Source organism: Mycolicibacter algericus DSM 45454 (genome assembly GCF_002086455.1).
Lineage (GTDB): Bacteria > Actinomycetota > Actinomycetes > Mycobacteriales > Mycobacteriaceae > Mycobacterium > Mycobacterium algericum.
Window position 1 is genome coordinate 168,789 of the sequence record NZ_MVHC01000006.1, and the last position, 54,030, is coordinate 222,818.

The window sequence follows — 54,030 nt, forward strand, 5'->3', positions numbered from 1 at the left end:
TTACCGTTCGCGCAAACCGCGCTGTACGACCCCACCAACTATCAGAATTTCGCGGTGGTCAACGACGGGGTGATCTTCTTCTTCGACCAGGGCGTGTTGCTGCCCGCCTCGGCCGGGGCGTTACACGTGCTGGTGCCCCGGTCTGCGATCGACCCGATGATCGCGTAACAACTCTCCGATGAACATCCCGCTGCGCAGCTGACTCTGTTTCGGCACACCGGGTCCACGGCGCCGCCTGTCCCCGCTAAGGGCGGCAGGATGTCGCCACGCCGCTCTTGCGGGCGGCTTCTTGTGGTCCCGGCTGGGATCGAACCAGCGACCTTCCGCGTGTGAGGCGGACGCTCTCCCCCTGAGCTACGAGACCGAATGAACGAGGTCGAAGACTAGCACGCCGGGCGCCCACCGCCTCAACGCGCAGCCTGATCGTCGCCCGACTCGCCGTTCTGACAGGGCAAGTTGTGTTGTCTCACATCAGTGGACTAATGTTCTGCTTCGCGACGGGCGACGATCTCGCTCGTGGCACGCGGATGTAGCGCAGTTGGTAGCGCATCACCTTGCCAAGGTGAGGGTCGCGGGTTCGAATCCCGTCATCCGCTCGAGGGTGTCAAGTGGCATCAACCCCCTTGCGGTGGAGTGGCCGAGTGGTGAGGCAACGGCCTGCAAAGCCGTGCACACGGGTTCGATTCCCGTCTCCACCTCCGTTCCTTGGCTCTAAGCGCGGTTAGCTCAGCGGGAGAGCGCTTCCCTGACACGGAAGAGGTCGCTGGTTCAATCCCAGTACCGCGCACCGAGATTGACCCAGGTCACCCCGCATAACACGCGGCGAGGGCCCGGGGCGCGGGACCTGAATAGGACCTGACCCGGTGGCAACCCGATAGGGCCACCATGAGCGACCACCCGGTCGATTCGACCTACCACCATTGCTGCGATGCCATCGGCCGGCACTCCCGCTGCTGCCTCACCGTCACCAATGCGACTCGTGCCAGAAACTGCCAGCTGGAAAAGAGGCGGGGCCCGATCCGATCAATAGATCGGAGTCACCATGACCACCACCCACCCCGCCGAAGGCAATGTTTCGAGGAAGCCGGCCGCATCATCGTCACTGGCGTCGGAAGTGGGATCGCTCAGGACCCGGCAGACGCGGCCCTGGTCGCCATCGCCAGGCTCCGTCTCGTCGTCGAGGTCTCGCCCGAGACGTTGTCAGTCCCCGGTGTAACGCTGTGGGGCATGACGAACACAAACGCCACGGCTGACTGCAATGCCCCTTGGTCGCCCATGTACCGATGCGTGCGCGGGAACGGCTACGACGGCCGGTGTGCGTACCTGTGCGGCGAGGCGGAGCGACCCGAGGCCGGAGCGGTGGCGCGATGACCGCCACACGCGGCACCATTGGCCCACCTGAGGCCACCGTCATCGGCGCGGTGCAGCCATGAAGCGCCTCAGCTTCGCCGCGCTCGCCGCCCTGGCGGTCATCGCCACTCCCATCGCCCACGCGGACCCGGCGGGTAACGCCATATGTCGCCTACTCGCGGCTGGGAACACGCCCGACACCTTGGAGTCTTCGGTGACGGTGCGCCAGGTGCTCGGCCCGGATGCGACGGCGGCTGATGCCCGCGTGTACATCCGCAGCGTGGTTGCGGGGCAGTGCCCGCAGTACTTGTGGCGCTACTGACTTAAGCCGATGGCGCCGCAATGACCCGCTGACTGCGCTACCGGCGGGCTCCGCCGGCGTGACCACCGTTGCGGAGATCCGACCCGAATCGTGGGCCGGTCCGCACCGACGAGCAGCTAGGCAGCAGAATCGATGGCAACGCACACGCCGGTGGAAAGGTAGCGAGAGATGAGCCCCACGAATCGACCCGTCGTCGCCCTGTCGGCAGCCGCCCTATTGTCTGCCGGTGTGCTGGCGGCATGTTCGGGTCCCGCCGAATCGGAGCGCGGGCCGATGTCGTCGGGCACCACCGCACCCGGGACGGCGGCATCGAAGCCGGGGCATACCGGTGACACCCTGACGCTGACCCGCGCCGACGGCAGCACCATCACGGTCACCCTGGAACGCGTCATCAACCCTGCAACCGTCACCCCGGGCAAGGGTGACCCGGCGGTCACCTACATCGCGACCGAACTCAAGATCGCCAACCAGGGCACGGCGACGATGAACGGCAACGCCAACACCAACGTCTGGGTGCTCGGTTCCGACGATCACAGCTACGAACCGGATCTGAACAACGTCAGCGAATGCACGAACTTCGACTCCGGCATGTTCCATGTCTCCCCCGGCGACGCGGCGACCGGTTGCGTGGTGTTCGCGCTGCCGCATGGCGTCAGCCCGGCGAAGGTGAAGTACGCACCGTCCTCGGGGTTCGCCGACGACTTCGGGGAATGGCTGGTCTCCTGAGCCACCCCCGCGTCAACCAATGGTTGACGTCTCGTCGTCGTCAACCTACAGTTGACGGCATGGTCGATCCGACTCGCCTCGCTCCGTCAGTTCGCCTCGACGACCTCATCAACGCCATCGCCAGGGTGCACGAAAACCCCCTGGAGCGGCTGACCGACGCGGTGCTGACAGCCGAGCATCTCGGTGAGGTCGCCGACCACCTGATCGGGCATTTCGTCGACCAGGCACGCCGCTCCGGCGCCTCGTGGACGGAGATCGGCAACTGCATGGGGGTCACCAAGCAGGCGGCGCAGAAGCGGTTCGTCCCGCGCGCTGAGGCGGCCGCCCTCGATGCCGAGCAGGGCTTCGCCCGCTTCACACCGCGGGCACGCAACGCGGTGGTGGCCGCCCAGAATGCCGCTCACGGCGCCCGCAACGCCGAGATCACCCCCGATCATCTGATCCTGGGCGTTCTGAACGATCCCGACGCGCTGGCCACCGCCTTGCTCACCGCACAGCACATCGACCCGGCGGCCGTCGCGGCCATCGTCACCCTCCCCGCCGGCGACGCCGAGCCCCCCGCGTTGATCCCGTTCAGCGGCACGTCACGCAAGGCCTTGGAGCTCACCTTCCGCACCGCACTTCGACTCGGGCACAACTACATCGGCACCGAGCACCTGCTGCTGGCCCTGTTCGAAGTCGAAGACGGCACCGGACCGCTGCATCGTGCCGGGGTGAATCCGGAAAGGTTCGAGACCGACCTGGCGGAGGCCCTGGCCTCGATCACCGCAAACACCGCCGCCGGCGACGACGCCGCCCCGAACTGACCAATGCCTAGATCCGGCTGGCCAAGCTGCTGCACCCGCCACCGCGATATGCCATCATGCCCACAAGCAAACCGAAGAAGGACATGATGCATCGCTGGATACTGGCCGTCGTCACCTCGCTAGTCACCACGTTGGCCCTGCTGGTGCCCGCGGCCGGGAACGCCACGCCCACCACCACCCCGGAAGCGCCGATCGGCCGACTCGGCGACACGCTGCGTATCCACTACCAGGATGAGGCCTTCGGCAAGATCATCGCGGATGTGACCCTGCACGACGTGGTGCCCAGCGAGATCCCGCCCGGCTGGGGCCAGAACGGGTCGCCGCGGTGGCGCGCCCAGGGCGGTCCGTGGCGGGCGAACCTCACGATCCACCCCATCTCGGTGCCCAACAGCTACATCATGGCGGCCTCGGTCACCTTCAGCGGTGTCACCCCGGGCGGCGACGCCTACGTGTCCAAGCACACCGATGACCCCACCGCGCTGGATGCGGTGCTGACCAACGCGCCGGAGGGCTCCACGGTCACCGGCGGGGTTTACTGGGATGTCTACCGCGGCTTGGTCACCCATGTGGTGATGCTCTCCCGCAACACCGGCCTGCGGCTGGCGCAGTGGAATCTGTGAGTCAGCCGGCGCTCAACGCCAGCAGCCGAGATGTGGCCCGCAAGTACTTCTTTCGGTAACCCCCGGCCAGCATCTCGGCGCTGAAGATGCCGTCCAGCTTCGCCCCGGCGGCCACCACCGGGATACCGGCGTCATAGAGCCGGTCGGTCAGCGCCACCAGTCGCAGCGCCACGTTCTGATCCTCGATGGGATGCGCACCGGTGAGGAAGACGCCCGTGACACCTTCGATCAGCGTCAGATACCGCGACGGGTGCATGGTGGCCAGGTGCGCGCACAGCGCGTCGAAGTCGTCGAGGGTCGAACCCGGTAGGGCGGCGGCGCGCTGCGCGACCTGCTGCGCCGACGGCGGTTCAGGCGCCGGCGGCAGGTCCCGATGCCGGTAGTCCGGACCGTCGACCCGCACCGAGGTGAAAATACTTGCCAACGCGCTGATTTCACGCAGAAAATCCTGAACGGCGAAGCGTCCCTCGCCGAGTTGCTCGGGCAGCGTGTTCGACGTGGCGGCAACCGACACCCCGCGCGCCACCAGTTCCGACAGCAGCCGCGACACCAAGGTGGTGTTGCCCGGGTCGTCGAGTTCGAACTCGTCGATGCAGACCACCGTGTAGCCGCCGAGCAACTCGATGCATTCGGTGAACCCGAACACACCGGCAAGTTGGGTGAGTTCCATGAACGTCGCGAATGCCGTCCGATGCGGCTGTGCCCCGTGGGCGCTCTCGGCTACCTGGCGATAGACCGACGCCAGCAGGTGGGTTTTGCCGACCCCGAACCCGCCGTCGAGGTACAACCCGACACCCGGCAGCACCTCGCGCTTGCCGAGCAGCCTGCGCCGCCCGGCCCGTCGCTCCAGCGCCTGCGTGCAGAACGCGCTGCAGGCCGCCACGGCCGCCGCCTGGGTCGGTTCGGCCGGGTCCGGCCGGTAGCTGGCGAAGCTGGCCTCGGCGAACGTCGGCGGCGGCGTGAGCTGCGCGATCAACCGCTCCGGTGAGACGGCCGGATGCCGGTCTACCAGGCGATCGGTCGATTCGACGTCGGGATTGGGCACGCAGGAACTGTAGCCACATGGTGCAATCGTGGCCATGTCCGACCTCAGCGCAGAACCCGGTTTCACCCGGCTGGACTCGACAGAACCCGTCGACGACGCCGAACTGGCCCGGCTGTACGCCTACCCCGAGTCAGACGACGGCCCGCGCAGCTGGCTGCGGGCCAACTTCATCGGCAGCATCGACGGTGGCGCAACGATGGCCGGCAAGTCCGGCGGGTTGGGCAGCCCGGGCGATCGGGCCCTGTTCATGCTGCTGCGAGCGCTCGCCGACGTCGTGCTGGTCGGCGCGGGCACCGTCCGGGTCGAGAACTACGGCGGCGCCCGCCTGGGCGTCACCGAGCGCCTGCGCCGCCGCGACCGCGGCCAGTCCGAGGTGCCCGGGCTGGCGATCGTGAGCCGGTCGGGGCAACTGGATCGGGACGCTCGCGTCTTCACCGACACCGAACTGCCCCCGCTGGTGCTGACCAGCGCGTCGGCGGCCGAGGCCACCCGGCGGCGACTCGACGGCCGCGCGGAGGTGCTGAACTGCTCAGCCGGCGACCGCGACCGGGTCGACGAGGCCGCGGTGCTGGCCGCGCTGGCCGCCCGCGGGCACTATCGGGTGCTCACCGAGGGCGGCCCGACCCTGCTGGGTTCGTTCGTGGAACGCGATCTGCTCGACGACCTGTGCCTGACCGTCGCGCCGTACCTGGTCGGAGGACTGGCCCGCCGCATCGCCACCGGCCCCGGCGAGGTGGCGACCCCGATGCGTTGTGCACATCTGCTGGTCGACGAATCCGGCTACCTCTACGGCCGCTACGTCAAAAGCGCGCGCCTATAAGCTGGCCGGCATGCGTCGGCACTCCAGGATCGCGATCGCACTCGCGACGGCCACCCTGCTAACCGGTTGCGCACCCGGACTGGCCGCCAACCCGCGCTTCGCCACCGACTCCGGCGCCGGCCCGCAGGGGCAACCCGAGTCCACCTCCGACAAGGCCGGGCCACCGCCCGTCGAGGTGCCCAAGAACGATCTGCCCTGGCATGACTGCACCGCCAGGGTGTTCGGTGACGCTGCGGTGCCCGCCACTCCCGGCGTGCGGTTGGATTGCGCCAGCTACGACGCCGACGTCGACCCGCTCGGCGGCGGCTCCTCGGCGATCAGCATCGGCGTGGTGCGCGCCCGGTCGGTGCAGACCCCGGCCGATGCCGGACCGGTCGTCTTCACCACCGGCTGGGACCTGCCGTCGTCACTGCAGCTACCGGTCTGGCTGGCCCGTGGCGGCGCCGACGTGCTCAACGGCCATCCGATCGTCGCGGTGGACCGGCGCGGCACCGGGATGTCGAGCCCGGTGGACTGCCGCGAGCGCGGCCAGCGCGACGAGATGTGGAACCTGGCTCAGTTCACCCCCGGCGACGATCCGGTGGCCAATCTGGGCACCGTGGCGATGGCGGCGACCACCGACTGCACCGACTCCATCTCGCCGGGTGAATCCTCCTACGACAACACCCATGCCGCCACCGACCTGGAGCGGCTGCGCAGCATCTGGGACGTGCCGGCGCTGGCACTGCTGGGCATCGGCAACGGCGCCCAGGTCGCCCTGGCCTACGCCGGCTCGCATCCGGGCAAGGTGGCCCGGCTGGCACTCGACTCCCCCATCCCGCTCGGTGTGGCCGCCGAGGCTGCCGCCGAGCAGCGGGTCAAGGGCCAGCAGGCGGCCTTCGACGCGTTCGCCGCGCAGTGCGTCGCGGTGAACTGTGCGCTGGCGCCGGACCCGAAAGGCGCTGTGGACGCGGTGCTGGACTCCGCCCGGTCCGGGCACGGCCCCGGCGGCGCCTCGGTGGCCGCGGTGACCCATGCCATCGTCACCGCGCTGGGCTACCCCACCGGTGATCGCGTCAACACCACCAATGAACTGGCCCGGGCGCTGGCCGCGGCGCGCGACGGCGACGTCAACCTGCTGAACAACCTGATCAACCGGGCGCAGGGCACCGTCGGCAGCGACGGCCACTTCATCAATTCCTGCGCCGACGCACTCAACCGGCCCACCCCGGACCGCGTCCGCGAACTGGTCGTCGCCTGGGGCAAGGAGTACCCGCAGTTCGGCGCCGTCGGCGCCCTCGACATGGCGCAGTGCCTGAGCTGGCCCACCAGCACCACCCCCGAGCAGCCCAAGGAACTCAAGATCGATGTGCTGCTGCTGGGCGTGCAGAACGACCCGATCGTCGGCGAGGACGGCGTGGCGGCCACCGCCGCGGCCGTCATCAACGCCGGCGCGGCCAGCAAGCGGGTGATGTGGCAGGGCATCGGGCACGGGGCGACGGTGTACTCGGCGTGCACGGTGCCGCCGTTGATCGGCTACCTCGACACCGGCCAGCTGCCCGAGACCGACGTCTACTGCCCGGCCTGAACCCGCTTCGGTGTACGGTGCGCTGGTGACGGCAGCCGACTCCCTTACGAACCGGGCGCGCACCGCCCTGCTGACAGCGTTTCGGCCACCCACCACGGTGCCGAGCACCGCGACCGTACTGCGGTCAGTGCTGTGGCCGGTGGCCATCATGTCGCTCATTCACCGCGCGATAGTGCTGCCGCTCAACGGCAACATCACCGACGACTTCAAGCCGGTGTACCGGGCGGTGCTGAACTTCCGGCACGGCCTGGACATCTACAACGAGCACTTCGACTACGTCGACCCGCACTATCTCTACTCACCCGGCGGCACGCTGCTGATGTCGCCATTCGGCTATCTGCCGGAGACCTTGTCGCGCTACACCTTCATCACCACCAACACCGTCGCGATCCTGATCGCCGCCTACCTGCTGCTGCGGATGTTCGGCTTCGGGCTGAGCTCGGTGGCGGCCCCGGCCCTGCTGGCGGCGATGTTTCTCACCGAAAGTATTTCCAGCACACTGGTGTTCACCAACATCAATGGCGTGATCCTGCTGGCCGAGGTGCTGTTCTTGCGTTGGCTGCTCGACGGCAGGCCCAGCCGGCAGTGGTGGGCCGGTGTCGCGATCGGGCTGACCCTGGTGGTCAAGCCGGTGCTGGCGCCGCTGCTGCTGCTGCCGCTGCTGAGCCGGCAGTGGCGGCCGTTCGTGGGTGCCGTCGCAGTGCCGGTGGCGTTCAACGCGGTCGCGTTTCCGCTGTCCAGCGATCCCACCAGCTACTTCACCCACACGGTGCCCTACATCATGGGCACCCGCGACTACTTCAACTCCTCGATCCTGGGCAATGGCGTGTTCTTTGGCCTGCCACCGGGGCTGATCCTGTTCCTGCGCGTGTTGTTCACCGTGATCGCGGCGGTCAGCCTGTGGCTGCTGTATCGCTACTACCGCACCCGCGACCCGCGGTTCTGGATGCTGACCTCCTCCGGTGTGCTGCTTACCGCCTCCTTCCTGGTGCTGTCATTGGGCCAGGGCTACTACTCGATCGTGCTGTTCCCGTTCCTGATGACGGTGGTGCTGCCGAACTCGGTGCTGCGCAACTGGCCGGCGTGGCTGGGGGTCTACGGGTTCATGACGTTGGACAAGTGGCTGATCTTCCGGTGGATGAATGTCGGGCGCCCGCTGGACTACCTCAAGATCACCTACGGCTGGTCACTGTTGCTGATCGTGGTGTGCGCGGTGCTGTGCTACCGCTACCTCGACGCCCGTGAACAAGACCGCCTGGACGACGGGATCGATCCGGCATGGCTGGCGAACGGGCACCAGCGGGCTAGCGTGGAGGCATGAGTTCTCCCAAGGTGTCCCTCACCGACGACGAGTGGCGGGCGAAGCTTACCCCCGAAGAGTTCGCGGTGCTGCGTCGCGCCGGTACCGAACCGCCGAACACCGGCGAATACACCGACACCACCACCGAAGGTGTCTACGAGTGCCGGGCGTGCGGTGCCGAATTGTTCCGCAGCACAGCGAAATTCCATTCGCACTGCGGCTGGCCGTCGTTCTTCGACCCGGCCGATTCCGAGGCGGTGATCCTGCGCTCGGATGACTCGCTGGGGATGCGGCGCACCGAGGTGTTGTGCGCGTCCTGCCACAGCCACCTGGGGCATGTGTTCGAAGGCGAGGGCTACCCCACGCCCACCGACCAGCGCTACTGCATCAATTCCATCTGCCTGCGGCTGGTGCCGTCGTCCTGAAGCGCCGAGATCGACGTTTTGCAGACAAAGTGCGAGTAGCGACCTGCAAAACGTCGATCTGGATGAGAGCTAGTCCACCCGCGTGACGTGGACTTCCCAGAACGGCGCGTGCGCCAGCTGGCCGTCCATCAACGGTTCGATGACCGCCAGTCGCTGCGCGATCTCCCGGATCCGGGGCGGCGCAGCCGGACCCTGCTCGGCCTGAGCGGCGAGCCTCGCCGCGAATGACGTTGACCAGATAGCTGGTGGGCCGCAGGTTGCTCATCTGCCAGCCGCCGGCCGGCAGCCCGGATCGCAGCTCGTCGACCGACGTCGCCGGCGGCATGAAGAACCCGTTGATGCTGTAGTCGGCGGCCGCGATCACGCAGCCCGGGCGTTGGCGCGGGCCGTTCGATCGCGGGCTGACGGGCCGGATGCGCCGGTCACGGCAGGGCGGCCACCAACTGCTCGACGTCGACCCGGGGACCGGTGAAGAAGGGGGTCTCCTCGCGGGCGTGCAGCCGAGCCTCGGTGTTGCGCAGATCGCGCATCAGGTCGACGATCAGGTCGAGTTCGGGCGCCTCGAACGCCAGGATCCACTCGTAGTCGCCGAGCGCGAATGCCGGCACGGTGTTGGCGCGAACGTCCTTGTAGGGCCGGGCCGCCATGCCGTGCTCCGCCAGCATCCGGCGGCGGTCCTCCTCGGGCAGCACATACCACTCGTGCGAACGCACGAACGGGTAGACGCAGATGTAAGCGCCGGCCGGCTCACCGGCGATGAACGCCGGGACGTGACTCTTGTTGAACTCGGCGGGCCGGTGCAGCCCCACGTTGCTCCACACCGGCGTGCAGGCCCGGCCCAGCGCGGTGCGCCGGAAGCCGGCGTAGGTGGCCTGCAGGTCCTCCACCCGCTCGGCGTGCGACCAGATCATGAAGTCCGCATCAGCGCGCAGGCCGGCCACGTCGTAGACGCCGCGGATCACCACGCCGCGCTCCTCCTGCTGTTTCAGGAAGGTGGCGGCCTGGTCGGCGACCTCGTCACGGCTGGCGGATCCCTCGTCGAGGGCCCCGGAACGAACCGAGAACACCGAGAACATCACGTAGCGGATGGTGGAATTCAGCTTGTCGTAATCGAGGTGCGCCATGCCCCACATGCTGCCACGACACGCCGCCGCTAGGGGGCCGGGGTGGCACTGATCACTGCCGCCACCGCGCGATCGGCCGCCGCGATGCAGGCCGGCACACCGATCCCGTCGAGGTAGTTGCCCGCGACCGCCACCGTCGGCGGCAGTCCGGCGCGCAGTTCGCCGACCAGGGCCGCGTGCCCGGGACGGTACTGCGGCATCGCCGCAGGCCAGCGCTGCACGCGGACCTCCACCGGGTCCACCATGACCCCGAACAGGGTCTCCAGATCCTGCACGGCCCACCCCACCAACTCAGCCTCGGAGGCATGGGTGCGGGCGTCGCCGAACCGGCCGAACGACAGCCGCAGCAGTTCGACCTTGCCGCCATAGCCCCAGCTCCCCCACTTGCGTGAGGTCAGTGTGAGCGCCTTGGCGTGCAGCCGCTCCCCGGTCGCGACCAGCACTCCGGAGTTGTCCGGGAACGCCGCGCCGGCGGGCACCGCCAGCGCCACCACCACCGACGACGCGCTGACGATGCCGCTGGCCGCCGCCGCGGTGCGGGGCGCGAATCCGGTTGCCAGCCGGGCCAGCGTGTTGGCCGGCACGGCCATCACCACCCGGTCGGCATGGTGGAAGCCGCCGGCGGCATCCCGCAACAGCCAGCCGTCGGCCACCGGGTCGATCTGCGTTACCGCCGCCTGCACCCAACGCAGCCCGCTGCGGCGCACCAGCGCGTCGATCAGCACCTGATAGCCACCGGCGATGGCGCCGAACACCGGCGTGCCGGTAGCTCTCGGCAGCGCCCGTGCCACCGCCGCGGTGAGGCTGGGCGCGCCGGCGTCCAGCGCGGCGGCCAGACCGGGCACCGCCGAGCGCAGCCCGACCGTCGCCGCCGACCCGGCATACACCCCGCCGATCAGCGGATCTACCGAGGCGGCCACCACCTGCTCGCCGAACCGGTCGCCGACCAGGGTCCCCAGTGCCGGGTCGCTGCCCGGCTCGAAGGTCAGCAGGCGGTTGGGTTCGCCGGCGATGCGGGCGATGGTCTCCTCGTCCACCAGACCGGCCATCGCCCCCGGCGACGACGGGATCCCGCTGAGCGTGCCCGGCGGCAGCGGATGCAGCCGCCGACGGTTGTACAGCAGCGGGCGGACCCCGGTGGTGGTGCGCTCCCGATCGGCCAGCCCCAGCTCGGACAGCAGGGCGGGCACCTCGGGGCGGCGAGCCACGAACGCTTCGGCCCCCACGTCCACGCCGATACCGCCCAGGGTCTCGGTGCGCAGCACCCCGCCGAGCCGGTCGGCCGGGTCGAAGACGGTGATGGTCGGTGCGGCACCGAGTGTGGCGCGCAGCCGGTACGCGGCGGCCAGACCGGAAATCCCGCCTCCGACGACGCAGTACGTCGAGGTCACAACGAGTGGACCAGCGCCACCAGGTCGGTGAGCACGCCGGGGTCAGATTCCGGCAGCACGCCGTGCCCGAGGTTGAACACATGCCCGGACGCGCCGGCGGCCACCGCGGCGCGACCGTCCGCGACGACGGCGCGGGCCGCCCGCTCCGCCACCGGCCAGCCCGCCAGCACCACCGCCGGGTCCAGATTGCCCTGCAGGGCGACGCCGGTACCGACCCGGGCGGCAGCATCCGTCAGCCGGGTCCGCCAGTCGACTCCGACCACGGTGGCACCGGCTTCGGCCATGGCGCCCAACAGCTCGGCGGTCTGCACCCCGAAGTGCGTCATCGGCACGCCGGCGTCGGCCAGCGCGGCGAACACCCGGGCGCTGTGCGGCAACACGTATTTGCGGTAGTCGGCCAGGCTCAACGTGCCCGCCCAGGAGTCGAACAGCTGGATGGCGTCCACACCGTGGTCGAGCTGCACCGTGAGGAACGCGATGGTCAGGTCGGTGAGCCTGGTCATCAGCTGATGCCAGGTGTCCGGTTCGGCCAGCATCATCGTCTTGGTCCGGGCGTGAGTCCGGCTGGGCCCGCCCTCGACCAGGTAGGACGCCAGCGTGAACGGCGCTCCGGCGAAACCGATCAATGGCACGTCGCCCAGCGCGTCCACCAGCAGCGACACCGCCTCGGCGACGGCCGTCACGCGCTGCGGTTCCAGCGGCCGCAGGGCAGCGACATCGGCCGCGCTGCGCAGCGGCTCGGCGATCACCGGCCCGACGTCGGGCACGATGTCCAGATCCACCCCGGCCCCGCGCAGCGGCACCACGATGTCGGAGAACAGGATCGCCGCGTCCACCCCGTGGCGGCGCACCGGCTGCAGCGTGATCTCGCAGACCAGTTCAGGGTCGAAGCAGGCTTCCAGCATGCGGTGCTGGGCGCGCAACACTCGGTATTCCGGCAGCGACCGGCCGGCCTGCCGCATGAACCAGACCGGCACCCGGGCGGGTTGCCGACCGGCAGCGGCGGCCAGGTAGGGCGAATCGGGCAGTTCTCGACGGGCACTCATCGGCCTCAATGCTGCCACGACCGGTTACGGCGCGGGAACGGCCCGTGATTCATGCGTTGCGGCGGTCCCGGCTTCCCCTCGCCGAACCGCCGGTGATTCGGCGCGCCTTTCTGCGCCGGCCCGCGTCGGGGGTTAGCGTGAGATTCGGCGACCCGCGTCGCGGCGGTGCGCAACAGCACCCGGGGGCCGGCCGCTGGCGGCGCGGGGCAGAGCGATCAGTTAAGGAGCGGCACCCGTGACATCAGCCGAGCCTGCCCCCTTCCGCGAAGCGGTGGCAACCATGCACGCCGCAACGGTCCGGTCCGAGATCGAGCTCGGCCCGATCCGGCCGCCCCAGCGGCTGGCGCCCTACAGCTATGCGTTGGGTGCCGAGGTCAAACATCCCGAAGCCGATTTCGTCCCGCAGGACTCCGACGGCGATGCGTTCGGCCGGCTGATCCTGCTCTACGACCCGGACGGCACCGACGCCTGGGACGGCACCATGCGCCTGGTGGCGTTCATCCAGGCTGATCTGGACCCGCAGGAGGCGATCGACCCGCTCCTGCCCGAAGTCGCCTGGAGTTGGCTGGTCGAAGCGCTGGGCTCCCGAACCGAACACATGACCGCGCTGGGCGGGACCGTCACCGCGACCACATCGGTGCGCTACGGCGACATCTCCGGCCCGCCCCGCGGACACCAGTTGGAGCTGCGAGCGTCCTGGACCGCCACCACTCCGGAGCTGGGCACGCATGTCCAGGCGTTCTGCGAGGTCCTCGAACACGCCGCAGGCCTGCCGCCGGTCGGGATCACCGACCTGAGCTCGCGAACCCGCGTCTGAGATGACCGGACAGACCACCGAACCGGCCACCGAAGAGCCCGAACCGACGCCGCTGCCGCATCCCGCCGACGGTGTACCGGAGGTGTCAGTCACCACCCGGCAGATCGGCGCCGCCGCCGAGAAGCTGGCCGGCGGCCACGGCCCGTTCGCGGTGGACGCCGAACGGGCGTCGGGCTTCCGCTACTCCAACCGCGCCTACCTGATCCAGATCCGGCGCGCCGGTGCCGGCACCGTGCTGATCGACCCGGTTGGGGCGGGCTCGGATCCGGCGGCCCTGCTGCGCCCGGTCGCCGAGGTGCTCGACGACGACGAGTGGATTCTGCACGCCGCCGACCAGGATCTGGCCTGCCTGGCCGAGGTCGGCATGTGGCCGAAGGCGCTCTATGACACCGAACTGGCCGGGCGGCTGGCCGGCTTCGACCGCGTCAACCTGGCGGCGATGGTGCAGCGGCTGTTGGGGCTGGGCCTGGCCAAGGGCCACGGCGCCGCCGACTGGTCGAAGCGTCCGCTGCCCGCCGAGTGGCTCAACTACGCGGCGCTGGACGTCGAGGTCCTCATCGAACTGCGCGAGGCCATCGCCGAGGTGCTGTCCGGCCAGGGTAAAAGTGATTGGGCGGCACAGGAATTCAATCATCTGCGGAGCACCGACTTCATCACGTCGACGCGCCGGGACCGCTGGCGGCGCACCTCGGGTATCCACAAGGTGCGCGACCGGCGCGGGCTGGCCGCCGTTCGTGAACTGTGGACGGTGCGCGACCGGATCGCCGAGCGCCGCGATATCGCGCCCGGGCGCATCCTGCCCGACGCGGCGATCATCGCCGCAGCCGTCGCCGATCCCACCACCGTTGACGAGTTGCTCGCCCTGCCGGTATTCGGCGGACCCAAGCAGCGCCGCAGCGCGGCGACCTGGCTGGCCGCGCTGGCTGCCGCTCGCGACAACCCGGAACCGCCGGACTCCGCCGAACCCCCGAGCGGCCCACCGCCGCCCTCGCGCTGGTCGCGGCGCAAACCCGAGGCGGCCGCGCGACTGGAAGCGGCCCGCGCCGCACTCGGACAACTGTCCGAGCAGGTGAGCGTGCCGACCGAGAACCTGCTCTCCCCCGACCTGCTGCGCCGACTGTGCTGGGACTGGAGTGCGGCGACACCGGACCCCGCGGTCACGATCGAGGAGTTTCTCAACACCGGCGGCGCCCGGCCCTGGCAGCGGCAGTTGGCGGTGCCGCTGCTCGCCCAAGCCCTCGGCGCTACGGTCGCCGGCGGCTAGCGCAGCCGGCTTGCTGCGCCCGCCGGCACGGTCGACGGGTTGCTAGACTGCTGGATACGCCAGCCGTATTCGTTGATCGGCCAGCGCTTCTCACGCCACGACCACCATGGACGCGAACCGTCGAGGACTTCCCATGGTCGATTTTCCTTGGAGCACCTCGTGTCACCAGTTGTTCGCCGGGTCAGCTACGTCATCAGCTACGAGATCGTGGCCATCGTGCTCACCGCCCTGGGTCTTGTCGTCCTGGGATTCGGCGGCGGCAGTTCCGGTGTCATGGCCGTGACGGCATCGACCGTCGCGGTGCTGTGGAACTACATCTGGAACACCGTGTTCGAGGCCTGGGAGCGGCGGCAGCGCTCCCCGGCCCGCACGCTGCGGCGCCGGGTGGCGCACGCCATCGGTTTCGAAGGCGGACTGGTGGTGTTCTTGTTGCCGATAGTCGCCTGGATCTTGCACGTCTCGCTGCCGCGGGCGTTCGCTCTGGAGGCCGGCCTGCTGGTGTTCTTCCTGATCTACACGTTCGTGTTCACCTGGGTGTTCGACAAGGTGTGGCCGCCCATCGGGGCGCGCCCTAATCCAGCCGCTCGCTGACCTCTTCGACGCAGTTGCTACTGCTCATCGCCGCCACCCAACCGGTGATCTGGCGGGCCACGTCCTGGGCGGTCAGGCCCACCTCGGCCAGCAGCTCACCGCGGGAGGCGTGGTCGTAGAAGCGTTGCGGCAGGCCGACGTCGCGGCAGGGCACATCGATCTCGGCGTGCCGCAGCGCCGCCGACACCGCCGAGCCGACACCGCCGGCGACGCCGTTGTCCTCGCAGGTGACCACCAGCTTGTGGGCGCCGGCCATCTCGATGACCACCGCGGGAACCGGCAGCACCCAGCGGGGATCGACCACCGTCACGCCGATGCCCTGGTTGTGCAGCCGGTCGGCCACCGCCAGCGCCATGGGCGCGAACGCGCCGACCGCGACTAGCAGCACGTCGGCGGGCAGCCCGTCGGCCGGCAGCGCCAGCAGATCCACCCCGGACCGTCGCTGGATCGCCGGGATATCTTCGCCCACATCCCCTTTCGGGAACCGAACCGCGCTGGGGCCGTCATGGATGTCCAGCGCCTCACCGAGTTCCTCGCGCAGCCGGACACCGTCGCGCGGTGCGGCCACCCGCATGCCCGGAACGATGCCCAAGATCGACAGATCCCACATGCCGTTGTGGCTGGCGCCGTCGGGACCGGTGATCCCGGCTCGGTCGAGCACCACGGTAACCGGCAGCTTATGCAGCGCGACATCCATCATCAACTGGTCGAAGGCGCGGTTGAGGAAGGTCGAATAGACCGCCACCACCGGGTGCAGGCCGCCCATCGCCAGCCCGGCCGCCGAGGTGAGCGCATGCTGTTCGGCGATCCCGACGTCGAACATGCGATCCGGGAACCGCTGGCCGAACGGGGTCAGCCCGGTGGGGCCGGGCATGGCGGCGGTGATCGCGACGACGTCGCGGCGCTTGGCACCGTACTCGATGAGCGCGTCGGAGAACACCGCCGTCCAGCCGCGGCCGGCAGTCTCGGTCGCAGACCCGGTCAGCGGGTCGATCACGCCGCAGGCATGCATCTGCTCGGCCTCGTCATCCTCGGCCGGCCGGTAGCCTTTGCCCTTGCGGGTCACCACGTGCACGATCACCGGCGCGCCGAAGCCCCGCGCGCGGCGCAGCGCGGACTCCACCGCGGCTTCGTCGTGCCCGTCGATCGGGCCCAGGTATTTCAGGCCCAGGTCGGTGAAGAGCGCCTGCGGGGCCAGCGCGTCCTTGAGGCCCGCCTTGAAGCTGTGGATCACCTGGTAGCCGATCTCGCCGACGACCGGCACCCCGCGCACCGCGGCGCGGCCGCGCTCGAGCAGCCGCTCGTAGGCGGGCTGCAGCCGCAACGCGGCCAAGTGGTCGGCGAAACCGCCGATGGTGGGCGCGTAGCTGCGGCCGTTGTCGTTGACCACGATCACCACCGGCCGGTTACCGGCGGCGATGTTGTTCAACGCCTCCCAGCACATGCCGCCGGTCAGGGCGCCGTCGCCGACGACGGCCACCACGTGCCGGTTGCGGTGGCCGGTCAGCTCGAAGGCCTTGGCCAGTCCGTCGGCATAGGACAGCGCCGCGCTGGCGTGGCTGGACTCCACCCAGTCGTGCTCGCTCTCGGCGCGCGACGGGTACCCCGACAGCCCGCCCTTGCGGCGCAGGCTGTGAAAGTCCGGGCTGCGGCCGGTGAGCATCTTGTGCACGTAGGCCTGGTGGCCGGTGTCGAAGATGATCGGGTCGTGCGGGGAGTCGAAGACCCGGTGCAGCGCCAGCGTCAGCTCCACCACACCCAGATTGGGGCCCAGGTGTCCCCCGGTCGCAGCGACCTTATGGATCAGGAACTCCCGGATCTCCGCCGCCAGAGCGGTCAACTGCGCCTGCGAGAGGTGCTGCAGATCGGCGGGGCCGCGGATCCCTTCAAGCATCCGGCTAGTCTACGCATGGCGACGGGCACCCCCCGTATGGTCGTCCTATGCGCGCCGAGGAGATCGCTGAGGAATTCCCGGTGGTGGCCATCGACTCCGACGCCGTCGACGCGGCCCGGTTACTGGCCGAGCACCGGCTGCCCGGCATCGTCGTCGTCGACGCGGCCGGCCAGCCGCACGCGGTGCTGCCGGCTTCCCAGGTGGTGCGTTTCATCGTGCCGGGCTACGTCCAGGACGACCCGTCGCTGGCCGGAGTGCTCAGCGAGAGCGCGGCCGATCGTGCCGCCGAGAAGCTGCGCGGCAAGGCGGTGCGCGACGTGCTGCCCGAGCACCTGCCCGAACTGCCGACCGCCGGCGCCACCCACACCCTTATCGAAGTCGCCTCCACCATGGCCCGGCTGCGCAGCCCGCTGATCGCCGTCGTCAAGGACGGTAAACTGCTCGGCGTGATCACCGCGTCGCGGTTGCTGGCCGCAGCCCTCAAAGTCTGATCGGGTGACGTTTTTCGCGGTCGCGGTCTTCGTGATCGCCTATGGGTTCATCGCCGCCGACCGGGTCAACAAGACCCTGGTGGCGCTGACCGGGGCGGCCGCGGTGGTCATCCTGCCGGTCATCTCCTCCGATGACATCTTCTACTCCCGCAGAACCGGCATCGACTGGGACGTCATCTTCCTGTTGCTGGGCATGATGATCATCGTCAGCGTGCTGCGCCAGACCGGCGTCTTCGAGTACGTCGCGATCTGGTCGGCCAAGCGGGCCCAGGGTTCCCCGCTGCGCATCATGATCCTGCTGGTGTTGGTGACGGCCGTTGCATCAGCGCTGCTGGACAACGTCACCACGGTGTTGCTGATCGCACCGGTCACCCTGCTGGTATGCGACCGGCTGGAGATCAACGCGGCGCCGTTTCTGATGGCCGAGGTGTTCGCGTCGAATATCGGCGGCGCCGCCACCCTCGTCGGCGACCCTCCCAACATCATCATCGCCAGCCGCGCGGGGCTGTCGTTCAATGCCTTTCTCGCGCACATGGCGCCGATCGTCGCCATCGTCCTGGTCGCCTTCATCGCGCTGCTGCCGCGGCTGTTTCCGGGATCGTTCACTGTCGACCCCGACCGAGTCGACGACATGATGGCGCTCGAGGAGCGCGAGGCGATCCAGGACCGCCGCCTGCTGATCAAGTGCGGCGTGGTCCTAGCCGGGGTGTTCGCCGGGTTCATCGGACACTCCGCGCTGAACCTGGAGCCTTCCGTGGTGGCGCTGCTCGGTGCCGGGGTGCTGATTGTGATCTCCAAGATGGAGCGCTCGGACTACCTCTCCGGCGTCGAGTGGGAGACCCTGCTGTTCTTCGCCGGCCTGTTCGTGATGGTGGGAGCCCTGGTGGACACCGGGGCGATCGCCGCCCTGGCCAAGGGCGCCACCGAGCTCACCGGCGGCAACGCCTTGTTGACCACGATGGGAATCCTGGGGGTGTCCGCGCCGGTGTCCGGCATCATCGACAACATCCCCTACGTGGCAACCATGACCCCGATCGTGGCCGAACTGAGCACCACGCTGCCCAACGACCTGCACCCGGATGCGCTGTGGTGGGCGCTGGCGCTCGGCGCCGACTTCGGCGGGAACCTGACCGCGGTCGGAGCCAGCGCCAATGTGGTGATGCTCGGCATCGCCCGCCGCGCCGGAAACCCGATCACGTTCTGGGAGTTCACCCGCAAGGGCATCGTGGTCACCGCGGTCTCGGTGGCGCTTGCGGCGCCGTACCTGTGGTTGCGCTACTTCGTGTTCGGTTGATTTTTTCGGCGCGAACAGACGTGAAAGCCCCCAAAATGACCAGAATTTAGGGGTTTTCGCGTCTGCTCGCGGGGAGCGGCTCAAGCTCGCGTCAGCAGCGCCACGCACTCCACATGGTGGGTGAGCGGGAACGCGTCGAACACCCGGATCTGCTCGACGGCGTACCCGTGATCGCGGTACAGCCCGATGTCGCGGGCGAACGCCGCGACCTCGCAACCGATGTGCACCAGCCGCGGCACCTTCGCGGCCGCCAGCGCCTCGATCACCTCACGGCCGGCGCCGGCGCGCGGCGGGTCCAGCACCGCGACGTCGGCAGCCCTCGGCTGTGCGGCCAGCGCCCGGCGCACCGAGTCGGTGCGCACCGACACCTGCGGCAGATCGACGAGTGCGGCCCGGGCGGCGGCCGTCGCGGCCCGTGAGGTGTCGATGCTGACCACCTCGCCGGAGGTCCCCACTCCGTCAGCCAGTGCCGCAGCGAAGATCCCGGCCCCGCCGTAGAGGTCCCAGGCGGTCATGCCCGCCTCCGGCTGCGCCCAGTCGGAGATCAGCGCACTGTAGAGGGCGGCCGCCCGGCGATGCGCCTGCCAGAACGCCGTCACCGGGATCCGCCAGCGTCGGCGGCCGACCCACTGGGTGGCGTGATAGTCGCCCTCGAGGACCTGCGGACGGTGGTTGCGGCTGGTGCTCACCACATGCCGGACCCCGTCGTCGTCGGTCACCACGTGCAGCTGATCGCCCGGTCGCCAAGTCTGCTCGGCCAGCCCCTTGGTCATCCCGGCGGGCAATTGGCCGCACCGCAGATCGGTGACCAGCTTGTCGCTGTGATATCGGTGAAATCCGGCCCGTCCGTCGGCGCCGACCTCCAGCCGAACCCGGCTGCGCCAGCCGGTCGGGCCGTCCTCACCCAGCGGTTCGGCCTCGCCGTGCCAGTCGTAGCCGCCGAGCCGGCGCAACTGGTTGGCGACCACCTCCGCTTTGAGCGCCCGCGCCGCGGCAGGCTCGGCGAACGCCAGGTCGCAGCAGCCGGCGCCGTCGACGCCGGCGATCGGACACAGTGAGGCGATCCGCCCGTCCGCCGCTTCGAGCACCTCCACGCATTCGGCGTGCCAGTACGAGCCGCGCTCGGCGGTGATGCGGGCCCGCACCCGTTCGCCGGGCAGCGCGTAGCGCACGAATACCACCCGACCGTCATGGCGGGCCACACAACTGCCCCCGTTGGCCGGTGGGCCCACGTCCAGGATCAGTTCGGTCACTCCGTGAAGCCTCTCCGGGTGTCGCCGGGGGCGTGATGCGGCGCCAACTCCTTGCGGCGCTCCGAGGAGTTCAGCTGCCAGGGCACCGAGGTCACCATCACCTGCGGCATGAACAGCAGCCTGGTCTTGAGCCGCAACGCGCTCTGGTTGTGCAGCACCTGCTCCCACCAGTGGCCCACCACGTATTCGGGGATGTAGACGGTCACCACGGTGCGCGGCGACTCCTTGTTGAGCCGTCTGACGTACTCGAGCACCGGCCGGGTGACCTCGCGGTACGGCGACGCGATCACCTTGAGCGGCACGGTGATATCGCTGGCCTCCCAGTCGCGTACCAGGGCCCGGGTCTCGGTGTCGTCGACGTTGACGGTGATCGCCTCCAGGGTGTCCGGGCGGGTGGCCCGCGCGTAGGCCAGCGCGCGGCGGGTCGGCAGGTGCAGCTTGGAGACCAGGACCAGGGCGTGGTTGCGGCTGGGCAACACCGTCTGGTCGTCGAGGGCGGCGGACTGCGTGGCCAGCTCCTGTCTGACGGCATCGTAGTGGCGGCGGATCAGTTTCATCATGGCGAACAGCACCGACATGGCGACGATCGCGATCCAGGCGCCGGCCAGGAACTTGGTGGCGATCACAACGAGAAGCACGGTCCCGGTGGCGACGAACCCGATGGTGTTGACCACCCGAGAACGCACCATCTTGGCGCGGGCCGCACGATCGGTTTCGGTGCGCAGCAATCGGTTCCAGTGCCGGACCATGCCGATCTGACTCAGGGTGAAGGACACGAACACCCCGACGATGTAGAGCTGGATCAGTGCGGTCACCTCGGCCCCGAACGCCACGATGAAGGCGATGGCCACGACCGCCAGGAACACGATGCCGTTGGAGAAGGCCAGCCGGTCGCCGCGGGTGTGCAGCTGACGCGGCAGATACCGGTCCTGGGCCAGGATCGATCCCAGCACCGGGAAACCGTTGAACGCGGTGTTGGCGGCCAGCGCCAGGATTAGCGCGGTCACGCCGGCGATGATCCACAGACCGGGCGGAAAGCCGCGAAACACCGTCTCGGCCAACTGCGCCAGCAGCGTCTTCTGGTCGTAGTCCGCCGGCGCCCCGATCAGCTGTTCGTGCGGGCGCGCGGCGATTTTCACACCGGTCTGGCGGGCCAGCACGATGATGCCCATCATCAGCGTCACCGCGATCACGCCCAGCATCAGCAAGGTGGTGGCGGCGTTGCGCGACTTCGGCTTGCGAAACGCCGGCACGCCGTTGCTGATCGCCTCCACCCCGGTCAGCGCCGCACACCCCGACGAGAACGACTTCGCCACCAGGAACACCAGGGCCAGCCCGACCATCTCGCCCTGGGTGGAGTGGATCTTGAACGAGGCCGAGTCGGCCTGAAGCTGGTGGCCCAGCACGAAGATCTGGAACAGCCCCCAGCCCAGCATCGCGAAGACCCCGATCATGAACGCATAGGTCGGGAAGGCGAACGCGGTGCCCGATTCCCGGATGCCGCGCAGATTGGCCGCGGCCACCACGACGACGGTACCCACCGCGAACGCCACCTTGTGGTCGGCTATGTAGGGTATCGCCGAGCCGATGTTGGCGACCCCCGATGAGATCGAAACAGCAACGGTCAGAACATAATCCACCATCAATGCACTCGCGACGGTCAGGCCCGCGGTGCCGCCGAGGTTGGTGGTGACCACCTCGTAGTCACCGCCGCCGGAGGGGTAGGCGTGCACGTTCTGACGGTAGGAGGCCACCACGGTGATGAACACGAACGCCACCGCCAGGCCGACCCACGGTGTCATCCGGTAGGCCGCGATGCCCGCCACCGACAGCACCAGGAAGACCTCTTCGGGCCCGTAGGCCACCGAGGACAGCGCGTCGGAGGCGAACACCGGCAACGCGACACGCTTGGGCAACAGGGTGTGACTGAGCCGATCGCTGCGGAACGGCCGGCCCAGCACCAGCCGGCGGGCAGCGGTGGAAATCTTCGACACGAGAGCCAAGGGTAAGCCAGGCCGGCGCTGGCGGTAGCGTTCACCGAATACGGGCACGACTGCAGTCGAATCCAGTCGAAACCAGCCGAAAGGACCGTGCACGTGCGGGTAGTTGTGATGGGATGCGGCCGGGTGGGCGCCTCGGTTGCCGACGGACTGTCCCGGATCGGCCATGAGGTCGCGATCATCGACCGCGACACCACCTCGTTCAACCGGCTCAGCCCGGAGTTCAACGGCGAACGGGTGCTGGGCATGGGCTTCGACCGCGACGTGCTGCTGCGCGCCGGCATCGAGGAGGCCGGCGCGTTCGCCGCGGTCTCGTCGGGTGACAACTCCAACATCATCGCCGCGCGGCTGGCCCGGGAGACGTTCGGCGTGGCGCGGGTGGTCGCCCGGATCTACGACGCCAAGCGGGCCGCCGTCTACGAGCGGCTTGGGATTCCGACCATCGCCACCGTGCCCTGGACCACCGACCGGCTGCTCGACGCGCTGACCCGGGAGAGCGAGACGACCAAATGGCGTGACCCGACCGGCACCGTCGCGGTGGCCGAGGTGGTGCTGCACGAGGACTGGATCGGCCGCCCGGTCACCGACCTGGAAGCGGCCGTCGGTGCGCGGGTGGCGTTCCTGATCCGGTTCGGCACCGGCATCCTGCCCGAGCCCAAGACCGTCATCCAGGCCAGCGATCAGGTGTACATCGTCGCGGTGTCGGGCCGCGTCGCCGAGGCGATGGCGATTGCAGCGCTGCCGCCGAGCGAGGACCTGGACAAATGAAGGTCGCGGTGGCCGGGGCCGGGGCTGTCGGCCGGTCGATCGCACGGGAGCTGCTCGACAGCGAGCATCAGGTGACGTTGATCGAGCGCAATCCGGAGCACATCGACGTCGAGGACATCGCCGAGGCGCAGTGGCATCTCGGTGACGCCTGCGAGTTGAGTCTGTTGGAATCGGTGCACCTGGAGGACTTCGACGTCGTCATCGCCGCCACCGGAGACGACAAGGCCAATGTGGTGCTGTCGCTACTGGCCAAGACCGAATTCGCCGTTCCCCGGGTGGTGGCCCGGGTGAACGATCCCCGCAACGAATGGCTGTTCACCGATGCCTGGGGCGTGGACGTGGCGGTTTCCACGCCGCGGATGTTGGCGTCGCTGGTCGAGGAGGCCGTCGCGGTCGGGGATCTGGTGCGGCTCATGGAGTTCCGCAAGAGCGACACCAACCTGCTGGAGATCACGCTGCCCGACGACACCCCCTGGGGCGGCAAGCCGGTGCGCAAGTTGACGCTGCCCCGCGACGCCGCACTGGTGACGATCCTGCGGGGCACCCGGGTGATCGTGCCGCAGGACGACGAGCCGCTGGAAGGCGGCGACGAGTTGCTGTTCGTCGCGTCTTCCGGCGTCGAGGACGCGCTGCGCGAGCTGCTGCTACCGGCGCACTGACCGGGGCCCGCGGCCGTCTGCCGGCTGCGAGACCGGCTGCTCGTCCAGTGCCCGCTGCACGTATTTGACCGCCAGATAGGTCACCACCGCCGCCAGCGCGGTTAGCGGCCAGCCCATGGCGATGCGGGCCACCCCCAACCACCCGGTCTGGTCGGCGTCGTAGAGCAGCCGCTGCACCGCGAAGCGGGAACCGAAGACCAGCACCCAGGTCAGGGTCGCGACGTCGTAGGCGTAGACCGCCGCCCGCACCCCGCGCCAGGCCCGGCTCTGCCCGCTGGCCCAGCTCCAGATGTAGCCGACCGCCGGTCGCCGGATCAGGATGGATCCGGCGAAGACCAGCGCCCATGCCAGCGACGTCCAGATGCCGAGCAGGAAATAACCTTTTGAGTCGCCCATCAGGTAGGCGATCAGGGCACAGACCGCCACCCCGAAGAACCCCGATACGGCCGGCTGGGTGGATTCCCGGCGGATGAGCCGCCAGGCCAGCACTGCCGCGGCCACCGTCAGCGCCGCCACCACTGCGGTTCGCAGCCCGAAGAGACTGGAGGTCGGCACGAACACCACGATCGGCAGCGACGAGTAGATCAGGCCGGACACTCCGCCGATCTGGTCCAGCAGTCGCTGCGGCCCTTGGGCGCCGAACTCGCCGGTCATCGTCACGCCGGCCTGACGGTCTCCGGCCGTCACTGCTGGATTTCGTAGTGGGGGTTGTAGATGGCCTTGCAGCCGCTGTCGAGCTTTCCGAGCCGGCCGTGCACCCGCAGCGTGCGGCCCGAGTTGATTCCGGGAATGCGGCGCTGCCCCAGCCACACCAGTGTCACGGTGTCGGTGCCGTCGAACAGCTCGGCGCGGACCCCGCCCACACAGCCCTTGGCGTTGGCTTCCACGCTGCGCAGCACCCCGACCATGGTGACCTCTTGACCGCGTTCGCAGTCGATGGCGCGCTGCGCGCCGGTGTTGAGCGCCTCGTCGGACAGTTCCTCGACATCACGCAGCTCGGGGTCTTCGGTCAGTCTCCGAGTCAGCCGGCGCAGATAGCCTTTGGGCGCAGCCATTGCACTCTCCCTCAGTTGTGTGCGCACGCTAGGGTAGACCTGTTGATTACCTAATGCCACAACGACCGGCCTACGGGTCGCCGAGCAGCACCCGGCACCATCGAGGGGTGGCATTCGATTTGCACGGTGTGACGGCAGTCCTGCTGCCGGGAACCGGATCCGACGACGACTACATCCACCGGGTGTTTTCGGGACCGTTGCAGCAGGTAGGCGCCGAATTGGTGGTCCACCGGCCGCAACCTGACGGCCTCGTCGAGGGCTACCTGGCCGCGTTGGACTCCGCGGCCTCGCGAGGCGTCCCGATCATCGCCGGCGGCGTGTCGATCGGCGCGGCGGTGGCCGCCGCCTGGGCGCTGCGGCATCCCGGGCGAGTGCGAGGGGTGCTGGCCGCGCTGCCGGCATGGACGGGTGCCCCCGATGGCGCACCGGCCGCGCACGCCGCCCGCCTCAGCGCCGAGGAGCTGCGCCGGGACGGCCTGCCGGCGGTGGTGGCCCGCATGCGGGCGTCCAGCCCGGCATGGCTCGCCGACGAGCTGACCCGGTCGTGGACCGCCCAGTGGCCGCTGCTGCCCGACGCGCTGGAGCAGGCGGCGGCCTATGCGGCTCCGACCCGCGCCGAGCTGGCGACGCTGACGGCGCCGCTCGGCGTGACCGCGGCCGTCGACGACCCGGTCCATCCGTTGCACACTGCCACCGAGTGGGTATCCGCGGCGCCACGGGCGGCGCTACGTACGGTGACGCTGGCACAGCTCGGTGCCGACCCGGCCGCCCTGGGCGCCGCTTGCCTGACGGCGCTGATCGCCGCGGCGGGCTGATCGGCTGGATACGCGGCTAACCGCCGGGGCTTGATTCGGCGGTCCAGCTTCGGCTCTCCTGCGTCGAGCCTCGCTAACCGCCGGTGATGGTGCGCAACTGCTGCATCGCGGATCCCTCCGCGCTGCGGCGAGCAGTCGGCGCGGGCGGCGGCACATCTCCGCCGGGGCCGGGCTGGACTCCCCCGGGCTGCTGACCACCACCGGGCGCCGCGCCCCGGGCGGCCTGCGCGGCCGCGGCGGCACGCAATTGCTCGGCCATCGGCTCGGGCAGCCGCACCGGTAACGGGGTACGCACCGGCAGCGGAGTGTCGCCACGCCGGACCACGGTGTCCGCCAGGGCATCTCGCGCCTGCTGGGAGAGCGCCTCCAACGACTCGTGCGGGCCGTTGACCACGCAACGCACCATCCAGCGATAGCCGTCGACCCCGATGAACCGGACCGCGCCGGCCGCCGATCCGACCACCTCCCGACCCCACGGGCCGTCGATGACGCTGACGCTCGCGGAGTCCCGTCGCAGCGCCTCGGCAAGCTCGGCGGCGACCTCACGCCACAGCCCCGCCGACTTGGGCGCGGCGTAGGCGGCGATGTTGAACCGGCCATTGGGCGTCACCATCCAGACCGCGCTGGGCACGCCCGCCTCACTGAGCTCGACTTGGACCTGGGCCCCTGCGGGCATCGGCACCAATACCGAACCCAAGTCGAGCCGGGCCGTCGCCGCAGCCGCCGGGTCGTCGAAATCCTCGATGTCGAACGGGCCCTCGAGCTCCTCGCCCGCGTCCTCGTCGAGGTCCTCCAGCTCCTCGGGTGCCGGCTCGGCGCGCGTCGGCTCGTCGCCGCCCACCTTGCTCTTGCCCCTACCGAATGCCATCACAGCCGCCCATCTTCGTCACTTCTGCCATCACCAGCCGTCACAAACTCGCGTGCCCGCCCGACGAGCCGTGGCCGTCACCGCCCCGGGTGGTCCCGGCCAGGCCGGCCTCGTCGAACGAGGTCACCTCGACCAGTTCTGGTAGCTCGACCCGCTGCACCACCAGCTGGGCGATCCGGTCCCCCCGGTGGATGTCGATCGGGGTCGCCGGGTCCAGGTTGATCAACGCCACCTTAACCTCACCGCGGTAACCCGCGTCGATCGTTCCCGGACTGTTGACGATCGAAAGACCCACCCTCGCAGCCAGACCCGACCGCGGGTGCACCAGGCCGACCATGCCGAACGGAATCGCCACCGCGATACCGGTGGGCACCAGCGCACGTTGGCCCGGGGCCAGTTCGACATCGACCGCGCTGTACAGGTCGACGCCGGCGTCGCCGGCGTGGGCACGGCTCGGCAGCGGGAGATCAGGATCCAGGCGAACAACCGCGAGACTGGGCGACACGAGGCGCAAGACTACTCTTAACCGGATGTCGGGATCGCGTGTGAACCACCGGGCATCGCAAACCGTGCGGTACCGCGAGCAACTGTGGGTGCCCTGGTGGTGGTGGCCGCTGGGGTTCGTGGGCAACGGGCTGATGGCCTACGAGGTGCGACTGGGGCTGCGCAGCCTGCCGGGCTGGCTGCCGTTCGCGGTGTTCTTCGCGATCACCGTGGCCGCCCTGCTGTGGCTGGGACGCATCCAGGTCCGCGTCGTCGAAACCGACGGCGAGGTCGAACTCTGGGTGGGCGAGGCGCACCTGCCGGCCGGCGTGATCGCCCGTTCCGCGGAGGTTCCGCAGTCGGCCAAGTCGGCGGCGCTGGGCCGCCAACTCGATCCGGCGGCCTACGTCGTGCATCGCGGCTGGGTGGGACCCATGGTGCTGATCGTGCTCGACGATCCCGACGACCCGACGCCGTACTGGCTGGTCAGCTGCCGTCATCCGCAGCGCGTGTTGGCAGCCTTGCAGGGTTGAGGGACGGTACGGGTCAGGCCGCGCAGTCGGTGCAGATCATCACGCCGTTCTTCTCGCTGGCCAGCCGGCTGCGGTGCTGAACCAGAAAACAGCTGGAGCAGGTGAACTCGTCGGCCTGCTTGGGCACGACGCGCACGGATAACTCTTCCCCGGACAGGTCGGCGCCGGGCAGTTCGAAGGACTCGGCCGATTCCGATTCATCGACGTCGACCACGGCGGATTGCGCCTCGTTCCGCCGCGCTTTGAGCTCCTCGAGCGAGTCCTCAGAAACGTCGTCGGTCTCGGTGCGCCGCGGGGCGTCGTAGTCGGTAGCCATCGTATTCTCCCCTCAGTCCCCTCGGTAACCCTGCGCGAGCTTTGTACCAGCGTCGAACGCATCCACCAAATGATTCGTGCCCGGATCACGCCAAGATCAAGTGTGATTTACGTCACATCGCCTTGCTGACCACGGCCGTCGGGGCCGCCCGCGCCCTCTAGAGTGCGTACGTGGTCACGCAAATCACTTCCGGTACCGAGTTCGACAAGCATGGTCTGCCGTTCCGGCGACGCAATTACCGCCCCGCCGCCTACGCCCTGGCCGCCCTGGCCCTGTTGACCGCGGTGGCATGGGCGGTGGCGTTGACCCGACCGGCCGACATCCACGAGGTTGCGGTGTGCAACGCACCGCCGGCGCCCACCGAACCCGACCAGCCGCGACTGGGCACCCAGGTGCCCCGCGCCGCGATGATCACCACCACGCCGGCCAAACTCGCCGACATCAAAGCGCGCGTCCTCAACGCCAGCGGCCGCGCCGGGCAGGCCGCCGACGTCGCCGACGCCCTACGCGACGACGGCTTCGCCCAGCCGACCGCCGCCAACGACCCCGTCTACGCCAACGGCCGGCTGGACTGCAACGGCCAGATCCGCTTCGGCGAGGCGGGACAGGCCGCCGCTGCGGCCCTCTGGTTGGTGGCGCCGTGCACCGAGTTGTTCCGCGACGACCGCCTCGATGACTCCGTCGACCTCGCGGTCGGCAGCGACTTCGTGAGCCTGGCCCACAGCGACGACATCGAGGCGGCGCTGGCGGGCTTGCGTCCGGACGCCACCGGGCTGCCCGACCCGGCACTGCTGACCAAGATCCATTCCGGTACCTGCTGACAACCCGCCGAGGAGATCCATGACCGGCACAGACCCGACCGATTCCCCGCCCGTCGCGCCCGCTGCCGCGACCGGCGACGGACGACCGCAACGACGCGGTTTCGGCGTCGATGTCGGCGGCAGCGGCATCAAAGGCGGCGTGGTCGACCTCGACACCGGTGCACTGATCGGCGAACGCTACAAACTGCCGACACCGAGCCCCGCGACCCCCGCCGCAGTCGCCGAGACCGTCGCCCAGGTGGTCCGGAAGTTCGGCTGGACCGGTCCGCTGGGGGTCACCTACCCCGGTGTGGTGATCGACGGCGTGGTGCGGACCGCCGCCAACGTCGACAAGTCCTGGATCGGGGTGAACGCGCAAGCCGCGATCCAGGCCGCGCTCGATGGGCAGCCCGTCGTCATCCTCAACGACGCCGACGCCGCCGGACTGGCCGAAGAGCGGTTCGGCGCGGGCAAGGACAACACCGGCGTCGTCGTGTTGCTCACCTTCGGCACCGGGATCGGCTCGGCGGTGATCCACAACGGAAAGCTGCTACCCAACACCGAACTCGGGCACATCGACGTGGCCGGCAAGGAGGCCGAGCACCGGGCCGCGGCGTCGGTCAAGGAGCGCAAGAACTGGAGCATGAAGAAGTGGTCCAAGCAGGTGACCAAGGTGTTGGTGGCGATCGAGGACGCGCTGTGCCCGGACCTGATCATCGCGGGCGGCGGCATCAGCCGCAAAGCCGACGAATGGGTGCCACTGCTGCGCAACCGGACTCCGGTGGTCGCCGCCACATTGCAGAACACCGCCGGGATCGTCGGGGCCGCGATGGCCGCCACGGTCGACGTGACCCGCTGAATAGCGCCCGCTCAGCGATTGGTGCGGCACGCTGTCGTTACAATGGTCCGCGGCGGCCGCCTAACCGATAGCGGCGACTATCCCAGTTGATCACCCAACTGAAATAGAGCCGACATCTGATATACCCGACACTTTCGGTGGCGCACGGCGCTGCGACCCGAAAGTCAGTCCGACCGAAGGGGTGGACGTGGCAGCGAGCAAGGCAAAGCCGGCGACCGAGGAGCCCAAGAAGCGCAGTGCCACCAAGGCACCCGCCAAGGCCGCCGCCAAGTCGACTGCGAAGGCCCCGGCCAAGACCGCCGCCGCGCCCGCCAAGCGGACCGCGGCGAAGGCCACCAAGGCCGCACCGGCCAAGAAGGCCACCAAGAGCGCCGCGCGGGCGGCCACCAAGAGCGCCGCCAAGACCGCCGACGACGGCGACGCCAAGCCCAAGACCCGGTCGGCCCGGGGCCCGGCGAAGAAGGCCGCCGCCCGGGGCGCCAAGGGCGCAGCCAAGAACACCGAGATCGACCTCGCGAACGAGGAGCTGGACGCCGACACCGAACTGGACACCGAGCCCGGCGACGAGGACATCGACGAGACCGACCTGAACCTGGAAGACCTGGACGAGGACGCCGAGGAGTCCGGCGCCGACGAAGCCGTGCCGGCCGCCGGGGCGGCGACCGAGGAGGCCGGCGAGGAAGCTGCCGACGACGACGACGAGATCGCCGAGCCCAGCGAGAAGGACAAGGCTTCAGGTGATTTCGTCTGGGACGAAGAGGAGTCCGAGGCGCTGCGCCAGGCCCGCAAGGACGCCGAGCTCACCGCATCTGCCGACTCGGTGCGCGCCTACCTCAAGCAGATCGGCAAGGTGGCGCTGCTCAACGCCGAAGAGGAAGTGGAGCTGGCCAAGCGGATCGAGGCCGGTCTGTTCGCCACCCAGAAGATGGCCGAGCACGCGGAGAAGGGCGAGAAGCTGGCCGTCGCCTACCGGCGCGACATGGCCTGGATCTGCCGCGACGGCGACCGGGCCAAGAACCACCTGCTGGAGGCCAACCTGCGGCTGGTGGTCTCGCTGGCCAAGCGTTACACCGGCCGCGGCATGGCGTTTTTGGACCTGATCCAGGAGGGCAACCTCGGCCTGATCCGTGCGGTGGAGAAGTTCGACTACACCAAGGGCTACAAGTTCTCCACCTACGCCACCTGGTGGATCCGCCAGGCCATCACCCGGGCCATGGCCGACCAGGCGCGCACCATCCGCATCCCGGTCCACATGGTCGAGGTGATCAACAAGCTCGGCCGCATCCAGCGTGAGCTGCTGCAGGATCTGGGCCGCGAACCCACCCCGGAGGAACTGGCCCGGGAGATGGACATCACCCCGGAGAAGGTGCTGGAGATCCAGCAGTACGCCCGGGAACCGATCTCGCTGGACCAGACCATCGGCGACGAGGGCGACTCTCAGCTCGGTGACTTCATCGAGGACTCCGAGGCGGTGGTAGCCGTCGACGCCGTCTCGTTCACGCTCTTACAGGATCAGCTGCAGTCGGTGCTCGAGACGCTCTCCGAGCGGGAGGCCGGCGTGGTCCGGCTGCGGTTCGGGCTCACCGACGGCCAGCCGCGCACCCTCGACGAGATCGGCCAGGTCTACGGCGTCACCCGCGAGCGGATCCGGCAGATCGAGTCCAAGACGATGTCGAAGCTGCGGCACCCGAGCCGCTCCCAGGTCCTGCGCGACTACCTCGACTAGCCGGCTGTGGCAAAACCCCCACCGGCGGCGCTGCTGGCCGCCCTCACCGCGATGCGCGGCGGCCTGCAGCGACTGCGTCACGCGGCGGTACCCGCCGGTGTCGCCGTCATGGAACTGGGATTCGGGGCATGGCTGGCCCAGGCGATGCACGTCGCGGTACGGCTGGGAATCCCCGATGCGCTCCGAACCGGCCCGCTGACCGCCGACGAGACCGCGCGGCGGGTCGGCACCGACCCCGCGGCCACGTACCGGCTGATGCGTGCGCTGGCCAGTCAATCGGTGCTCAAACTGCGCCGGGACGGCCGGTTCGCACTGACCCGCATCGGGCGCGCCCTGGTCTCCGATGATCCGGCCAGCGTGGCGCCGATGATCGCGTTCATCGGCGACCCGGCGCACCGGGAACACTGGTCACACCTGGAGCACTCGGTGCGCACCGGCGAGACCGCGGTCGACAAAGTGCGCGGGATGTCGTTCTTCTCCTACTTGGACACCGAACCCGAACTGGCGCAGGTCTTCAACAATGTGATGACCGGGGCGTCCGCCGTGGCGATCGAAAGTGCGGTTCCCGCATATGATTTCAGCGCCAGCAAACTGATCGTCGACGTGGGCGGCGGCCACGGTGCGCTGCTGGCCGCGGTGCTGCGCGCCGCGCCCGGCGCCCGCGGCGTGCTGTTCGACCAACCCGCTGTGGTGGCCGGGGCTGAGGCCACCCTGGCAGCCGCCGGAGTGACGTCGCGGTGTGATGTCGCCGGTGGGTCGTTCTTCGAATCGGTGCCGGCCGGCGGTGACACCTATCTGCTCAAGACCGTCATCCACGACTGGGACGACGAGCGTTCGTGCGCGATTCTGCGCAACGTCCGCAGCGCCATCGCCCCGGACGGCACCCTGCTGCTGCTGGAGATGGTGCTGCCCGAAGGCGCGCCCGCCCACCTGGGCCTGCTGCTCGATCTGGAGATGCTGGCGGCGGCCGGCGGCTTGGAACGCACCCGGCGCGAATACGCCGAGTTGCTGTCCCGGGCGGGATTCCGGCTGCAGCGGGTGGTGCCGACCGCCAGCCCGATGTCGATCATCGTGGCCGCTCCGGTTTGACGCCCGGTCACCGATCCGCCGGTAGTATCGCCGAGCATGCCGACCGATGGCGACTCCCAGACCTTCGCCGCGCTGCTCAACCGCGCGGTGCGCCACGGTCACCGGGCTCCGGCCGAGGCCGGGCTGGATCCGGCCGTGATCTCCGCGCTGAATGCCGTGGCCGCCGCTTGGCCGCGGGTGCCCGCCGCGCTGATCAACAAGGCTCAGACCACGTTCGCCCGTAGCGAACTCACCCGGGCGTCGGCGGCCAAGCCCACCACCCCGTTCAACCTCAATCCGCCGGCCCGAACGCACCGTCCGGGCCGGGCCGATACGCCGTGACGCCGATCACCGCGTCGACGGGCAGCGGTCCGTACAGATGCGGGAACAGCATCGCCTCGGGGTCACCCGGCACGCCCGGCTCCCAGCGCACCGGCGACGCCACCTTTGCCGGGTCCACCTGCAGCAACACCAGATCGGTGCGCCCCCGGTAGAGACGATTGGCCGGCAGATGCACCTGCTGCGGGGTCGACAGATGCACGAACCCGGCGCTGTCGAGCGATTCCGGTCGCAGCGCACCGGACGCCTGCGCCGCCGCCCAATCCCGGGTGCCGCACAGGTGTACCAGAATGTCGTGTTCCATCGCTGCTGATCCTGCCCCAGCGCCGCGCGAGGGGTGAGACACGACACAGCCGAAGCGGGGAACAACGCCGAACGCCCGAGCGTCTGACACACTTGACAGACCCGCGAGAACGGAGGAGCCCATGAACGCGACTCTGACCAGTCCCGAACTCACTCGGGCTGATCGATGCGACCGGTGCGGTGCCGCCGCCCGAGTGCGAGCCACGCTGCCCTCCGGAGCCGAGTTGCTGTTCTGCCAGCACCACGCCAACGAGCACGAAGCCAAGCTGATCGAGCTGGCCGCCGTGTTGCAGGTCAGCGCCCCCGCCGGGGACTAGCCGATCGCAGCCCCGGATCCGCGCGCAACACGCCCGACGGAGGGAATTGGGCGCTAGCACCATTCGTCAGGAATGCTGGGCTGGTCATGGCTGACCAAATCCCCAAACCTTCCCGGCATCACCTGCTGCGCATCGCACGCCGCACCTTGGTGAAGAGCTGGGACGATTCCATCTTCGCCGAGTCGGCGCAGGCCGGTTTCTGGTCGGTGCTGTCGCTGCCACCGCTGCTGCTCGGGATGCTGGGCAGCCTCTCGTATGTGGCGCCGTTGTTCGGCCCGGATACGTTGGCCACCATCCAGGATCGGCTGATCGGGATGGCCAGCAGTTTCTTCTCGCAGAACGTGGTGGTGGAGATCATCGAACCCACCGTGCGCGACATCGTCTCCAACGCGCGCGGCGAGGTGGTCTCGCTGGGCTTCGTGATTTCGCTGTGGGCCGGTTCCTCGGCGATCTCGGCCTTCGTCGACTCGGTGGTCGAGGCACACGATCAGACCCCGCTGCGCCATCCGGTGCGGCAACGGTTCTTCGCGCTGGGCTTGTATGTGGCGATGTTGGTGATCGCCGTCGCCGGGGCGCCGTTCGCCGCGCTGGGGCCCCACGCGATCGCCGAGCACCTTCCCGCGCGGTGGACAGATCTGCTGCGGTTCGGTTACTACCCGACGCTGGTGCTGGGGTTGCTGCTGGCGGTGACCGTGCTCTATCGGGTCTCGTTGCCCAAACCGCTGCCGTCACACCGCCTGGTGATCGGGGCGTTGCTGGCCACCACGGTGTTCGTCGTGGCCACCCTCGGGCTGCGGGTCTACCTGCGCTACATCACCAGCACCGGCTACACCTACGGTGCGCTGGCGACGCCGATCGCCTTCTTGCTGTTTGCGTTTCTGCTCGGGTTCGCCATCATGCTCGGCGCCGAACTGAATGCCGCCATTCAGGAGGAATGGCCGGCGGAGGCCACCCACCTGCGTCAGCTGCGCGTCTGGCTGGTGTCCCGGACGGGCCGAAGCGACCCCGGCGACGAGCCGGTGAACGAGCCGGTCAGCTCCTCTTGAGTGTCGCGTAGATCCGCTTGCAGTCCGGGCAGACCGGCGATCCGGGCTTCGCCGACTTGGTCACCGGGAAGACCTCGCCGCACAGGGCCACCACGTGGGTGCCCATGACCGCGCTCTCGGCGATCTTGTCCTTCTTGACGTAGTGGAAGTGTTTGGGGGTGTCGTCGCCGGTCCCGTCATCGACGCGTTCCTCGGCATCGGTGCGTTCGAGGGTGTCGGTCTGTATGCCCATTGCCCCATTGTGCCCGGAACTCAGCGGATCTTAAAACCCTTCGTGGCTGCGGGCCGGTCCGTGTGCGACAGTGGAGTGATGAAGCACGGCCCCGAGCTGGGTTTCGACGACGACGGTCGGCCGGTGCTCATCACCGCAGCCGCCCCGTCCTTCGAACAGCAGCACCGTGAGCGGGTACGTAAGTACCTGACGCTGATGGCGTTCCGGGTCCCGGCGCTGATCCTGGCCGCGGTCGCCTACGGTATCTGGCACAACGGCTGGATCTCCCTGGCGATCCTGATCGCCTCGATACCGCTGCCGTGGATCGCGGTGCTGATCGCCAACGACCGGCCGCCCCGCAGCGCCGATGAGCCGCGGCGCTACGACGCCGCCCCGACGCGCACGCCACTGTTCCCCACCGCGCCGCGCCGCGAGCTGGGTCCGCGATCGCCGCAGCCTGAATCGGCCGGTCGCGAGCCGGGTTCTGAGCCGGAGTTCGGGCCGGGGCCCTCCGGCGGCGACCGGGCCGGCGAACCGCCGCAAGGTACCGGTTCTTAGCACATTCTCAAAGTCATCGGCGTATTCCCGCACGTCAAGTGGTGTGGAAAAGCGATCGGGCGGGAACTCTGCACCCGTGTCGGACGTTGACACGTGTGACAGCTGAAGCCGATCAACGGGAGGCCGTAATGGCAAAGGCAGATGCCACCATCAGTCGGATCGACGGCGATCTGGATGCGCAGAGTCCAGCCGCGGATTTGGTGCGGGTGTACCTCAACGGTATCGGCAAGACCGCACTGCTCAACGCCGCCGACGAGGTGGAGCTCGCCAAACGCATCGAGGCCGGGCTGTACGCGAAGCACCTGCTGGAGACCCGCAAGCGCTTCGGCGAGAAGCGCAAGCGCGAGCTGGCCACCGTGGTCCGCGACGGCGAAGCCGCCCGCCGGCATCTGCTGGAAGCCAACCTGCGCCTGGTGGTCTCGCTGGCCAAGCGTTACACCGGACGGGGCATGCCGTTGCTGGACCTGATCCAGGAAGGCAACCTCGGGCTGATCCGCGCGATGGAGAAGTTCGACTACGCAAAGGGATTCAAGTTCTCCACCTACGCGACGTGGTGGATTCGCCAGGCCATCACCCGGGGTATGGCCGACCAGAGCCGCACCATCCGGCTGCCGGTGCACCTGGTCGAGCAGGTCAACAAGCTGGCCAGGATCAAGCGGGAGATGCACCAGCAGCTCGGCCGTGAGGCCACCGACGAGGAACTCGCCGCCGAATCGGGCATTCCGGCGGAGAAGATCAACGACCTGCTGGAGCACAGCCGCGACCCGGTCAGCCTGGACATGCCGGTGGGCTCCGACGAGGAGGCGCCGCTGGGTGACTTCATCGAGGACTCCGAGGCGATGTCCGCGGAGAACGCGGTGATCTCCGAACTGCTGCACACCGACATCCGCAGTGTGCTGGCGACCCTGGACGAGCGTGAGCACCAGGTGATCCGGCTGCGGTTCGGCCTCGATGACGGACAGCCCCGCACGCTGGATCAGATCGGCAAGTTGTTCGGCCTCTCCCGCGAGCGGGTCCGCCAGATCGAGCGTGAGGTGATGGCCAAGCTGCGGCACGGCGAACGCGCCGATCGATTGCGTTCGTACGCCAGCTGACACGACCTCTGCGCCGGGCCACCGCATACCGTTGCGGTGGCCCGGCGCAGCCGCGTAGCGCCCGGGCCGGTCAGCTGTCGCTGGCTGACCACGCAGCCGCCGCCAAGTAGACTCGTCGGGGACGGAAGGGCCCGAATGAACGAGTTGGTTGATACCACCGAGATGTACCTCAGGACGATCTATGACCTTGAGGAAGAGGGTGTCACGCCGCTGCGCGCTCGGATCGCCGAGCGCCTGGAGCAAAGTGGCCCGACCGTCAGCCAGACGGTGTCTCGCATGGAACGCGACGGCCTGCTGCGGGTGGCCGGTGACCGTCACCTCGAACTCACCGAGAAGGGCCGCGCCCTGGCGGTCTCGGTGATGCGCAAGCATCGGCTGGCCGAGCGACTGCTGGTCGACATCATCGGGCTGCCGCTGGAAGAGGTGCACGCCGAGGCCTGCCGTTGGGAGCACGTGATGAGCGAGGATGTCGAGCGCCGCCTGGTCAAGGTGCTCGACAACCCGACGACCTCACCGTTCGGCAACCCGATTCCCGGCCTGCCGGACCTCGGCTTCGGCTCGGACGCCGGGCCGCGAGAGACCGACCTGGTGCGATTGACCGAGCTGCCGGCCGGCTCGCCGGTGGCCGTGGTGGTTCGCCAGCTCACCGAACACGTCCAGGGTGACATCGACTTGATTACCCGGCTGAAGGACGCCGGTGTGGTGCCCAACGCCCGGGTGACCGTCGAAGCCGACGCGGAGGACGGCGTGACGATCGTCATGCCCGGCCACACCGACGTCAGCCTGCCGTACGCGATGGCACACGCCGTCAAGGTCCAGAAGGTCTGACCGGTTCGTCTCAGCCGGCCCGTCGACCGAAACCCTGCCGCTGCGGCAGCGCCACACCGAGCCGGCCGGCCAGCCGATAACCGGTGTCAGCCAGCCCGCGGATCCGGTCGGGCCGCAATCCCGACTGCAGCGCGGTGTCGAGCAGACCCGCCATCCGGTGGTCCGGCATGCAGCGCAACGCTGCCTCCAGCGACACCCCTGCCAGCGGTCCGTCACCGCGCGCATAGGCGCTGAACGCCAGCAGCACCAGCGCGTCGGCCCGCCACGGCTCGGGCAGCGTGCGGGCCAGTATCGACCACAGCGTCTCTGCGTCGGCGGCGTGCTCGCTGATGGCCAACGCGCACAGCGTGTCCCGTACCAGCACGTCGGTCAGCGAGCATCCCAGCCGGGCCAGCTCCGGTTCGCTCGGCTCCCGGCCGGCGGCCAGCGCGGCGACGGCCGCGAGCATCTGCTCGACGTCGCGGCGGGCCTGGCGACGCCCATCGGCCTGGCTCGCTGCGGCCCGGTCCGCCGCATGATCGTCGATCACCGCTGCCACCGCGGCACGGCGCGCCGCGTCGTCGGGGATGATCACCGCCTGCAGATCCGCCCGGCGCCGATAGAGCCGCCGGCCCTCCAGCACGGCGGCAGCGGCCAGCGGAGAGGCCTCCGGGTCGTCGACCGGGCCGCCCGCGCCGCAGCCATCGATGCAGTGCCAGCGCCCACCGTGCGCCACCCGGTCGACCACGTGCGCGCCGAGCAGCGCGATGTCGTTGCGCGACAACTCCTGCGACAGCGCGTCGACCAGTCGGCGGTGCTCGTCGTTGCAGACCGGGCAGCACGCCCCTGCCGCGTCGACGATCACCACGATGGCCCCGGCCGGGGCGGCGGCCGCGGCGACATCGGCGAGCTGGCCGACGGTGTCAGCGATGCCGTCGGACAGGTCGACCCGCAGCACCGAGCCCAACTCGCCGCCGTCGACCGACACCAGGATCAAGGATTTCTCCGGCACGAAGCCGAGGATGGCCGGCAGCGCCGCAATCAGCGCTGCCGGGCGGTTCAGAGTGAATTCGGGTTGCTTCGTCGTCATGGCAGCAACGTTGACGACACCCACCGTCATCGGAGCGCGCCCACGTGGCGTCTGCGACCGCATTGTGGATGAACCGGCAACTGTGAGCCGACTGCTGCTCGGGGGTGTGGGCAGCCGCCGAGGCGGGAATTCCTCGTTAGGCGAACTCCGATCCCGTCGGGAATGGGGCCGGGGTGACCGGGCGTTTTCGATGACATCCGCGCACCGTTTTCCGGTGCGGCCTGACGTAAGGGAAAATGGACCGCGCGATCCGCATCGGGATCCGCACGACGAGGAGGCGAAGGCAATGGCCGAGCACCCGGACACCGGCTCCGACCGGGACCGGCACTACCAGGCCCAGCAGGGCGGCATGTACGAACTTGAGGTTCCGGCGCCGCAGCTGACATCGCCGGACGGCGAAGGTCCGGTCCTGATCCACGCGCTGGAGGGTTTCTCCGACGCCGGCCATGCGATCCGGCTGGCGGCCGGCCACCTCAAGACCGCCCTCGACAGTGAACTGGTGGCGTCGTTTGCCATCGACGACTTGCTCGACTACCGATCCCGTCGGCCGGTGATGACGTTCAAGACCGACCACTTCACCCACTACGCCGAACCCGAATTGAGCCTGTACGCGTTGCGTGACAGTGCGGGGACGCCGTTTCTGCTGCTGGCCGGCATGGAGCCGGACCTCAAGTGGGAGCGGTTCATCACCGCGGTCCGGCTGCTGGCCGAGCGGCTGGGCGTGCGGCGGACCATCGGGCTGGGCACCATCCCGATGGCGGTGCCGCACACCCGCCCGGTGACGCTGACGGCGCACTCCAACAACCGCGAGTTGATCGCCGACTTCACTCCGTGGATCGCCGAGGTGCAGGTCCCGGGCAGTGCGTCCAACCTGCTGGAGTACCGGATGGCCCAGCACGGCCACGAGGTGGTCGGGTTCACCGTGCACGTGCCGCACTATGTGTCACAGACCGACTACCCCGAGGCCGCCGAGGCACTGTTGCGGCAGGCGGCACAAACCGGCTCGTTGCAGCTGCCGCTGACCGAACTCAGCCGGGCCGCGGCCGATATCCGGGCCAAGATCGACGAACAGGTCGAGGCGAGCGCCGAGGTGGCGCAAGTGGTGACGGCGCTGGAACGCCAGTACGACGCCTTCATCGCCGCCCAGGAGAATCGCTCGCTGCTGGCCCGCGACGAGGAGCTGCCCAGCGCCGACGAACTCGGTGCCGAGTTCGAGCGGTTCCTGGCCCAGGAGGCCAGGAAGGACCGCGGCGACGACGGCACCGCCTGACGGGCGGGCCTACCCCGTTCGCCGCAGCGCGGCGGTCAGATGGTTCTGCGCCGGCTCCCCGACGGCTCCCATGTCCAGGGTGTAGGACAACTCGTCACGCGCGAGGCGGTAGCGGCGGCTCAGTGCCGTCACCTCCTTGGCCGTGGGAGCCAGCCCGATCGTCGGCGCCGACATCTCGAGTTCGATACCGTCCGCGGTCACCCTGTAGCTGCCCACCTCGATCTCGGTGATGCCGCTCGGGTGCGCCAGGACCCACTCGATCCGGCCGGGTTGGGGCACCCGGAGATAGCCGGTCTCGGCGTGCAGCGGCAGTCCGTCAGCCGCCGACTTCGTCTTCTGGCCGTAGACCAGAAACGGTTTACCGACATGGGAGAAGGTCACCTCTTCGAGGTAGTCGAACGAGGCGATGGTGGGGTATACCCCGCGTCCCCGGCCCGACCAGGTGCCCAGCAGCGGTGCCAGCTCCACAAGGTTCGGGTGCAGCTCTGGTGCCATTGGGCCAGCGTAGTGCGTGCCGCGGCGCCGCGAGCCTCAACCGGTGGTGGGCACCTGGCGGTGCTCACGCAGCGCTTCGATCTCCCGCTCGAAGTCGGCCGCCGACGAGAACGAGCGGTACACCGAGGCGAAACGCAGGTAGGCGACCTCGTCGAGTTCGCGCAGCGGACCCAGAATCGCCAATCCCACCTCGTGGCTGGGGATCTCCGGTGAGCCCGCCGCCCGCACCGCGTCCTCTACCTGTTGGGCCAGCAGATTCAGCGCATCGTCGTCGACCTGGCGGCCCTGACACGCCCGGCGCACCCCGCTGATGACCTTTTCGCGGCTGAACGGCTCGGTGACACCGCTGCGCTTGACCACCGCCAGTACCGCGGTCTCCACGGTGGAAAAGCGCCGCCCGCATTCCGGGCAGGACCGACGGCGGCGGATGGCCTGGCCTTCGTCGGTTTCGCGGGAATCCACCACCCGGGAGTCTGGATGGCGACAAAACGGGCAATGCATGGCCGCTCCTTCGCCGTGCCGAGAGCCGGACACCTGCACGCGTTGCGGCGAACCCGGCCACTGGGACAACTGTGAGCGTACCTGCGCGGGTGCCGGGCGGCGCGCCGTGCTGCCCGCATGCCGCGACCGGCCGGACATCGACGGCCGCTCAGCCGATCGGCGCGATCAGCGTCTGGCCGGCATCCAGCGCCGCCGACTCGAGACTGTTGAGCTCGCGGATCCGGTCGACGACCTGGCTCGTCGGCGCGTCGGGTGCGACCCGGGCCGCCAGGTGCTGCAGGGTCTCGCCGCTCTGGACCCGCACCACGCCCAGCTCGCCGGGCACCGCGGACCCGCCGTCGGCCATTGTCGCACCGAACTGGGCGATGAGACCGAGCCACACCGTGATTCCCGCGGCGATCAGGGCGAGCACCACGGTCGTCGCGGGCGTGATCGGTTTGGTGGGGCGGGGCCGATGCGCCGTGCGCGACATCAGCACACCGGTACCGCGATGCGACAGCGGCGCACCGTCCGGCCGCGACCGCACCACTCGCGCGGGGCGGGTGTGAACCGCGTGCGCCCGCCCTGACGTGACTGGGCGCCGCCGGGGCCCCACCGGCGCGCGCTCGGCCGGGTCGAACGTCGGAGCGAACGTGTCGATGAGCATCATGTGCGGTTCTCCCTCACTCGGCGTCGGCGACCCTGTTCGCTCGACTGTTCGAATAGTAATCGATTGTATGTTCGATTTCCGAACATGTGATCGATTCGTTGTCGAAAACATTAGCGAAAGGGTCCGACAGCCGACCGGCGGTTCGAACGTGCGCCCGACACACCTCGAACACATGTTTGATTAATGTCGGCAAGGCGACTAGATTCGCCCCTATGAGCGACAGCAGCAAGACAGCGCCAGCGCCCGACTCGACGCTTACCGCGCGGCAGCGCACCATTCTGAGCGTCATCCGCGCCTCGGTGAGCGAGCGGGGCTACCCGCCGAGCATCCGCGAGATCGGCGATGCCGTCGGCCTGACGTCGACGTCGTCGGTCGCCCACCAGCTGCGCACGCTCGAGCGCAAGGGCTATCTGCGCCGTGACCCCAATCGGCCCCGTGCCGTCGACGTCCGCGGCCCGGAGGAGTCGACCGGCTCCGACGCGGCGCCGCGCAGCGATGTCGCCGGCTCGGATGCGCTGCCCGAACCCACCTTCGTTCCGGTGCTCGGCCGGATCGCGGCCGGTGGCCCGATCCTGGCCGAGGAGGCGGTCGAGGACGTCTTCCCACTCCCCCGCGAGTTGGTGGGCGAAGGCGAGCTGTTCCTGCTCAAGGTGGTCGGTGAGTCGATGGTGGACGCCGCGATCTGCGACGGCGACTGGGTGGTGGTTCGCCAGCAGAACGTCGCCGACAACGGCGACATCGTCGCCGCGATGATCGACGGCGAGGCCACCGTCAAGACCTTCAAGCGCACCGGCGGTCAGGTATGGCTGATGCCGCACAACCCGGTTTTCGACCCGATTCCGGGCAACGACGCGGTGGTGCTGGGCAAAGTCGTCACCGTCATCCGCAAAGTCTGACAGGGCGATTCGACGGCCACCCGGGGCCGTCGGTTCGCAGCGTGGCCGACAGAGTCGACGTGACGGTCGTGGACCCGCTGGCGTGCACGCCGCGCACCCCCATCGTCGATCATCGTTGGTTCAGATTGGCGGCGGCCGGCCCTATTTGTCAATTATTTTTGGTGTTACATTGGGGCGATGAGCTCCCCTCGCCGCGGCCATCCGGATCCGCTGACCGGGTTGAGCAGCCTGGACGATCCGGTACGGCAGCGGCTCTATCACTACGTCGCGTCGTGCGACGAGCCGGTAGCCCGGGAGCAGGCCGCGACCGCCGCCGGCATCAGCCGCACACTGGCCGCCTACCACCTCGACAAACTGGCTGAGGCAGGGATCCTGTCGGTGAGCTACGCGCGGCCGGCCGGCCGCTCCGGTCCCGGCGCCGGGCGCCCCGCCAAGCGCTATGCACGCACCCGGGACGAGCTGTCGGTGAGTGTGCCGCCCCGCAACTACCGGCTGCTGGCCGACCTGCTGGTCACCGCCATGGCCGACGACGATGCCGGGGCGGTGCGCTCGGCGGTCTCGGCGGCGGCCCGCCGGGTCGGCCGGGCCGGGGCTACCGAACACGGCGTCTTGGAGGTCCTCCGGGAATTCGGCTACGAGCCGGTGGTCAATGACGCCGGCGACATCGAGCTGCGCAACTGTCCGTTCGAACGACTGGCGCGCCGATACACCGAAGCGGTCTGCGGTCTCAACCTGCAACTGATCGAGGGCATGCTGGAAGGCACCGGCGAACCACCGCGGCGGGCCACGCTGACCCCGTCAGAGCGGCGGTGCTGTGTCACCGTCCGAGCACCGGGGCGCGGGCACCGGTGAGCCTGCTGGAGTCACTCGGACTGAGCGCCCCGGTCGTGCAGGCCGGAATGGGCGGCGGGGTGGCCGGCGCAGAGCTGGCAGCCGCGGTGTCGGCGGCCGGTGGTTTGGGCACCGTCGGGCTCAGCGATCCGCGCAGCTTCGCCACCGAGCTGCGCCGCGCCGTGGCGCTGGCCGGCGGGCGCCCGGTGGCGGCCAATCTGCTGGTGCCGTTCGTCCGCCGGGCCCATATCGACGCGTGCATCGCGGCCGGTGCCGCCCTGGTGGTGTTTCACGACGGCGCTCCCGCGCGCTGGATCGCCGCGCTGCGGGCCGCGCGAATCCCGGTGCTGTGCACCGCCGGTGATGTCGCCCAGACCCGCCGGGCACTGGCTGCCGGCGCTGACGGTCTGGTGGCCCAAGGCGTCGAGGCCGGCGGCCACCTGGTGGCCGATCGACCGCTCAGTGTGACGTTGCCTGAGGTGCTCGGTGCCGCCGACGGTGCCCCGGTGCTGGCCGCAGGCGGGGTCGCCGATGCCGACGACGTCCGGGCGCTGCTGGCCGCCGGTGCCGTGGGGGCGGTCGCCGGGACCCGCTTTCTGCTCACCGAGGAGTCGCGCGCCCACCCCGGCTACAAGCAGAAGGTGCTGGATGCGCAACGAACCATCCGCACCATGTTGTTCGGGGTGGGCTGGCCGCTGGCCCACCGGGTCGTTCCCAATGTCCTCACCGAACGCTGGTGTGCGCGAGATGAACTCGGTCCGCCGGCGGTGCGGGCATTCAACCGGATCGGTGCGCCGCTGGGGCGGCTGATGCCGCTGGGCGCGCTGGGGACGATCCTGGCCGCGCAGCGGACAGCCGTGCCGCTCTACACCCCGGCATTGCCGTTGGCCGGAATGGACCCGGCCGCAGTGGACCGGTCAGCGCTCTACGCCGGCGAGACCAGCCGGCGCATCCATGACATCGTTCCGGCAGCCGAGGCACTGGCACGGCTGACACCGTAACGAATCACCGAGGGAGATCACCATGTTCGGCCCGTGCCCACCTTTCGATGCGGAGTCGGCGCGCCGTAAGGTCCGAGCCGCCGAAGACGCCTGGAACACCCGCGACCCTGAACGGGTGGCGCAGGCCTACACCGACGACTCGGTCTGGCGTAACCGAGACGAGTTCGTCACCGGGCGCGCCGAGATCGTCGCGTTCCTGCGGCGCAAGTGGGCCCGTGAACGCGACTACGCGCTGCGCAAGGAGCTGTGGTGCCACCACGACAACCGAATCGCGGTGCGCTACCAGTACGAAAGCCGTGACGCGACCGGCCAGTGGTGGCGCAGCTACGGCAACGAACTGTGGGAGTTCGCCGACGACGGCCGGATGAGCCGCCGCGAGTCCAGCATCGACGACGTCGCCATCACCGAGGATCAGCGACGGATCTTCGGGCCCCGCACCGACAGTGACGAGCACACGCCCCTGCCGCTGCGGTGATCAGCCGGCCCTGGTGAACCCGTTGAGCCGGGCCGCCTCCTCGGTGGCGAACCAGATCTCGGCCAGCGTGTCGTCGTACAGCGCATTCTGCGGCGTGTAGTAGAGCCCCGAGCCGATGTTCGCCTTGATCGGGTAGCCGTCCGGCTGCTGGTAGGGGTCGTCCAGCGGCAGGTGCATCACCGGATGCGCCGACTCCCCGGCCCCGAAGCTGCGCTGGCCGGAGCCGAAGCCACGTGACGGCGTCGAGGATCCGAAGGCGCCCGAGTCGGTGGCCGACGCCCCGTGCCCCACCGCGTGCCGACCGGTTCCCAGGTCCTCCTCGGTCACCACCCGCGTCGGCGCGGTGTCGGCGTCGTCATCGTCGTCCGGCTCGTTGTCGGCCTCGGCCTCGCCGTAGCGCAGCCAGGGCGCCTCCGGTAGCGGCTGACCGAGCGCCTCGGCCTCGGGCGCCGCACCGAACGACGACGAGCGGCCGTAGCGGCTCGGCAGCCGGACGGTGCCCTCGTGGTCCAGCTGTTCATGGTGCGCCCACTGCTCGTCATCGTCGTCGTAGTCGTCACTGACCGGCGCGGGCACCGCGACCGGCGGGCGTGCGGACGACGGAGCCGGCCGGCGCCGCTGCCACCACATCGCCGCGCCCGCCAGCGCCCCCAGCACCGCCAGCACCGCGACCGGGATCAGCACCCACAACCAGTTCCAGTGCGTCTCGGTGCCGGTACCGGTCGTGGTCGCCGTGCTGCCGTTCGGCAGGTTCATGCCGGGGATCTGCAGGCCCGCCAGCGCCGGCGCGAGATCGGCCGGCTCGGTGCTGAAGGCGTTGTTCGCCTGGTTCCACGACACCGTCCCGCCGGTGAACTTCTGCGAGACCACGTCTCCGTCGACGGTCTGGTCGCCCACCGGGGCGCCGAGCTTTCCTGAAGCACCATCGAGCTTGTCCCAGGCCGCCTTCATCGCACTGCGCACCACGAAGGCGCCGTTGTCGGGGCTGAAGAAGATCACCGGGTCGTCGTCGGCGGCGAACGACGCGAACTTGCTCCCGGCGATGGCACCGTCAGCCGTGCCGGTGATCGGGAAGCCCAGATCGCTGCCGGTCGGGCCGCCCAGCGACTCGTACTTGGCCAGGACGTCGCCGTCCAACGCGTAGGCCCCGGTGGCCGGGGCGAAGTAGACCTTGCCCCGGACGAAATCCTGGCCCGCTCCGTCGCTGCCGACCACGTACTGGTCGCCCTGCTTGGCCCCGAGCGAGCCCGATGCGCCGCCCGTGGCGCGCCACGCCTGGTCGATGGCCGCGGTCGGATCGAGCTGAACCTGCAGATCGGCCAGCTGGGCCGCCAACTCCGGCGGCACCGTGGTGAACGTCCGAGTCGCGCCGTCGAAGGACAGCGCACCGGCGCTGAACTTCTGGGTCACCACCGCGCCGTCGTAGTTCTCGTCGTCGACCGGCACGCCCAGCGCTCCGGTGGAGCTGCCCAGCTTGTCCCAGGCCGCATTCATCGGGCCGCGCACCACATGGGCGCCGTGTTCGGCCGTCCAGTAGATCACCGGGTTGTCGGCACCGGACAAGATGGCCACCCGGCTGTCGGGCACCAGCCCCGGCACCTCATCGCTGCTGGGGAACCCCAGGCCGCTGGTCGCCGCCCCACCCATCGACTCGTACTTCTCGAGGATCGCGCCGAACAGCGCCTTGGCCCCGGTCTCCGGTGTGAAGAAGATCGTGCCGCCGGCGAAGTCCTGCGCGAAGCCGACACCGGCCGGATGCACGTCGCCCTTGGGCGGCCCCAGCGGCGAGCCGTCACCTCCGGCCGCCTGCCATGCCGCCGTGATGGCGTCGTGAGCCTCACTGTCGGGCGTTGCCGCCGCGGTCTGCATCGACAACAGCACGGTGACCGTCGCCGCGAGGCCGAGCGCCATGCGCACCGCCATCTTGCCGAACCGATCTTTCCGACTAGTCACCAGCCCTCCCAGGCACCGCAATCGACGCAAATGTTCCGGCACAAACTTTCCCGCAATCGACCCGTATTGCGAAGCGAAGTCATCGATATTGCGGAAACAGATACCCACCCGATGCCGAAAAGTTGCCGACCCGCATAGCGACGACGAGGCCCCGCCCACGGCTGAACACGCAGGTCAGGGCCCCGTCTGTAAGAATCAGACGCCCAGGCTGCGGCCGATGATCTCTTTCATGATCTCGGTGGTGCCGCCGTAGATGGTCTGCACCCGCGCATCCAGGTAGGCCCGCGCGATCGGATATTCGCGCATGTAGCCGTAGCCGCCATGCAACTGCAGGCAGCGGTCGATCAAGTGGACCTGCTTCTCGGTGCTGTACCACTTGGCCATCGCGGCCTGTTCCACCGTCAGCTGCTTGTCCAGGTGCAACCGGATGAACTCGTCGACCATCATCCGCACCACGGTGGACTCGGTGGCCAGCTCGGCGAGCAGGAACCGGCTGTTCTGGAAGCTGCCGATCGGTTTGCCGAACGCCTTGCGCTCCTTGGTGTAGGTGATCGTCTGCTCCAGCGTGGCCTCCATCGCCGCGGCGGCCATGATCGCGATGGAGATCCGCTCCTGCGGCAGATTCTGCATCAGGTAGATGAAGCCCATACCCTCCTGGCCCAGCAGGTTCTCCACCGGCACATGCACGTCGGTGAACGACAGCTCGGCGGTGTCCTGGGCGTCCAGCCCGACCTTGTCCAGGTGGCGGCCGCGCTCGAAGCCCGCCATGCCGCGCTCCACCACCAACAGGGAAAAGCCCTGGGCGCCCTTCTCCGGGTCGGTCTGGGCGACCACGATCACCAGGTCGGAGTGGATGCCGTTGGTGATGAAGGTCTTGGACCCGTTGAGCACGTAGTGGTCGCCCTGCTTGACCGCCCGGGTCTTGATGCCTTGGAGGTCACTGCCGGTGCCTGGCTCGGTCATCGCGATCGCCGTGATCAGCTCACCGGTGCAGAACTTGGGCAGCCAGCGCTGCTTCTGCTCCTCGTTGCACAACTCCAGCAGGTAGGGGGCACAGACGTCGTTGTGCAGGCTGAAACCGATGCCGCTGTAGCGACCGGCGGTGGTCTCTTCGGTGATGATCGTGTTGTAGCGGAAGTCGGGGTTGCCGCCGCCGCCGTACTCCTCTGGCACCGCCATGCCCAAAAAGCCCTGCTTGCCGGCTTCGAGCCAGACGCCGCGGTCGACGATCTTGGCCTTCTCCCACTCCTCGTGGTGCGGCGCGACGTGGCGGTCCAGAAACCCCCGGTAGGACTCCCGGAACAGCTCGTGCTCGGGCTCGAACAGGGTTCGCTGGTACTTGACTGCGGCGCTCATCGCCTGACCTCCGAGATCGACGGAAACTTTCCGACGACAATAGACCAACCGGATGGTTGGGAGGTCAGAGGCCCGCTAGCCGGCCACTTCGCTTGGACGTCTCCGGTGCGGATTACCGCGCGTCCGCCCCGGTACGGCGCGCCCCGCCCCGCCGTGCCGGTCGCTGGGCGGCTCCCGGCGCCGCGGCGCGACGTCGACGGGCGCCGCCCGATCCGCGGTTCTTCGGCGAAGCGGGGCGCGGCGGCGGGGCCGCCTTGGGGGCGGGCATCTGCAACGGGGCGACGTCGCCGACCAACGCTTGCACCGGCATCGAGTCGACGCCGACCTGTTGCGGGGCGACGGTGATCCCGGCCCGGCGCAGCAGTACCTGGGTGTCCCTGCGCTGTTCGGGCAACACCACGGTGACCACGTCGCCGGCGTTGCCGGCGCGTGCGGTGCGGCCCGAGCGGTGCAGATAGGCCTTGTGTTCGGCCGGCGGGTCGACGTGGACCACCAGCTGCACCTCATCGACGTGCACGCCGCGCGCAGCGATGTCGGTGGCCACCAGCACCCGAGCCGCCCCGGTGCTGAACGCGGCCAGATTGCGGTCCCGCGCGGGCTGAGACAGGTTGCCGTGCAGGTCCACTGACGGGATGCCGGACTCGGTCAGTTGCTTGGCGAGCTTGCGGGCCTGATGTTTGGTCCGCATGAACAGGATTCGGCGACCGGTGCCGGACGCCAACCGGTGCACCAGATCCTTCTTGTCCTGCGCCCCCGCGACGTGAAACACGTGATGCGTCATGGCCGGCGGCGGCGCTGCCCGGCCGTCGTCGACCTCATGCGACACCGGATCGTGCAGGAAGCGCCGCACCAGCTTGTCCACTCCGTTGTCGAGGGTCGCCGAGAACAGCAGCCGCTGACCGGTGGCCGGCGTAGCGGCCAGAATCCGCGTGACGCCCGGCAGGAATCCGAGGTCGGCCATGTGGTCGGCTTCGTCGAGCACGGTGATCTGCACGGCGTCCAGGCTGATCAGCTTCTGCTTCATCAAGTCTTCGAGGCGCCCCGGGCAGGCCACCACGATGTCGACGCCGCCGCGCAGCGCCGTCTCCTGCCGGCTCTGCGCCACCCCGCCGAAGATGGTGGTGACCTTCAAGCCGTAAGCCGCCGCAAGCGGTTTGACCGTCGCGGTGATCTGGGTGGCCAACTCCCGGGTGGGCGCGAGCACCAGGCCCGACGGCCGGTTCGGGCGCCGCTTGACGTCGGCCAGCCCAGCTACCAACGGAATTGAGAACGCCAGCGTCTTGCCGCTGCCCGTCTTTCCGCGACCCAGCACGTCGCGTCCGGCCAGCGTGTCGGGCAGGGTATGGATCTGGATCGGAAACGGCGCGGTGATCTCGTTGTCGTGCAGCGCGGCCACCAGCGGGGCGGGCACGCCGAGGGAGTCAAAGGATGCAACAGATTTAGTCATTGAGTGCGGTGCCTTTCCGGCATCGGTTGCGCTGCTCGAGCCATGACGACGAGGTCGGGTGACTGGCGGCGCAAAGTGGCGAGATTGCCGGTGGGCAAAATCGATCGCCGCGAGAAGAGCTTGTGCTGGACGCACCGTCCACCGGATATGGGTGGCGTGTAAGCGTTCCACGACGTACCGGCGTCCTTTGACGCCAGCGTTGGTTGTGACCCTAGCGCACCGGTGCGCGCAGCCCGAAACTTCTGTGACCGATCACACGCCGCGCGCGGCTGCTACGCCTGGCCGAATTCTCGCAGGCTGGCGGCCAGCGCCGCCGGTACCCGCGCCCGGATGCGGGTGCCGCCCTCGCCGTGCTCGGCTTGGGTGAGCCGGCCCTGTTCATGCACCCGGGCCACCAAATCGCCACGCTCGTAAGGGATGACCACGTCCACAGCAGTGTCGGCCGGCGCCACCAACTGCCCCATCCGGCGGCGCAGCGACTCGATACCGTCGCCGGTGTGAGCCGAGACGAACACCGCGTCGGGCAGCGCGCGACGCAACTGGGCCAGCGCCAGGTCCCCGGCGGCGTCGATCTTGTTGACTACCAACACTTCCGGCGCAGGCTTGGCGTCCCGCTCGGCGATCACCTCGGAGATCACCTGGCGCACCGCGCTGATCTGGGCCAGCGGCGCGGGATCGGCGCCGTCGACCACATGCAGCAACAGGTCGGCGTCGGCGACCTCCTCCAGCGTGGACCGGAACGCCTCCACCAACTGGGTGGGCAGATGCCGTACGAATCCGACGGTGTCGGTGAGTACGAAGGGCCTGTCGTCCTCGAAAAGACCACGGCGCGTGGTGGGCTCGAGTGTGGCGAACAATGCGTCCTGCACCAGCACCCCGGCGCCGGTCAGCGCGTTGAGCAGACTGGACTTGCCGGCGTTGGTGTAGCCCACGATCGCGACGGAGGGAACGTCGCTGTGCAGGCGCCGGCTGCGCTGGGTGTCGCGCACCTGCTTCATCGCCTTGATTTCGCGGCGCAACTTGGCCATCCGCTCCCGGATGCGTCGCCGGTCGGTTTCGATCTTGGTCTCACCGGGGCCGCGCAAGCCCACCCCGCCGCCGCTGCCGCCGGCCCGGCCGCCGGCCTGCCGTGACATCGACTCGCCCCAGCCGCGCAGCCGCGGCAGCATGTAGGCCATCTGCGCCAGCGCCACCTGGGCTTTGCCCTCGGCGCTGGTGGCGTGCTGGGCGAAGATGTCCAGGATCAGCGCGGTGCGGTCGATCACCTTGACCTTGACCGCCTTCTCCAGCGCGGTCAGCTGCGCCGGGGACAGCTCGCCGTCACAGATGACGGTGTCGGCGCCGGTGGCCAAGACCACCTCACGCAACTCGACGGCCTTGCCGGAGCCGATGTAGGTGGACGGGTCGGGCCGGTCGCGGCGCTGGATCAGGCCCTCGAGCACCTGCGAGCCGGCGGTCTCGGCCAGCGCGGCCAACTCCACCATGCTGGCGTCGGCCTCGGCGGCACTGCCCTCGGTCCACACCCCGACCAGCACCACCCGTTCGAGGCGCAGTTGGCGGTATTCGACCTCGGAGACGTCGGCGAGTTCGGTGGACAACCCCGCGACCCGGCGCAGCGCCGTGCGGTCGTCGAGGGCCAGTTCACCGGTGCTGGGAAGCTCGGGATGACTCACTGCGCCGACCACCACCCCGCCGCGATGTCGCCGCGGGCCACCAGCTCCGACGGGCCGCGCAGATAACTGGTCGCCTCGGTGACGATGACGCGGACCTGCCCGCCCGGGATGTCGACCCGCAGTGTGCCGGTCGACGCGCCGGCGTCGGCCAGTGCGGCCACCGCGGCGGCCACCGTGCCGGTCCCGCATGACCGGGTCTCCCCGACCCCGCGCTCATGCACCCGCATCGACACCGCGCCGTCACGGGCGGCGGTCAGGACTTCGACGTTCACCCCGTTCGGGAACTGCCCGCGGTCGAAACTGACCGGTGCGGCCACATCCAGCGCGGCCAGCTCGGCCGCCGACAGTGCCGGATCCACGCACGCCAGATGCGGATTGCCCACGTCGACGGCGAGCCCGGCGAATCGCCGCCCGCCCACCACCGCCTCGCCCGGACCCAGCGTGTTGGCCTTGCCCATGTCGACGGTGACCTCGGCCCGCACGTCGTCGGCGTGGTGCACGGTGATCGGCCGCGGCCCGGCCAGCGAGCCGACCACGAACTCGTCGGCCGATTCCAGGCCGGCGGCGCGCAGGTAGTGGGCGAAGACCCGGATCCCGTTGCCGCACATCTCGGCCACCGAGCCGTCGGCGTTGCGGTAGTCCATGAACCAGTCGCCGGCCGACACCCCCTCGGGAAGCTGGTCGAGCACGCCGGCGGTGACCGCGGCCCCGGCCGTGGTGACGCGCAACACACCGTCGGCGCCCAGGCCGCGGCGCCGGTCACACAGCGCGCTCACCGCGGCGGCCGTCAGGTCCAGTTCCACCCCTAGGTCCGGCAACACGACGAAGTCGTTCTGGGTGCCGTGGCCCTTGGCGAAAAGCATGTGCTCAGGATACGTGCCGCCACGCGGCCAGCGCCGCGTCGAGCAGTCCGCCGGCGGCGCCGTCCAACCATTCGATGCGGTGGTCGCGGCGGAACCAGGACCGCTGTCGGCGCACGTAGCGGCGGGTCCCGATGAAGGTCGGCTCGCGGGCGCCGTCACCGTTGCCGCCCGCATCGAGGTCGGCGATCACCTGGGCGTAGCCCAGCGCTCGGGCGGCGGTGACCCCGTCGCGCAACCCGGCCTTCAGCAGCCCCACCACCTCGGCCACCAGGCCGCAGTCGAACATCGTCGCGGTCCGGGCGGCCAGCCGTTCGTCGAGAAGCACGGTGTCGCAGTCCAATCCGATGATCGCGGTGTCCCAGCGGGGGACGCCGATGGTGGGCGCAGACGCGGCGAAGGGCCGGCCGGTCAGCGCCACGACTTCGAGTGCCCGCACGATGCGCCTGCCGTCGGTGGGCAGGATCGCCGTCGCCGCAGCCGGGTCGGCGGCGGCCAGTTCGGCATGCAGCGCGGCCACTCCGATGTCGGCGAGCCGCTGCTCGTAGCGGGCCCGCACCGCGGGGTCGGTGGCGGGAAAGGACCAGTCGTCGAGCAGCGCCTGCAGGTAGAGCATCGATCCCCCGACGATGATTGGTACCGCGCCGCGGTTCATGATCGCCTCGACATCCGCGGCGGCGGCCTGCTGGTAGCGGGCGACCGTCGCGGTCGCGGTGACATCGAGGACGTCGAGCTGGTGGTGCGGGATGCCGCGTCGCTCCCCCGGCGACAGCTTGGCGGTGCCGATGTCCATGCCCCGGTAGAGCTGCATGGCGTCGGCGTTCACGATTTCAGCTGATCTCCCCGACTTTTCCAGGCCTTCGGCCAGTTCCAGCGCGAGCTGCGACTTGCCGGTGCCGGTCGGCCCGACGACCGCGATCGGCCTCACGGCTCCCAGACTCCGACGAAGTAGCCCACCCCGTAGGGGGCGTCGCGGTAGAGCTGCGTGACGGAACGCGGCCGGTGCCCGACCAGCCCGGCCAGTGCCGCGAACGCCGCCCGGCCGACGACCTGCGGCGGCAACCCCACCAGGCCGGCTACATCGCCGCCGGCCAGCGCGTCGTCGAGGGCACGCTGGACGTCGACGTCGGCGGGGTGATGTCCGCCGGGGGCCGCCGCGGTCAAGGTGTTGGCCCCGTCGGCCAGCACCAGCACACCGATCGGCTCGTCCGACTGCTCGATCTCGGCGCGCAGCCGCCTCCCGGCGGCCAACGCCGCATCCGGGTCGGTGTAGGCCTGCACCGCCACCTCGCCGTCCGGGCGCAGCTGGGCGCTGATCCACCCTGCGACCAGGGCGCACAGCGGCAGGTCGGCCAACCGGGCGGCACCGGGCGACAGCCCTACGGTGATCTCGGTCCCGTATCCGGCGAAATTGCCGGCGCTGTCGGGCCCCCATGCCCCCTCGGCGCCGGCGCCCAGGGCCACCCAGCGCGGCGGCAACGCCTCGGCGGCCGCCAGCACCGCGGCCCGCAGTTCGGCGGCCTCCGGGGCGCTACCGGCCAGTTCGGGCACCAGAACCGGCGCCGACGGGATGATCGCGATCGGTCCCAGCACGAGACCCCGGCTAGCTCGTCGGTGACGCCACCGGTGTCTCCCGGTCTGCGCCTCCGGCATCAGCGACGATGGTGGCGGCCTCGCCCCGGGCCAACGCCGCCGTCGCGATGACGATCAGCACCACCCCGATGATCACCGCGGCGTCCTCGACCCCGCCGGCCTGAATGTGCTCGTTGAGCAGCAGCACGCCCAGCGCACTGGCCACCAGGGGTTTGGCCACGATCATCGTCGGCATCGATGCCGTCAAGGCGCCGGCCCGGAACGCCGATTGCTGGAAGATCATCCCGGCCAGCGTCGCGGCCAGCCAGGGCACCACCACGGGCGACTCCAGCGCGTCTTCCAGACCCTCGGCTTTGATCAGCTCCACGAGCACTTTCGTCAGCAATGCGAACACCGCCAGCGAGGTACCGGCCACCACGGCCAGCAGCACCGCGGCGGCCGGCCGGCCCCGGAGTCTGCGGGCGGCCACCGCGCAGGCCAGCAACAACGTGACCACCACCACCGACACCGCGATCCAGGTGCGCGCCGGCGCGTGCTGTTTGCCCTCGGTCGGGTCGCCGACGATCACCACCACCGCCAGTGCCGCGGCCAGCAGCACCGCCCACATCCACTCCCAGTTGGTGACCCGGCGGTGGGTCAACCAGGCGTACATCGGCAATGCGAACAACAGCGCGGTCACCTGCAGACCGGTCACCAGGATCACTGAACCCACCGCCAACGCCAACGCCTGTAGCGCGTAATTGGCCACCGCCGCGGCTCCGCCGCCCCACCAGCGCGCGTCGCGCAGCGACAACCAGAACAGCTGTAGATGCCCGACCTGCTGGTCGGTGATCTCCTGGGCGGACCGCTGACGGATCACGTCTCCGATCGCGGACGCCAGCGCGGCGCACAGCGCGAGCAGCGCCGCGATGACATTTCCTGTCGACATGGCCCCTCCTCAACCGCGCAAGAATACCCGCCAAACGCCGATCCGCCCGGTCGCCGCCGAGTTGCCGGTACAGCGCGGCGGTTAACTGCTTGAATACTCTTGGATACTTCTAGGTAGATCGAAGGCGCCGCGGTGCGCGGCAGATGCGCGGGTTGACCGCGAAGGGTTAGGTGACGACAGCGATGACCATCGACAGCGGTTCGTCCGCCCCCATCCCCCGCCCGGGCCCGCGACCTGGGCC

Annotated in this window: 59 protein-coding genes and 4 tRNA genes (1 of these 63 cut by a window edge); 36 read left to right on the plus strand and 27 right to left on the minus strand. The window is 69.5% G+C overall.

What is annotated here, in order from left to right; all coding sequences use genetic code 11:
* On the plus strand, positions 1–168 hold the 3' end of the coding sequence (locus tag BST10_RS08685; protein WP_083037448.1) for an RsiV family protein. It extends 606 nt beyond the left edge of the window; the window shows 168 of its 774 coding nt (coding positions 607–774); its start codon lies beyond the left edge, outside the window; the stop codon is at positions 166–168.
* Positions 169–292: 124 nt separating this feature from the next.
* Here the strand turns inward: BST10_RS08685 and BST10_RS08690 are convergent.
* A tRNA-Val gene (locus tag BST10_RS08690) sits at positions 293–364 on the minus strand.
* A gap of 159 nt (positions 365–523) precedes the next feature.
* Here BST10_RS08690 and BST10_RS08695 point away from each other — a divergent pair.
* The 7 genes from BST10_RS08695 to BST10_RS08725 all read left to right on the plus strand — a co-directional run bounded on the left by BST10_RS08695 (position 524) and on the right by BST10_RS08725 (position 3,824).
* Positions 524–596 (plus strand) — tRNA-Gly (locus BST10_RS08695).
* A 31-nt stretch (positions 597–627) separates the two neighbouring features.
* Positions 628–698 (plus strand) — tRNA-Cys (locus BST10_RS08700).
* A gap of 17 nt (positions 699–715) precedes the next feature.
* Positions 716–787: transfer RNA gene (locus BST10_RS08705), tRNA-Val, on the plus strand.
* Positions 788–1,429: 642 nt separating this feature from the next.
* Positions 1,430–1,672 (plus strand): DUF732 domain-containing protein, encoded by a 243-nt coding sequence (locus tag BST10_RS08710; protein ID WP_083037449.1) that lies wholly within the window; start codon positions 1,430–1,432, stop codon positions 1,670–1,672.
* Between the two features lie 168 nt (positions 1,673–1,840).
* Positions 1,841–2,398 carry a DUF4352 domain-containing protein gene (locus tag BST10_RS08715; RefSeq protein ID WP_041318118.1) on the plus strand — a complete coding sequence of 186 codons (558 nt, stop codon included), beginning with the start codon at positions 1,841–1,843 and terminating at the stop codon, positions 2,396–2,398.
* A 59-nt stretch (positions 2,399–2,457) separates the two neighbouring features.
* Positions 2,458–3,204, plus strand: a complete 747-nt coding sequence (locus BST10_RS08720; RefSeq protein ID WP_083037450.1) for a Clp protease N-terminal domain-containing protein — start codon at positions 2,458–2,460, stop codon at positions 3,202–3,204.
* 86 nt (positions 3,205–3,290) lie between these two features.
* The gene (locus tag BST10_RS08725) at positions 3,291–3,824 is read left to right on the plus strand and encodes a hypothetical protein (protein WP_013829345.1); all 534 of its coding nucleotides are present in this window, start codon (positions 3,291–3,293) and stop codon (positions 3,822–3,824) included.
* Position 3,825: 1 nt separating this feature from the next.
* Here BST10_RS08725 and zapE read toward each other — a convergent pair whose 3' ends face one another.
* Positions 3,826–4,905, minus strand: coding sequence for a cell division protein ZapE (gene zapE / locus BST10_RS08730; RefSeq protein WP_083037451.1), 1,080 nt, complete (start codon positions 4,903–4,905; stop codon positions 3,826–3,828).
* Between zapE and BST10_RS08735 the strand changes: the two genes are divergently transcribed.
* From BST10_RS08735 to msrB, 4 genes are read left to right on the plus strand one after another with little or no spacing between them, the layout of a single operon-like run.
* Positions 4,904–5,689: a pyrimidine reductase family protein gene (locus BST10_RS08735; protein WP_083037488.1), complete on the plus strand. Its 786-nt coding sequence runs from the start codon at positions 4,904–4,906 to the stop codon at positions 5,687–5,689. The genes zapE and BST10_RS08735 overlap by 2 nt on opposite strands.
* 10 nt (positions 5,690–5,699) lie before the next feature.
* Positions 5,700–7,256, plus strand: coding sequence for an alpha/beta hydrolase (locus BST10_RS08740; protein WP_109559453.1), 1,557 nt, complete (start codon positions 5,700–5,702; stop codon positions 7,254–7,256).
* Between the two features lie 10 nt (positions 7,257–7,266).
* Entirely contained in the window at positions 7,267–8,577 is a 1,311-nt protein-coding gene (gene aftC, locus BST10_RS08745; protein WP_083037452.1) for an arabinofuranan 3-O-arabinosyltransferase, read from the plus strand.
* Entirely contained in the window at positions 8,574–8,981 is a 408-nt protein-coding gene (gene msrB / locus BST10_RS08750; RefSeq protein WP_083037453.1) for a peptide-methionine (R)-S-oxide reductase MsrB, read from the plus strand. The genes aftC and msrB overlap by 4 nt, the downstream gene beginning before the upstream one ends.
* A 422-nt stretch (positions 8,982–9,403) precedes the next feature.
* Here msrB and hemQ read toward each other — a convergent pair whose 3' ends face one another.
* The 3 genes from hemQ to hemE are packed head-to-tail and all read right to left on the minus strand — an operon-like array spanning position 9,404 to position 12,542.
* On the minus strand, positions 9,404–10,105 hold the full coding sequence (hemQ, locus tag BST10_RS08755) for a hydrogen peroxide-dependent heme synthase (RefSeq protein ID WP_013829352.1): 702 nt from the start codon (positions 10,103–10,105) through the stop codon (positions 9,404–9,406).
* A 29-nt stretch (positions 10,106–10,134) separates the two neighbouring features.
* Positions 10,135–11,496, minus strand: coding sequence for a protoporphyrinogen oxidase (locus BST10_RS08760; RefSeq protein ID WP_083037454.1), 1,362 nt, complete (start codon positions 11,494–11,496; stop codon positions 10,135–10,137).
* Positions 11,493–12,542 (minus strand): uroporphyrinogen decarboxylase, encoded by a 1,050-nt coding sequence (gene hemE / locus BST10_RS08765; RefSeq protein WP_013829354.1) that lies wholly within the window; start codon positions 12,540–12,542, stop codon positions 11,493–11,495. The genes BST10_RS08760 and hemE overlap by 4 nt, the downstream gene beginning before the upstream one ends.
* A gap of 280 nt (positions 12,543–12,822) precedes the next feature.
* Here hemE and BST10_RS08770 point away from each other — a divergent pair, with 280 nt between their 5' ends.
* From BST10_RS08770 to BST10_RS08780, 3 genes are all read left to right on the plus strand, one after another.
* Positions 12,823–13,359, plus strand: a complete 537-nt coding sequence (locus tag BST10_RS08770; RefSeq protein ID WP_013829355.1) for a DUF3000 domain-containing protein — start codon at positions 12,823–12,825, stop codon at positions 13,357–13,359.
* Between the two features lies 1 nt (position 13,360).
* Positions 13,361–14,623, plus strand: coding sequence for a ribonuclease D (locus tag BST10_RS08775; protein ID WP_083037455.1), 1,263 nt, complete (start codon positions 13,361–13,363; stop codon positions 14,621–14,623).
* A 159-nt stretch (positions 14,624–14,782) separates the two neighbouring features.
* Complete coding sequence (locus tag BST10_RS08780; RefSeq protein WP_083037456.1) at positions 14,783–15,214, plus strand: PACE efflux transporter; 432 nt, start codon at positions 14,783–14,785, stop codon at positions 15,212–15,214.
* On the opposite strand, the gene dxs is transcribed toward BST10_RS08780, so the two are convergent.
* Positions 15,195–17,108 (minus strand): 1-deoxy-D-xylulose-5-phosphate synthase, encoded by a 1,914-nt coding sequence (gene dxs, locus BST10_RS08785; protein ID WP_013829358.1) that lies wholly within the window; start codon positions 17,106–17,108, stop codon positions 15,195–15,197. The genes BST10_RS08780 and dxs overlap by 20 nt on opposite strands.
* 47 nt (positions 17,109–17,155) lie before the next feature.
* Here dxs and BST10_RS08790 point away from each other — a divergent pair, with 47 nt between their 5' ends.
* Positions 17,156–17,599 (plus strand): CBS domain-containing protein, encoded by a 444-nt coding sequence (locus tag BST10_RS08790; protein ID WP_013829359.1) that lies wholly within the window; start codon positions 17,156–17,158, stop codon positions 17,597–17,599.
* A 4-nt stretch (positions 17,600–17,603) separates the two neighbouring features.
* Positions 17,604–18,893, plus strand: coding sequence for an ArsB/NhaD family transporter (locus BST10_RS08795; protein WP_083037457.1), 1,290 nt, complete (start codon positions 17,604–17,606; stop codon positions 18,891–18,893).
* Between the two features lie 80 nt (positions 18,894–18,973).
* On the opposite strand, the gene BST10_RS08800 is transcribed toward BST10_RS08795, so the two are convergent.
* Both BST10_RS08800 and BST10_RS08805 read right to left on the minus strand, forming a co-directional pair.
* Positions 18,974–20,146 carry a class I SAM-dependent RNA methyltransferase gene (locus BST10_RS08800; protein WP_083037458.1) on the minus strand — a complete coding sequence of 391 codons (1,173 nt, stop codon included), beginning with the start codon at positions 20,144–20,146 and terminating at the stop codon, positions 18,974–18,976.
* Entirely contained in the window at positions 20,143–22,140 is a 1,998-nt protein-coding gene (locus BST10_RS08805; RefSeq protein WP_083037459.1) for an APC family permease, read from the minus strand. The genes BST10_RS08800 and BST10_RS08805 overlap by 4 nt, the downstream gene beginning before the upstream one ends.
* 102 nt (positions 22,141–22,242) lie before the next feature.
* On the opposite strand from BST10_RS08805, the gene BST10_RS08810 reads away from it, so the two are divergent.
* Both BST10_RS08810 and BST10_RS08815 read left to right on the plus strand, forming a co-directional pair.
* Complete coding sequence (locus BST10_RS08810; RefSeq protein ID WP_083037460.1) at positions 22,243–22,914, plus strand: potassium channel family protein; 672 nt, start codon at positions 22,243–22,245, stop codon at positions 22,912–22,914.
* Positions 22,911–23,573 carry a potassium channel family protein gene (locus tag BST10_RS08815; protein ID WP_083037461.1) on the plus strand — a complete coding sequence of 221 codons (663 nt, stop codon included), beginning with the start codon at positions 22,911–22,913 and terminating at the stop codon, positions 23,571–23,573. Before BST10_RS08810 ends, BST10_RS08815 begins: the two co-directional genes overlap by 4 nt.
* Here BST10_RS08815 and BST10_RS08820 read toward each other — a convergent pair.
* Positions 23,559–24,227 (minus strand): DUF3159 domain-containing protein, encoded by a 669-nt coding sequence (locus BST10_RS08820; protein ID WP_083037490.1) that lies wholly within the window; start codon positions 24,225–24,227, stop codon positions 23,559–23,561. The genes BST10_RS08815 and BST10_RS08820 overlap by 15 nt on opposite strands.
* 29 nt (positions 24,228–24,256) lie before the next feature.
* Positions 24,257–24,628, minus strand: coding sequence for an OB-fold nucleic acid binding domain-containing protein (locus BST10_RS08825; protein ID WP_013829366.1), 372 nt, complete (start codon positions 24,626–24,628; stop codon positions 24,257–24,259).
* 107 nt (positions 24,629–24,735) lie between these two features.
* Here BST10_RS08825 and BST10_RS08830 point away from each other — a divergent pair, with 107 nt between their 5' ends.
* The gene (locus BST10_RS08830; RefSeq protein WP_083037462.1) at positions 24,736–25,443 is read left to right on the plus strand and encodes a hypothetical protein; all 708 of its coding nucleotides are present in this window, start codon (positions 24,736–24,738) and stop codon (positions 25,441–25,443) included.
* Positions 25,444–25,516: 73 nt separating this feature from the next.
* Here BST10_RS08830 and BST10_RS08835 read toward each other — a convergent pair whose 3' ends face one another.
* Both BST10_RS08835 and dut read right to left on the minus strand, forming a co-directional pair.
* Entirely contained in the window at positions 25,517–26,311 is a 795-nt protein-coding gene (locus BST10_RS08835; protein ID WP_041318138.1) for a DUF3710 domain-containing protein, read from the minus strand.
* Between the two features lie 40 nt (positions 26,312–26,351).
* The gene (gene dut, locus BST10_RS08840; protein ID WP_013829369.1) at positions 26,352–26,816 is read right to left on the minus strand and encodes a dUTP diphosphatase; all 465 of its coding nucleotides are present in this window, start codon (positions 26,814–26,816) and stop codon (positions 26,352–26,354) included.
* Positions 26,817–26,841: 25 nt separating this feature from the next.
* Between dut and BST10_RS08845 the strand changes: the two genes are divergently transcribed.
* Positions 26,842–27,327, plus strand: a complete 486-nt coding sequence (locus BST10_RS08845) for a DUF3093 domain-containing protein (protein ID WP_041318141.1) — start codon at positions 26,842–26,844, stop codon at positions 27,325–27,327.
* Between the two features lie 13 nt (positions 27,328–27,340).
* Here BST10_RS08845 and BST10_RS08850 read toward each other — a convergent pair whose 3' ends face one another.
* Positions 27,341–27,643, minus strand: a complete 303-nt coding sequence (locus BST10_RS08850; RefSeq protein WP_013829371.1) for a DUF4193 domain-containing protein — start codon at positions 27,641–27,643, stop codon at positions 27,341–27,343.
* A gap of 170 nt (positions 27,644–27,813) precedes the next feature.
* Here BST10_RS08850 and cei point away from each other — a divergent pair, with 170 nt between their 5' ends.
* The 5 genes from cei to BST10_RS08875 all read left to right on the plus strand — a co-directional run bounded on the left by cei (position 27,814) and on the right by BST10_RS08875 (position 32,438).
* The gene (gene cei, locus BST10_RS08855) at positions 27,814–28,464 is read left to right on the plus strand and encodes an envelope integrity protein Cei (protein WP_013829372.1); all 651 of its coding nucleotides are present in this window, start codon (positions 27,814–27,816) and stop codon (positions 28,462–28,464) included.
* Between the two features lie 19 nt (positions 28,465–28,483).
* Positions 28,484–29,302 carry a polyphosphate--glucose phosphotransferase gene (gene ppgK / locus BST10_RS08860; RefSeq protein ID WP_083037463.1) on the plus strand — a complete coding sequence of 273 codons (819 nt, stop codon included), beginning with the start codon at positions 28,484–28,486 and terminating at the stop codon, positions 29,300–29,302.
* A gap of 187 nt (positions 29,303–29,489) precedes the next feature.
* A complete protein-coding gene (locus BST10_RS08865) occupies positions 29,490–31,028 on the plus strand; it encodes an RNA polymerase sigma factor (protein ID WP_083037491.1) in 1,539 nt (512 codons plus the stop codon).
* 6 nt (positions 31,029–31,034) lie between these two features.
* A complete protein-coding gene (locus BST10_RS08870; RefSeq protein ID WP_083037464.1) occupies positions 31,035–32,117 on the plus strand; it encodes a methyltransferase in 1,083 nt (360 codons plus the stop codon).
* 36 nt (positions 32,118–32,153) lie between these two features.
* Positions 32,154–32,438: a hypothetical protein gene (locus tag BST10_RS08875; protein ID WP_083037465.1), complete on the plus strand. Its 285-nt coding sequence runs from the start codon at positions 32,154–32,156 to the stop codon at positions 32,436–32,438.
* Here BST10_RS08875 and BST10_RS08880 read toward each other — a convergent pair.
* Positions 32,389–32,739 carry a DUF952 domain-containing protein gene (locus tag BST10_RS08880; protein ID WP_083037466.1) on the minus strand — a complete coding sequence of 117 codons (351 nt, stop codon included), beginning with the start codon at positions 32,737–32,739 and terminating at the stop codon, positions 32,389–32,391. The two genes, BST10_RS08875 and BST10_RS08880, sit on opposite strands and share 50 nt — an antisense overlap.
* A gap of 121 nt (positions 32,740–32,860) precedes the next feature.
* Here BST10_RS08880 and BST10_RS08885 point away from each other — a divergent pair, with 121 nt between their 5' ends.
* Together BST10_RS08885 and BST10_RS08890 are read left to right on the plus strand one after the other, a co-directional pair.
* Positions 32,861–33,055, plus strand: coding sequence for a DUF7455 domain-containing protein (locus BST10_RS08885; protein ID WP_041318146.1), 195 nt, complete (start codon positions 32,861–32,863; stop codon positions 33,053–33,055).
* Between the two features lie 86 nt (positions 33,056–33,141).
* Positions 33,142–34,101, plus strand: a complete 960-nt coding sequence (locus tag BST10_RS08890) for a YihY/virulence factor BrkB family protein (RefSeq protein WP_013829379.1) — start codon at positions 33,142–33,144, stop codon at positions 34,099–34,101.
* On the opposite strand, the gene BST10_RS08895 is transcribed toward BST10_RS08890, so the two are convergent.
* Positions 34,088–34,327: a DUF3039 domain-containing protein gene (locus tag BST10_RS08895; protein WP_083037492.1), complete on the minus strand. Its 240-nt coding sequence runs from the start codon at positions 34,325–34,327 to the stop codon at positions 34,088–34,090. The two genes, BST10_RS08890 and BST10_RS08895, sit on opposite strands and share 14 nt — an antisense overlap.
* A gap of 66 nt (positions 34,328–34,393) precedes the next feature.
* On the opposite strand from BST10_RS08895, the gene BST10_RS08900 reads away from it, so the two are divergent.
* The 3 genes from BST10_RS08900 to BST10_RS08910 all read left to right on the plus strand — a co-directional run bounded on the left by BST10_RS08900 (position 34,394) and on the right by BST10_RS08910 (position 36,792).
* Complete coding sequence (locus BST10_RS08900) at positions 34,394–34,870, plus strand: DUF3099 domain-containing protein (RefSeq protein ID WP_235620578.1); 477 nt, start codon at positions 34,394–34,396, stop codon at positions 34,868–34,870.
* A 128-nt stretch (positions 34,871–34,998) separates the two neighbouring features.
* Entirely contained in the window at positions 34,999–35,964 is a 966-nt protein-coding gene (locus tag BST10_RS08905; RefSeq protein ID WP_013829382.1) for a sigma-70 family RNA polymerase sigma factor, read from the plus strand.
* Between the two features lie 135 nt (positions 35,965–36,099).
* Positions 36,100–36,792 carry an iron-dependent transcriptional repressor DtxR gene (locus BST10_RS08910; RefSeq protein WP_013829383.1) on the plus strand — a complete coding sequence of 231 codons (693 nt, stop codon included), beginning with the start codon at positions 36,100–36,102 and terminating at the stop codon, positions 36,790–36,792.
* Between the two features lie 10 nt (positions 36,793–36,802).
* Here BST10_RS08910 and BST10_RS08915 read toward each other — a convergent pair whose 3' ends face one another.
* Positions 36,803–37,861 (minus strand): DUF4192 domain-containing protein, encoded by a 1,059-nt coding sequence (locus tag BST10_RS08915; protein ID WP_083037467.1) that lies wholly within the window; start codon positions 37,859–37,861, stop codon positions 36,803–36,805.
* Between the two features lie 286 nt (positions 37,862–38,147).
* Here BST10_RS08915 and BST10_RS08920 point away from each other — a divergent pair, with 286 nt between their 5' ends.
* The gene (locus tag BST10_RS08920; RefSeq protein WP_083037468.1) at positions 38,148–39,131 is read left to right on the plus strand and encodes a proteasome assembly chaperone family protein; all 984 of its coding nucleotides are present in this window, start codon (positions 38,148–38,150) and stop codon (positions 39,129–39,131) included.
* Between the two features lie 9 nt (positions 39,132–39,140).
* Here the strand turns inward: BST10_RS08920 and BST10_RS08925 are convergent, their stop codons facing one another.
* The 3 genes from BST10_RS08925 to BST10_RS08935 form a co-directional block, all read right to left on the minus strand.
* The gene (locus BST10_RS08925; protein WP_041318153.1) at positions 39,141–39,626 is read right to left on the minus strand and encodes a peroxynitrite isomerase; all 486 of its coding nucleotides are present in this window, start codon (positions 39,624–39,626) and stop codon (positions 39,141–39,143) included.
* 36 nt (positions 39,627–39,662) lie between these two features.
* Positions 39,663–40,127 (minus strand): transcriptional regulator NrdR, encoded by a 465-nt coding sequence (gene nrdR, locus BST10_RS08930; protein WP_041319945.1) that lies wholly within the window; start codon positions 40,125–40,127, stop codon positions 39,663–39,665.
* Positions 40,128–40,275: 148 nt separating this feature from the next.
* Positions 40,276–40,776, minus strand: a complete 501-nt coding sequence (locus BST10_RS08935) for a LysM peptidoglycan-binding domain-containing protein (RefSeq protein ID WP_013829388.1) — start codon at positions 40,774–40,776, stop codon at positions 40,276–40,278.
* 212 nt (positions 40,777–40,988) lie between these two features.
* Between BST10_RS08935 and lexA the strand changes: the two genes are divergently transcribed.
* The 4 genes from lexA (at position 40,989) to BST10_RS08955 (ending at position 43,979) form a co-directional block, all read left to right on the plus strand.
* Positions 40,989–41,672, plus strand: a complete 684-nt coding sequence (lexA, locus tag BST10_RS08940; RefSeq protein WP_013829389.1) for a transcriptional repressor LexA — start codon at positions 40,989–40,991, stop codon at positions 41,670–41,672.
* 177 nt (positions 41,673–41,849) lie between these two features.
* A complete protein-coding gene (locus BST10_RS08945) occupies positions 41,850–42,524 on the plus strand; it encodes a helix-turn-helix transcriptional regulator (RefSeq protein WP_083037469.1) in 675 nt (224 codons plus the stop codon).
* The gene (locus tag BST10_RS08950) at positions 42,521–43,504 is read left to right on the plus strand and encodes an NAD(P)H-dependent flavin oxidoreductase (protein WP_083037493.1); all 984 of its coding nucleotides are present in this window, start codon (positions 42,521–42,523) and stop codon (positions 43,502–43,504) included. Before BST10_RS08945 ends, BST10_RS08950 begins: the two co-directional genes overlap by 4 nt.
* A gap of 22 nt (positions 43,505–43,526) precedes the next feature.
* Positions 43,527–43,979 carry a nuclear transport factor 2 family protein gene (locus BST10_RS08955; protein WP_013829393.1) on the plus strand — a complete coding sequence of 151 codons (453 nt, stop codon included), beginning with the start codon at positions 43,527–43,529 and terminating at the stop codon, positions 43,977–43,979.
* On the opposite strand, the gene BST10_RS08960 is transcribed toward BST10_RS08955, so the two are convergent.
* From BST10_RS08960 to BST10_RS08990, 8 genes are all read right to left on the minus strand, one after another.
* Positions 43,980–45,932, minus strand: coding sequence for an LGFP repeat-containing protein (locus BST10_RS08960; RefSeq protein ID WP_371869121.1), 1,953 nt, complete (start codon positions 45,930–45,932; stop codon positions 43,980–43,982).
* A gap of 195 nt (positions 45,933–46,127) precedes the next feature.
* Positions 46,128–47,288: an acyl-CoA dehydrogenase family protein gene (locus BST10_RS08965; protein WP_013829395.1), complete on the minus strand. Its 1,161-nt coding sequence runs from the start codon at positions 47,286–47,288 to the stop codon at positions 46,128–46,130.
* A 112-nt stretch (positions 47,289–47,400) separates the two neighbouring features.
* Complete coding sequence (locus BST10_RS08970; RefSeq protein WP_083037470.1) at positions 47,401–48,735, minus strand: DEAD/DEAH box helicase; 1,335 nt, start codon at positions 48,733–48,735, stop codon at positions 47,401–47,403.
* A gap of 272 nt (positions 48,736–49,007) precedes the next feature.
* Positions 49,008–50,408 (minus strand): GTPase HflX, encoded by a 1,401-nt coding sequence (hflX, locus tag BST10_RS08975; RefSeq protein ID WP_083037494.1) that lies wholly within the window; start codon positions 50,406–50,408, stop codon positions 49,008–49,010.
* Positions 50,405–51,271 (minus strand): diaminopimelate epimerase, encoded by an 867-nt coding sequence (gene dapF, locus BST10_RS08980; RefSeq protein ID WP_083037471.1) that lies wholly within the window; start codon positions 51,269–51,271, stop codon positions 50,405–50,407. Before dapF ends, hflX begins: the two co-directional genes overlap by 4 nt.
* A 4-nt stretch (positions 51,272–51,275) precedes the next feature.
* Positions 51,276–52,196 carry a tRNA (adenosine(37)-N6)-dimethylallyltransferase MiaA gene (miaA, locus tag BST10_RS08985; RefSeq protein WP_083037472.1) on the minus strand — a complete coding sequence of 307 codons (921 nt, stop codon included), beginning with the start codon at positions 52,194–52,196 and terminating at the stop codon, positions 51,276–51,278.
* On the minus strand, positions 52,193–52,861 hold the full coding sequence (locus BST10_RS22435) for a class III extradiol ring-cleavage dioxygenase family protein (RefSeq protein WP_109559455.1): 669 nt from the start codon (positions 52,859–52,861) through the stop codon (positions 52,193–52,195). Before BST10_RS22435 ends, miaA begins: the two co-directional genes overlap by 4 nt.
* A gap of 10 nt (positions 52,862–52,871) precedes the next feature.
* Positions 52,872–53,789 carry a DMT family transporter gene (locus BST10_RS08990; protein ID WP_109559456.1) on the minus strand — a complete coding sequence of 306 codons (918 nt, stop codon included), beginning with the start codon at positions 53,787–53,789 and terminating at the stop codon, positions 52,872–52,874.
* Between the last annotated feature and the right edge of the window lie 241 nt (positions 53,790–54,030).

What these genes read in the sequence shown, in the direction of transcription:
- BST10_RS08710 (WP_083037449.1), top strand. Translation starts at nt 1,430, where the DNA reads ATGAAGCGCCTCAGCTTCGCCGCGCTCGCCGCCCTGGCGGTCATCGCC.
- hemQ (WP_013829352.1), bottom strand. Translation starts at nt 10,105, where the DNA reads ATGGCGCACCTCGATTACGACAAGCTGAATTCCACCATCCGCTACGTG.
- BST10_RS08890 (WP_013829379.1), top strand. Translation starts at nt 33,142, where the DNA reads ATGGCTGACCAAATCCCCAAACCTTCCCGGCATCACCTGCTGCGCATC.
- dxs (WP_013829358.1), bottom strand. Translation starts at nt 17,108, where the DNA reads ATGCTTGAAGGGATCCGCGGCCCCGCCGATCTGCAGCACCTCTCGCAG.
- BST10_RS08735 (WP_083037488.1), top strand. Translation starts at nt 4,904, where the DNA reads ATGTCCGACCTCAGCGCAGAACCCGGTTTCACCCGGCTGGACTCGACA.
- BST10_RS08825 (WP_013829366.1), bottom strand. Translation starts at nt 24,628, where the DNA reads ATGGCTGCGCCCAAAGGCTATCTGCGCCGGCTGACTCGGAGACTGACC.
- BST10_RS08815 (WP_083037461.1), top strand. Translation starts at nt 22,911, where the DNA reads ATGAAGGTCGCGGTGGCCGGGGCCGGGGCTGTCGGCCGGTCGATCGCA.
- BST10_RS08925 (WP_041318153.1), bottom strand. Translation starts at nt 39,626, where the DNA reads ATGGCACCAGAGCTGCACCCGAACCTTGTGGAGCTGGCACCGCTGCTG.
- BST10_RS08970 (WP_083037470.1), bottom strand. Translation starts at nt 48,735, where the DNA reads ATGACTAAATCTGTTGCATCCTTTGACTCCCTCGGCGTGCCCGCCCCG.
- BST10_RS08775 (WP_083037455.1), top strand. Translation starts at nt 13,361, where the DNA reads ATGACCGGACAGACCACCGAACCGGCCACCGAAGAGCCCGAACCGACG.
- BST10_RS08770 (WP_013829355.1), top strand. Translation starts at nt 12,823, where the DNA reads ATGCACGCCGCAACGGTCCGGTCCGAGATCGAGCTCGGCCCGATCCGG.
- BST10_RS08945 (WP_083037469.1), top strand. Translation starts at nt 41,850, where the DNA reads ATGAGCTCCCCTCGCCGCGGCCATCCGGATCCGCTGACCGGGTTGAGC.
- BST10_RS08905 (WP_013829382.1), top strand. Translation starts at nt 34,999, where the DNA reads ATGGCAAAGGCAGATGCCACCATCAGTCGGATCGACGGCGATCTGGAT.
- BST10_RS08920 (WP_083037468.1), top strand. Translation starts at nt 38,148, where the DNA reads ATGGCCGAGCACCCGGACACCGGCTCCGACCGGGACCGGCACTACCAG.
- hemE (WP_013829354.1), bottom strand. Translation starts at nt 12,542, where the DNA reads ATGAGTGCCCGTCGAGAACTGCCCGATTCGCCCTACCTGGCCGCCGCT.
- BST10_RS08880 (WP_083037466.1), bottom strand. Translation starts at nt 32,739, where the DNA reads ATGGAACACGACATTCTGGTACACCTGTGCGGCACCCGGGATTGGGCG.
- BST10_RS08875 (WP_083037465.1), top strand. Translation starts at nt 32,154, where the DNA reads ATGCCGACCGATGGCGACTCCCAGACCTTCGCCGCGCTGCTCAACCGC.
- BST10_RS08955 (WP_013829393.1), top strand. Translation starts at nt 43,527, where the DNA reads ATGTTCGGCCCGTGCCCACCTTTCGATGCGGAGTCGGCGCGCCGTAAG.
- BST10_RS08835 (WP_041318138.1), bottom strand. Translation starts at nt 26,311, where the DNA reads ATGGCATTCGGTAGGGGCAAGAGCAAGGTGGGCGGCGACGAGCCGACG.
- BST10_RS08915 (WP_083037467.1), bottom strand. Translation starts at nt 37,861, where the DNA reads ATGACGACGAAGCAACCCGAATTCACTCTGAACCGCCCGGCAGCGCTG.
- msrB (WP_083037453.1), top strand. Translation starts at nt 8,574, where the DNA reads ATGAGTTCTCCCAAGGTGTCCCTCACCGACGACGAGTGGCGGGCGAAG.
- BST10_RS08885 (WP_041318146.1), top strand. Translation starts at nt 32,861, where the DNA reads ATGAACGCGACTCTGACCAGTCCCGAACTCACTCGGGCTGATCGATGC.
- BST10_RS08990 (WP_109559456.1), bottom strand. Translation starts at nt 53,789, where the DNA reads ATGTCGACAGGAAATGTCATCGCGGCGCTGCTCGCGCTGTGCGCCGCG.
- nrdR (WP_041319945.1), bottom strand. Translation starts at nt 40,127, where the DNA reads ATGCATTGCCCGTTTTGTCGCCATCCAGACTCCCGGGTGGTGGATTCC.
- BST10_RS08935 (WP_013829388.1), bottom strand. Translation starts at nt 40,776, where the DNA reads ATGATGCTCATCGACACGTTCGCTCCGACGTTCGACCCGGCCGAGCGC.
- BST10_RS08725 (WP_013829345.1), top strand. Translation starts at nt 3,291, where the DNA reads ATGCATCGCTGGATACTGGCCGTCGTCACCTCGCTAGTCACCACGTTG.
- BST10_RS08740 (WP_109559453.1), top strand. Translation starts at nt 5,700, where the DNA reads ATGCGTCGGCACTCCAGGATCGCGATCGCACTCGCGACGGCCACCCTG.
- lexA (WP_013829389.1), top strand. Translation starts at nt 40,989, where the DNA reads ATGAGCGACAGCAGCAAGACAGCGCCAGCGCCCGACTCGACGCTTACC.
- BST10_RS08790 (WP_013829359.1), top strand. Translation starts at nt 17,156, where the DNA reads ATGCGCGCCGAGGAGATCGCTGAGGAATTCCCGGTGGTGGCCATCGAC.
- BST10_RS08720 (WP_083037450.1), top strand. Translation starts at nt 2,458, where the DNA reads ATGGTCGATCCGACTCGCCTCGCTCCGTCAGTTCGCCTCGACGACCTC.
- BST10_RS08850 (WP_013829371.1), bottom strand. Translation starts at nt 27,643, where the DNA reads ATGGCTACCGACTACGACGCCCCGCGGCGCACCGAGACCGACGACGTT.
- BST10_RS08965 (WP_013829395.1), bottom strand. Translation starts at nt 47,288, where the DNA reads ATGAGCGCCGCAGTCAAGTACCAGCGAACCCTGTTCGAGCCCGAGCAC.
- ppgK (WP_083037463.1), top strand. Translation starts at nt 28,484, where the DNA reads ATGACCGGCACAGACCCGACCGATTCCCCGCCCGTCGCGCCCGCTGCC.
- zapE (WP_083037451.1), bottom strand. Translation starts at nt 4,905, where the DNA reads ATGGCCACGATTGCACCATGTGGCTACAGTTCCTGCGTGCCCAATCCC.
- BST10_RS08845 (WP_041318141.1), top strand. Translation starts at nt 26,842, where the DNA reads ATGTCGGGATCGCGTGTGAACCACCGGGCATCGCAAACCGTGCGGTAC.
- dapF (WP_083037471.1), bottom strand. Translation starts at nt 51,271, where the DNA reads ATGCTTTTCGCCAAGGGCCACGGCACCCAGAACGACTTCGTCGTGTTG.
- BST10_RS08715 (WP_041318118.1), top strand. Translation starts at nt 1,841, where the DNA reads ATGAGCCCCACGAATCGACCCGTCGTCGCCCTGTCGGCAGCCGCCCTA.
- BST10_RS08820 (WP_083037490.1), bottom strand. Translation starts at nt 24,227, where the DNA reads ATGACCGGCGAGTTCGGCGCCCAAGGGCCGCAGCGACTGCTGGACCAG.
- BST10_RS08910 (WP_013829383.1), top strand. Translation starts at nt 36,100, where the DNA reads ATGAACGAGTTGGTTGATACCACCGAGATGTACCTCAGGACGATCTAT.